This window comes from Pseudomonas sp. MWU12-2020 (assembly GCF_023100605.1).
In the GTDB taxonomy this organism is placed as follows: domain Bacteria; phylum Pseudomonadota; class Gammaproteobacteria; order Pseudomonadales; family Pseudomonadaceae; genus Aquipseudomonas; species Aquipseudomonas fluorescens_H.
Genome location: NZ_JALMEX010000005.1, coordinates 401051 through 458721, shown reverse-complemented (window position 1 = coordinate 458721; position 57671 = coordinate 401051). Strand labels below are relative to the sequence as shown.

Below are 57671 nucleotides of genomic sequence, written 5' to 3'. Positions count from 1 at the left end.
TCGGCAGCGCCGCGTTCGGCCTGTCCCTGGCGTGCATGGCGCATGAGCGCCAGTACAGCCGACTTTTCCGTTCCTAGGGCCCTGTCATCTTGGAGAAGCACATGAACACACAACCCCTGCGCGTCGGCATCGGCGGCCCGGTCGGTTCCGGCAAAACCGCGTTGACCCTGGCCCTGTGCCTGGCGCTGCGCGACCGCTATAACCTGGCCGTCGTCACCAACGACATCTATACCCGCGAAGACGCCGACTTTCTGGTGCGCAACGAAGCGCTGGCGCCGGAGCGGATCATCGGCGTGGAGACCGGCGGCTGCCCGCACACGGCAATCCGCGAAGACGCCTCGATCAACCTCGAAGCGGTCGATCAACTGAACCGGCGCTTTCCGGGGCTGGACCTGATTCTGGTGGAGTCCGGCGGCGACAACCTGTCGGCGACCTTCAGCCCGGAGCTGTCGGACCTGACCATCTACGTGATCGACGTCTCGGCCGGCGACAAACTGCCACGCAAGGGCGGCCCGGGGATCTGCAAGTCCGACCTGCTGGTGATCAACAAAATCGACCTGGCGCCGCTGGTCGGTGCCTCGCTGGAAATGATGGATAGCGACACCAAGCGCATGCGCAACGGCAAGCCATTCGTCTTCAGCAACCAGAAAACCGGCCAGGGCCTGGAAGACATCATCGCCTTCATCGAGCGCCAGGGCCTGCTGAACGCCGCCTGATTCAATGACCAACAAGGAAGCTTATCCATGACACTCAAACGCATTCTCGGCGCCGTGGCGCTGCTGCTGACCCCGGCCCTGGCCTTCGCCCACCCGGGCCACGGCGACAGCGGCTTGATCGCCGGCATCAGCCACCCGATCGGCGGCCTCGACCACTTGCTGGCGATGGTTGCGGTCGGCCTGTGGGCCGCGCAGCAGCAAGGCGCGGCACGCTGGGCGCTGCCCTGCACATTCGTCGGCACCATGCTGATCGGCGGCATGCTCGGTTTTGAAGGGCTGCAACTGCCGGCGCTGGAAAGCGGGATTGCGGCTTCGGTGCTGGCGCTGGGCCTGGCCGTGGCATTGGCGGTGCGTCCGCCGCTGGTAATGGCGGTGGCGGCGACGGCGTTGTTTGCGCTGTTCCATGGTGTGGCGCATGGCCTGGAACTGCCGGACATGAGCAGCCCTTGGGCGTATGCCGCCGGTTTCGTCGCGGCGACTGCGGCGCTGCATGCGGCGGGTTATGGCCTGGTGCGCGTGTTGCCTCAGGCTGCTGCACCATTGGTGCGAGTGGCGGGGGCTGCTTCGGCGGTGACCGGTGCATGGTTGCTGGCCGGCTGATCTTTATCGCCTGAACCGGCCTCTTCGCGAGCAGGCTCGCTCCCACAGGTTTTGTGTACGCTACAAATCCACCGTGGGAGCGGGCTTGCTCGCGAAGGCGGACTGACAGACACCGCGTCTCATCAGGCCGTCGCTCTGCTACCATGTCGCGCAATCGCCCCAGCCGTGACGACGTCCGCCAATGCCCCATGCTTCCCGCTCCACCTCTCTGCCCGAATTGACCGCCCTGTTCAGTGATGTGCAACAGCACTTTCTGAACGTGATCGTGCCGCTCTGGCAAGGCCCGGGCTGGAACGCCGACATGGCGCTGCCCTACGAAGCACTGGACGCCGCACACCAGCCGCTGCCGCCGCAACGCTACCGGGCGATGGCCTGCGCACGGCAGCTGTACCTGTTTTCCAGCCTGATCGGGGTTGTGGATAACGCCGAGGTGCGCGCCGCCGCGCTGTTCCGCTCGCTGCAACGGCATTTCCACGACGCCGAGCACGGCGGCTGGTTCTACAGCATCGACGCGCAAGGCAAGCCGCTGGATCAGCGCAAGGATCTCTACACCCACGCTTTCATCCTGTTCGCCTGCGCCCATTACTGGGCCAAGTCCCGTGAGCCGCTGGTGGAGTCCACACTCAACGCCGCACTGGAAGTCATCGCCCGGCGCTTCACCACCGGTGACGGCCTGTACGAAGCGTGCCTGGACCGCGACTGGATCACCCTGCAAACCGGCCCGCTGCAAAACCCGCTGATGCACCTGGCCGAGGCGTTCCTCGCCACCCTCGCGGTACGTGAGGACGCGGCGACGCAGCAAGCGCTGGTGGAGTTATGCACAGCCATGCACAAGCAGTTCGTCGACCCGCAACATGGCGTGTTGATGGAGAAACCACTGGGGGCTGTGGATAACTGGTACGAGCCGGGGCATCAGTTCGAATGGTATTTCCTGCTCGAGTCTTCAGCCCTGCTGCGTGGTTCGAAACTGCATACAGCGCTGGACCGGGCATTCGCTTTCACCGAGCAATTCGGCGTTGAACAACCTTCAGGTGCGGTGCGGGCGATGCTCGATCTGCAACTGGACGGTCGCCCGAAAGATTCGACTCAGCGGATCTGGGCGCAGGCTGAATACCTGCGCGCGCTGACCTTGCGTGCGGGCAGCGAAGCTACAGTGTTGCGCCAGTTGCAGGCGCTGCAACAGCGATTTCTGCATGTGGGCGGGTGGCATGAATGCCGGGATGAACAGGGAGAGGTCAGCCGCAAGGACATGCCTTCGACGACGCCTTATCACTTGGCGACGTGCTACAGCGGTTTAGCCGAATATCTGAACTAACTGACTGAACCTATCCTGTGGCGAGGGAGCTTGCTCCCGCTTGAGTGCGCAGCACTCACAAAAATCTGGGGCCGCTTCGCAGCCCAGCGCGAGCAAGCTCGCTCGCCACAGGAGATTCAGCAGCTCTGAATCAGGCAATCCACTGCTTGTCACCGGTGAAGCTGATGGTCAACCAGCGCGCCGCATCCGGCTCGCCAAGCTGCGCCGAAATCTCCTCACGCAACGCATCCAGCTGCCCCACGCTCTGCAGCCGGTAATCCGCCGGCAACACCACATGAATCTCGATGAACCGCGCCCGCCCGTGCTTCTGCACGTAGGTCACGTAATCGTCGAAACCATGCTCGACCTTTGCCGCCTCCATCACCTGGCGCACCTGATCATCCAGGGTGTCCGGGGCAATACCCAGTACATCGCGCAACGCCGGGCCGAGGATCTTGAACGCCGGTGGCAACATGGTCAGCGCCAGGACGATCAGGATCAGCGGGTCGACAAACTTCGCCCACTCGTCAAAGCCCTGGGCCTTGAGCAGCAACGCGGCGAGAAAACTGATCAACAGGCCGACCGAGAGCATCGCATCCACCAGCCAGCTGATGTTGTCGAACTGGATCAGGCTGGACTTGAGCTTGCGATTGCGCCGACGCACGTAGAAGAAGTAGGCGAACTCGACGACGGTGAACACCGCCGCATAAATGATCACCAAGCCCAGTTCGATCTCGCGGCCGCCGTTGATGATGCCGAACACACCGTTGAGAAAGGCATAGATCGCGATCAACAGCAGGAAGCTGCCTTCGATCAGCAGCACCATCGGCTCCAGATGCCAGAAACCGAACTGGAAGCGGTGATTGCTCTCTTTGGCGATCAGCCGGGCGGTGATCAGCATCAGCACTTTGATGAACGTTGCGATCAGCGAGAAAAAACCATCGAAAAGGATGGATTGGGAACCTGAAACAAAACCGGTAGCGATCCCGGCAATCGACACCGCGAACATCAGGATGGTCGATTGTTTGAGCAGTGACTGCTCACCTCGGTTACTCACTTTAACTCCTCGAAAACCTTGAAAACCGCAGGGTGCGGTGGGGTTGTTGCGAGGAGAGTTTACCTTATCGGTATTTATTGCCTGTGACGGCCCCTTCGCGAGCAAGCTCGCTCCCACATGAGACCGCGATCAAATGTGGGAGCGAGCTTGCTCGCGAATGGCCTCAACGCGGTGTCAGGCCTTGTTACGCTCGATCGCAAACCCGGCCCAGGTCTGGCTCACCGGCATCAGCTCCAGGCTGTTGATGTTGATGTGTGCTGGCGCGTTGAGTACCCAGAAGATGGTCTCGGCGATGTCCTGCGGCTGGATCGGCTCGGCCCCGGCGTAGGTCGCGTTGTAGCGCTCCTGATCACCGGCAAAACGCACCAGCGAAAATTCGCTTTCGCACAGGCCGGGCTCGATGTTGCTGACGCGCACGCCAGTGCCCTGCAGGTCGCAGCGCAGGTTCAGCGAGAATTGCTTGACGAACGCCTTGGTCGCGCCATACACGTGGCTGCCCGGGTACGGGTAGTTACCGGCGATGGAGCCGAGGTTGACGATGCCGGCGCCACGGCCGTGGGCGATCAACCGTGGCAACAGCAGACGGGTGCTGTACATCAGGCCTTTGACGTTGGTATCGACCATGGTGTCCCAGTCGTCGAGGTCGCATTTGGGCGCCGGATCGACGCCCAGCGCCAGCCCGGCGTTGTTGATCAGGCCACGCAGCTTGGCGAACGACGGCGGCAGATTGGCAATTGCCTCTTCCATCGCCTTGCGGTCACGCACGTCGAGCACCAGACCATGCACTTCGGTCTGCTTCGACAGTTCTGCGCACAGCGCATTGAGGCGTTCCTCACGACGACCGGTCAGCACCAGTTTCCAGCCTGCCTCGGCAAAACGACGGGCGCAGGCTTCACCAAAACCGGACGTCGCGCCGGTAATAAACAGGGTGTTGGACATCGTGTTCTCCTTGCATCGACCGCCGTGCGGTCATTGGAATGGACAATCAGCAGGCAGCATGCCCGGCCCCGCTTTAACCGGCAACCACCGAATCCTGCTCATTAATTGATCAATGGCCGCCACGCCATATGCACCGTGGCCTGTAGCCATGTGCACGCATGTTATCCACAGCCCCTTCCACAGTTTCCGGGGGCAAGTGAAAAAGCGTAAAGCCGCGCCACACAAGGCTTTGCGGGCGAAATAGAAAGTTTTTTGCTTGACCCTGATCTGGCAGTTGTGCCGGTGATGGCATTCTGCACGACTGCACGGTCACAGCAGTCTTTGCGCGAGGCCAGTAATCACGGTGCTCCGCGCGGTCTTTCCAGAGTTTAATCACAGACTTATCCACAAGCTTGCGCACATGGAATTGCCGATTCTTCAGCGGCCATAAAAAGGTTGACAAAGGCGTCTATCGTTATCGCAAAAGCACCTGATCAAAAAACAATCACCACGCTACAAGCCACGGTTCCAATGGCTTGCAGACAGCTACACCCACGTTATTCACAGCCAGCTCCACAGCAAACGGGGACAAGTCGAAACTGTGGAAAAACAGCCATTTGCAGCGTCTATATGTCGCGCTTCGGCAGGTGTGGGAATTTGTTTTCCACAATTCTGAAATCTGGCGTAGATCAACTGTGGGAGCGGGCTTGCTCGCGAAGAGGGTGTGTCATCAAACACGGCGTTATCTGACACACCCTCTTCGCGAGCAAGCCCGCTCCCACAAGGGACTTGTGCTGGACTTGAGATGTAAAAAGCCCCGGGACTTTCGTCGCGGGGCTTGTGGACAACGCATGAAGAATCAGTGCCCGCCCAGATAGGCGTTACGCACCTCCTCATTCACCAGCAGCTCTTTACCAGTGCCAGTCAGGCGAATCTCGCCGTTGACCATCACGTACGCCCGATCCGACAGCTTCAGCGCATGGTTGGCGTTCTGCTCGACGAGGAAAATGGTCATGCCGGTTTTCGCCAGTTCCCGCAGGGTGGCGAAGATCTGTTTCACCACGATCGGCGCCAGGCCCAGGCTCGGTTCATCGAGCAGCAGCAGTTTCGGCCGGCTCATCAGCGCACGGGCGATGGCGAGCATTTGCTGCTCGCCGCCGGACATGGTCATCGCCCGCTGGGTACGGCGCTCTTCGAGCCGCGGGAACAGCTCGAACATGCGCTGCATATCCTCCTTGGCGTACTTGTCGCCAATCGGGATGGTGCCCATCAGCAGGTTCTCCTCGACAGTCATGTCGGGGAAAACCCGTCGTCCTTCCGGCGACTGCGCGATGCCGTTGGAGGCGATGTAGTGCGAGGACTTGTGGGTGATGTCGACGCCTTGATAGAGGATCTGCCCGCCCGCCGCGCGCGGCTGGCCGAAGATCGACATCAGCAGCGTCGATTTACCCGCGCCGTTGGAACCGATCAGGCTGACGGTCTCGCCTTCGTTGATCTGCAGCGACACGCCTTTGAGGGCCTGGATCGGGCCGTAAAACACGTCCAGGTCTTTCAGTTCGAGGATCGGTTTGCTCATACCAGCTCCTCTTCGTCGGCGCCCAGGTAGGCGGCAATCACTTTTGGATCATGGCGGATCGCGTCGGGCCCGCCTTCGGCGATGACCACGCCGTGATCCAGCACCACGATGTGGTCGGAAATGCTCATGACCATGCCCATGTCGTGTTCGATCAGCACTACGGTCAGATCGTGCTCGTCGCGCAGCAGCCGGATCATCGCGCTCAGCGCTTCGGTTTCCTGAGGGTTGAGGCCGGCGGCCGGTTCGTCGAGGCAGATGATCTGCGGCCGCGTGCACATGGCCCGGGCGATCTCCAGACGGCGTTGCTGACCGTAGGACAGTTCACCGGCCAGACGGTTGGCGCAGTCCACCAGATCGACCACTTCCAGCCAGTAGAAGGCGCAGTCCAGGGCATCGCTTTCGGCCTTGCGGTAGCCCTTGGTGTTGAGGATGCCGGCGAGCATGTTGCGGTTGACCCACATGTGCTGCGCCACCAACAGGTTTTCCAGCACCGACATTTCCTTGAACAGGCGAATGTTCTGGAACGTCCGGGCCAGGCCGGCGCGGTTCACCAGGTGCGTACCGCCGAACATCTTGTAGTACAGGCGACTGAGGAAGCTTTTCGGCGACACGAAGTCGGTCGGCTTGAACGATTCGCCCAGTAGCTGGATGACGTTGGTCTGCTTGCCGCGCACGTTGAGTTCGATCTTGCCGCCGGAGGCCTTGTAGAAACCGGTCAGGCAGTTGAACACCGTGGTCTTGCCGGCGCCGTTGGGGCCGATCAGAGCGAAGATCGAGTTGCGTTTGACCTTGAGACTGACATCGCTCAAGGCCTTGATGCCACCGAAGTGCATCATCAGTTTTTCCACAGAGAGTACGACTTCACTCATGGCGCAGTCCTCTCATAGTGAATGGCACCTTTGCGTGGAGTGACCCCGGTACGGCTGATGCGGATCAGCCCGCGTGGTCGCCAGATCATCATCAACACCATCAGAATGCCGAACAGCAGCACGCGGTATTCGGCGAAGCCGCGCAGCAGTTCCGGGGCAACCGTCAGCACGAACGCTGCAATCACCACGCCGATGGTCGAGCCCATGCCGCCGAGCACGACGATGGCGAGGATCAGCGCCGACTCGAAGAAGGTGAACGAGGTCGGGTTGACGAAGCCTTGATAGGTGGCAAAGAACACCCCGGCCAGACCCGCCGTCGATGCGCCAATGGTGAACGCCGAGAGCTTGACCAGCACGTGGTTCAGGCCCATCGAGCGGCAGGCGATTTCGTCTTCGCGCAAGGCTTCCCAGGCGCGGCCCACCGGCATTTTCACCAGACGATGCTTGATGTACAGCACGGCCAGCACCACCAGGAACAACACCGCGTAGATGAAGTAATACTTCACGTCCGGGTTGTAGGCGATGCCGAAGAACTCATGGAACGGCACCCCGCCATCCTTGGCCCGTTTGCCGAATTCCAGGCCGAAGAACGTCGGCAGTGGCGCCGGCATCCCGTTCGGACCGCCGGTCAGCGACAGCCAGTTGTTGAGGATCAGGCGGATGATTTCACCGAAGCCCAGGGTCACGATCGCCAGATAGTCACCGTGCAGACGCAGCACCGGGAAACCGAGAATGCAGCCGGCCAGGCCCGCGGTGATCGCCGCCAGTGGCAACACGGTCCAGAAGCCCAGCCCGAGGTATTGATAACCCAGCGCCAGACCGTAGGCACCGATGGCGTAGAACGCCACGTAACCGAGGTCGAGCAGGCCGGCCAGACCGACCACGATGTTCAGCCCCAGCCCCAGCAGCACGTAGATCAACCCGAGGATGACCACGCCCAGCAGGTACGAGTTGGAGACAAACGGCACGATGACCGCGAGCACAATCAGCAGCGGGATGATCCAGCGCAGGCGTGATTTGTGATCGGCAGGCAGCACATGCACACCGGAGCCGGTGCTCTCGAATCCGTCGAGAATCTTCAGGCCCCTGGGCGTTTGCAGAAACAGACTCAAGGCAAAACGGCCAATCATCACGATGCCGATAAGCCACGCGACGCGGGTCGGCTCAAGATTGAAGCTGTAGCCTTCGAGCACGACGCCGACAATCGGGCCGAACACGATCAGGGCAATGAGGCCGGCAAGAATCGCCTCAACCAGACTTTTTTTGATATCGATGGATTTTTGGGTGGTTGAAGACATCGCTTACACCTTCGACACAAGAGGACGGCCCAACAGACCCTGAGGCCGGAAGACCAGAACAAGTACGAGCAGCGAGAAGCTGAACACGTCTTTGTAGTCGGAGTTGACCAGGCCCGAGAACAGCGACTCGGAGATCCCGAGAATGATCCCGCCGAGCATCGCGCCGGGCAGTGAGCCGATCCCGCCCAGCACGGCGGCGGTGAACGCCTTGATGCCGATGACGAAGCCTGCGTAGAAGTCGAACGTGCCGTAGTTCATGGTGATCAGCACGCCGGCCAGGGCCGCCATCGCTGCACCGATGATGAACACGTAGGAAATCACCCGGTCGGTGTTGATCCCGAGAATCGAAGCCATCTTGCGGTCTTGCTGGGTGGCGCGGCACATGCGGCCGAGCTTGGTGTACTTGATCACGTAGGTCAGCAGGCCCATACCGACGAACGCGGCGACCAGAATGAACACCTTGGTGTAGGTGAGCTGGACGAAACCTGTGCCGACGTCGATGCGCCAGGCACCGGTGAGCAGCGTCGGAACACCCTGTTGGCGGGCGCCCTGGCTGATCTGGGCATAGTTTTGCAAGATCAGGGAGATGCCGATGGCGCTGATCAGCGGTGCCAGTCGGGTGGAGTTGCGCAGAGGTTTGTAGGCGACGCGTTCGATTACCCAGCCATAGACGCCGGTGACGACGATGGTGAAGACCAGCGTGCCGAGCATCAACAGCGGGAAGGATTCGATACCGAAGTAAGCCAGCAGAGCCAGACTGATTGCCGCGAGGTAAGCGGAAATCATGTAAACCTCGCCGTGGGCGAAGTTGATCATGCCGATGATGCCGTAGACCATTGTGTAGCCGATGGCGATCAGGCCATAGACCGACCCGAGGGTCAGGCCGTTGACCAGTTGCTGCAGGAAAATACCATCCATAACGCAATCTCACGCAATGAGAACCTGCCCACCGGAGCGGGCGGTTCTTCTAGGAAAAATACAGATTTACGTCGGAGCAATGCAGACACGTTCCCCCCAACACCATCGCCTCCTGTGGGAGCGGGCTTGCTCGCGAAAGCGGTGTATCAGCTACCGTTGATGGCGACTGACACCCCGCATTCGCGAGCAAGCCCGCTCCCACAGGGGTTCATGGTGTTCGGATGATCACGTCAGCCCTTACTTCTGTTTTTCCAGCTGATGGTATTTGCCGTCCTTGTCCCACTGGTAAACCACGTAGTCAGAGACTTTCAGGTCGCCTTTCTTGTCCCAGGACTTCTCGCCCATGACGGTTTTCACCGGGTTGGCCTTCAGCCACTCGGCGGCTTTTTCGCCACTGTTGGACTTGGCGCCATTGAAACCGGCCGCCAGGGCCTGAATCGAAGCGTAGGCGTACAGGGTGTAGCCTTCAGGTTCAGTCCCGGCCTTGCGGAACTGCTCGACCACGGCCTTGCTTTCCGGCAGCAGGCGCGGGTCGGCGCCGAAGGTCATCAGCACGCCGTCGACGTATTGCGGGCCGCCGGCGGTGGTCACCAGTTCGTCGGTGACGATGCCGTCGTCAGACATGAACTTCACGTCTTTCAGGCCTTCGGTGCGCAGTTGCTTGACCAGTGGGCCGGCTTCCGGGTGCAGACCGCCGAAGTACACGACGTCGGCGCCAGCGGCGCGGATCTTGGTGACCAGGGCGCTGAAATCTTTCTCGCCGCGGGTCAGGCCTTCGTAGATCACCGGGGTCACGCCGCGTTTGATCAACTGAGCCTTGGTCGCATCGGCCAGACCTTGACCGTAGGTGTCCTTGTCGTGGATCACCGCGACTTTCTTGCCCTTGAGCACGTCGACGATGTAGTCGCCAGCGACAATGCCTTGCTGGTCGTCACGCCCGCACATGCGGAACATCGCGCTCAGACCGCGCTCGGTCACCTGCGGGTTGGTGGAGCCCGGGGTGATCGCGATAACGCCGGCTTCGTCGTAGATTTCCGAGGCTGGAATGGTGGAGGAAGAGCAGAAGTGACCGACCACGCCGGCGACTTTCTGGTTCACCAGGTCCTTGGCAACCGTCACCGCCTGCTTCGGTTCGCAGGCGTCATCGCCCTTGACCAGTACGATTTTCTCGCCGTTGACGCCGCCCGCCGCGTTGACCGCGTCCGCCGCTGCCTGTGCACCCTTCATGTACTGCTCGCCAAATGCCGCGTTGGCGCCAGTCATTGGACCCGCTACACCGATTTTCACATCAGCTTGAGCAAACGCAGAAACACCCAACGCAGTAGCCACTGCGAGGGCCAGAAAGCCTTTCTTGTAAAACGTCTGGGACATGAGGTGGTGCTCCAAGGTTTTTTTTAGTTGGCACTGCGACTTCACTTCACTGAATGCTCTGAGCAAGCGCCGTGCCATCGGTTTTTTATTCTTCAAAAAGTCGCTGCTTTCTTGTTATTTCGACTGTTTCGTTCCCATTTTCATTGGGCGTGCAACCGTCTAAACCGCGGAAGGTGAAACCTTTTTAAATCTGAGGCGCAACCCGCTTGCGCCATCATTGCAACCGCGGCACCAAACGACGTGCAACCAGCCTGTAACAGCTCGCGTCACCGAACTGCACACTGCTGGTGCGGGACTGCTACAACCCGCACCATTACAGGCTAGTCGCTGCATCGAAAAGCGCCGCTTCCGGCAACATATTTCAACACTCAAATCACGATGCGCAGGCACTGGCCCGCGTGATACAGCGAGAACCCGGCCTCGTACAGGCAACTGCGCAGGCCGACACCGGCCAGGGGCTGCATCGGTGCGAAGGGGATCGGCAGGGCTTGAGGATTTCCGTTACACAGGTAGTCGGCGAAAGCTTTGCCGACCACGGTGCCGGTGGTCACGCCACGGCCGTTGTAACCGGTGACGGCCACCAGTCCGGGCGCCGGCTCGAACAGCCGCATCAGATGATCGGGGGTGAAGGCGATGCGCCCGGTCCAGGTGCATTCCCATTCCACCGGTTTCAGGTTGGGGAAGTAGTGCTGCTGCACCCTGTCGGCCCAGGCTTTGAGGAACCACGTCGGTTTCTGATTGCCGTTGCCCAGGCTGCCGAGCAACAACCGGCCATCCTTGTCACGACGGATGCTGCTCAGCACCTGCCGCGTGTCCCACGAGCCCTGCCCGCCGGGGAGAATGTCATGGGCCGCGTCTTCGGTCAGCGGCACCGAAGCGACCTGATAGTAGTAACCGGGGAAGAAATTGCGCTTGAGTTCGGTCCAGTCGCCTTCGGTGTAGGCGTTGGAGGCGATCACCACTTGCTCGGCGAGCACCGAACCGTGCTCGGTCTGCACTGACCATTGCTGGCCCACGCGCTCAAGACGGGTCACTGGCGAGTGATCGAACATCTGCCCGCCCAGCCCCTTCACCGCGTTGGCGAGGCCAGTGACATAAGCCATCGGGTTGAGCGTGCCGGCACGCCGGTCGAGCAGTGCGGCGGCAATCTTCTGCGTACCGGTGGCTTGTTCGCAGGCCTTGCCGGTGAGCAGCTCGACCGGCGCCCCGCGGCGCTTCCATTGTTGCTCGCGACTGCGCAGATCCGCTTCGCCCTTGGCGTTGTGCGCCATGTGCAGGGTGCCTTCGCGGCGCAACTGGCAATCAATGTTGTATTTATCCACAAGGCTGAACACCAGCGCCGGCGCCGCCCCGAGCATGCGGTTGAGCTGACTGCCGACCGCTTCGCCGAATCCGGCTTCGATCTCGTCCGGCGGGATCCACATGCCGGCGTTGACCAGCCCGACGTTGCGTCCGGAGCCGCCATGCCCGGCGCGATGCGCTTCGAGCACGCAGACGCTTTTGCCCTTCTCCAACAGATGCAGCGCCGCCGACAACCCGGTAAACCCGGCGCCGATCACGCAGACATCGACTTTGACCTCGCCCCGTAGCGCGGTGTTATCCGGGCGTTGCGGCGTGAGTTTTTCCCACAGACATTCTTCGCGTAACGGCATTGCCAGACTCCAACAGAAACCTGCCAAACACACTGCTGATCCTGTGGGATAAAGCCCTGTGGCGAGGGGATTTATCCCCGATCGGTTGCATAGCAACCGTAAAACCAGTGCATGCGGTGTATCTGAAACTCCGCGATTGCATGTTTTGGGGCCGCTGCGCAGCCCATCGGGGATAAATCCCCTCACCACAAAAGCCCGCTCCCAGGATCTGCTTCATTCCAAACTCAGTCGAAGGTGATGCCCTGCGCCAGCGGCAGCTCCAGCGAGTAGTTCACGGTATTGGTCTGGCGGCGCATGTACGCGCGCCAGGCGTCGGAGCCCGACTCACGACCGCCACCGGTTTCTTTCTCGCCACCAAACGCGCCGCCGATTTCCGCGCCGCTCGGGCCGATGTTGACGTTGGCGATGCCGCAGTCGCTGCCGACCGCCGACATGAACTGCTCGGCCTCGCGCACGTCGGTGGTGAAGATGCACGACGACAGGCCTTGCGGCACCGCATTGTTCAGGCGCAGCGCTTCCTGGAAGTCGCTGTAGCCGACCACGTAGAGGATCGGCGCAAAGGTTTCGCTGCAGACCACGTCGCTCTGCTCCGGCATTTCGACGATGGCCGGTGACACGTAGTAGGCGTTGGGGAACTGCTCTTCCAGCTGACGCTTGCCGCCGAACACCCGGCCACCCTCGCTCAGCGCCTGTTCCAGCGCGTCCTGCATGTTTTCGAAGCTGTGTTTGTCGATCAGCGGGCCGACCAGATTGCCTTCCAGCGGATGGCCGATGCGCACTTTGGCGTACGCGGCCTTGAGGCGGGTGACGATTTCTTCCTTCACCGACTCATGGGCGATCAGGCGACGCAGGGTGGTGCAACGCTGACCGGCGGTGCCGACCGCACTGAACAGAATGGCGCGCACGGCCATGTCCAGATCGGCGCTCGGGCCGAGGATCATCGCGTTGTTGCCGCCCAGTTCGAGGATGCTGCGGGCGAAACGCGCGGCGACTTTCGGCGCCACTTCGCGGCCCATGCGGGTGCTGCCGGTGGCGCTGATCAGCGCGACACGCGGGTCATCCACCAGCGCTTCGCCGGCATCACGGCCACCGATGATCACCTGGCACAGGTGCGCCGGCGCATCGCTGAAATTCTTCACCACACGCTCGAACAGCGCCTGACAGGCCAGTGCGGTCAGCGGGGTTTTCTCCGACGGTTTCCACACCACCGGGTTGCCGCAGACCAGCGCCAGCGTGGTGTTCCACGCCCACACCGCGACCGGGAAGTTGAACGCACTGATCACGCCGACCACGCCCAGCGGATGCCAGGTTTCACGCATGTGGTGGCCCGGGCGCTCGGAAGCGATGGTCAAGCCGTACAACTGACGGGACAGACCGACGGCGAAGTCGCAGATGTCGATCATCTCCTGCACTTCACCGAGGCCTTCCTGAGTGATCTTGCCCGCCTCCCACGACACGAGTTCGCCGAGGTCAGCCTTGTACTCACGCAGCACTTCGCCGAACTGACGCACCAGCTCGCCGCGGCGCGGCGCCGGCACCTTGCGCCATTGCTCGAAAGCATGATCTGCGCGACTGATGTGCTGCTCGACTTCGGCCGGGCCTTCCCAGTTCACGGCGGCGATGCGGCTGCCGTCGATGGGCGAATGCACCGGCACTTTGCCGTTCTGGTACAGGGCCGGGTTCACACCAAGACGATCAAGCAATGCGGCAACCATGGGTCACTCCTCAAGCGAAAAACTGAATGTGTGCGGACGCATTGTCGCGACCGGGCAGGCCTTTAGTTGTAGCGTCAGTACGGCGAGGCAACAAACGACCTTTACGCGAGATATCATTCCGTTTATTCATGCTGCGCATAGAAAGACAAGAAAAAGGGATCACCCATGCTGAACAAACGACACTTGCCGTCGATCACCGCGTTGCAGTGCTTCGAAGCCGTGACCCGACACCTGAGCTTCACCCGGGCCGCCGAAGAACTGAACCTGACCCAGAGCGCCGTCAGCAAACAGGTCGCGCAGCTTGAGGAATTGTTGCAGCACTTGTTGTTCCGCCGGGTGCGTCGGCGTTTGCAGATGACCCCGGCCGGAGATTTGTACCTGGTGGAAGTCCGAAAAATCCTCACCCAGGTGGAAATGTCCACGCATTACCTGCGTTCCTACGGCGGCGAGACCGAAGTCCTGCGCGTCTCGACGCCTTCGACCTTCGGCGCACGCTGGCTGGTACCGCGCCTGAAAGGCTGGCGTCTGCGCCATCCGTCGATCCATCTCGACTTGTGCAACGAGCAGGAGGCCGACGATTTGCTACAGGGGCGCAGCGATCTGGCGTTCTATTTCGGCCAGGGCTCACGCCCCGGCACCGAGTGCCTGAAGCTGTTCGGCGAAGAGCTGGTGCCGGTCTGCGCACCCGGCAGCGTGCCGGATCAGCCCTTCACCGACCCGACGCAACTGACCGATCTGGTGCTGCTGCAAAACGCCTCGCGCCCACAGGCCTGGCATGACTGGTTCGACAGTCAGGGTTACCACACCGAGCACAGCTACCACGGGCCGCGCTTCGAAACCTTTTACATGTGCATCCGCGCCGCTCAGGTCGGCTGCGGCGTCGCGCTGTTGCCACGGTTTCTGGTGGAAGAGGAATTGGCCGACGGCAAACTGGTCATTCCCTGGCAGCATGCAATGCCCAGTTCCGACGCCTACTACCTGGCCTACCCGGAACATGCGGCGGAAGTGCCGAAGGTGCGGGATTTTGTGAAGTGGATGCTGGAGCAGATTGATAGCCCGGACCTGACGCCGATATAGAGTTTTCAACAACCCTGTGGGAGCGGGCTTGCTCGCGAATGCGGTGGGTCAGTCAATTCAAATGTGACTGATGCACCGCATTCGCGAGCAAGCCCGCTCCCACAGGTGATCTCGACGCTCTTAAAAAATGCTGGCAATCCCCACCGCTGATATGCGCCACTAGCGTCATTGATTGATCCCGCGCATCCGCGCGGTGTACCTGGAGACCCCGTTTATGAGCGAGAGTGTGTTTGCCGATCGCATCGTGCAGAACCTGCTCGACACCGACTTCTACAAATTGACGATGATGCAGGCGGTGCTGCACAACTACCCCAACGTCGAAGTCGAATGGGAGTTTCGTTGCCGTAACAGCGAGGATCTGCGCCCGTATCTGGCCGAGATTCGTTACCAGATCGAGCGCCTGGCTGAACTGAGTCTGAGTGCCGACCAGTTGAGTTTTCTCGAGCGCATCACCTTCCTGAAACCGGATTTCCTGCGTTTTCTCGGCCTGTTCCGCTTCAACCTGCGCTACCTGCACACCGGGATCGAGAACGGCGAACTGTTCATCCGTCTGCGCGGTCCGTGGCTGCACGTGATTCTCTACGAAGTGCCGCTGCTGGCGATCGTCAGCGAAGTGCGCAACCGCTATCGCTACCGGGAAATCGAGCTGGTACAGGCGCGCGAACAGCTGTATCGCAAGTTCGACTGGCTCAGCGCCAACGCCTCGGCCGACGAACTGGCGCAATTGCAGGTCGCCGACTTCGGCACCCGCCGGCGCTTTTCGTACCGCGTGCAGGAAGAAGTGGTCAACGTGCTCAAGCACGATTTCCCCGGGCGCTTTGTCGGCACCAGCAACGTTCACCTGTCCCGCGAGCTGGACATGAAACCGCTGGGCACCATGGCCCATGAATGGATCATGGCCCACCAACAACTCGGCCCACGGTTGATCGACAGCCAGATCGCCGCCCTCGATTGCTGGGTGCGCGAATACCGTGGCCTGCTGGGGATTGCGCTCACCGATTGCATCACCACCGACGCGTTCCTCGGCGACTTCGATCTGTTTTTCGCCAAGCTCTTCGACGGTCTGCGCCACGATTCCGGGGATCCGGTGCAGTGGGGCGAAAAATGCATCGCCCACTACCACAAGCTCGGCATCGACCCGATGAGCAAGACCCTGGTGTTCTCCGACAGCCTGACCCTGCCCAAGTCGCTGGAGATCTTCCGCGCGCTGCACGGGCGGATCAACGTCAGCTTTGGCATCGGCACCAACCTGACCTGTGACATTCCGGGTGTCGAACCGATGAGCATCGTGCTTAAAATGACCGCCTGCAACGGCCAGCCGGTGGCGAAGATCTCCGACGAGCCCGGCAAGACCCACTGCAAAGACCCGAATTTCGTCGCCTATTTGCGACATGTGTTCCAGGTTCCTGCCGATTCCAGTCTATCTAGCAAGGAGTGAATTCATGCAAGCCGTACAGCGTGAGATTGCTGAACAGCTCAAGGTACAACCGCCATTCGCCGGGCATCAGGCCCTCGAAGCGGAAGTCGCCCGGCGCATCACCTTTATCCAGGATTGCCTGGTCAATTCCGGCCTCAAGACCCTGGTGCTGGGCATCAGCGGCGGCGTTGACTCGCTGACCGCCGGCCTGCTGGCCCAGCGCGCCATGCGTGAGCTGCGCGAGCGCACCGGCGACGACGCCTACAAGTTCATTGCCGTGCGCCTGCCGTACGAAACCCAGTTCGATGAGCACGACGCCCAGGCTTCGGTGGACTTCATCGCCCCGGACGAACGCCACACCGTGAATATCGGCCCGGCGGTCAAATCCCTGGCCAGTGAAGTCGCGGCGTTCGAAGGCAAACATGCGGTGTCGGTGGATTTCGTGCTCGGCAACACCAAGGCGCGGATGCGCATGGTCGCCCAGTACACCATCGCCGGCGCGGCGCACGGGCTGGTGATCGGCACCGACCATGCGGCGGAAGCGGTGATGGGTTTCTTCACCAAGTTCGGTGACGGCGCCTGCGATCTGGCGCCACTCAGCGGTCTGGTGAAAAACCAGGTCCGGGCGATTGCCCGCAGCTTCGGCGCACCGGAATCGCTGGTGGAAAAAGTGCCGACCGCGGATCTGGAAGACCTGTCGCCGGGCAAACCGGACGAAGCCTCCCACGGCGTGACCTACGCCGAGATCGACGCCTTCCTGCACGGCGAGCCGGTGCGTCAGGAAGCGTTCGATATCATCGTCAGCACCTACAACAAGACCCATCACAAGCGGGTCATGCCGTTCGCGCCTTGATCGGCGACCGAATGAAAAAGCCCGCTGAGGAGCGATCCTCAGCGGGCTTTTCTTTGGCCAGTTCACCTGTCGATGCTGATGGCCTCTTCGCGAGCAAGCCCGCTCCCACAGTGTCCCGGTTGTTCACAAAATGTGTGACCGACACAAACCCTGTGGGAGCGGGCTTGCTCGCGAAGAACGATAACGCGGTGAGCCTGCTTACTTCACAGCAATGGTGCCTTTCATCATCGAGTTGTGGCCCGGGAACGAGCAGAAGAAAGCATAATCATTGTTGGCTACCAGCTTCGAAACGTCGAAGGTCAGCGAATCTTTCTCGCCTGCACCAATGATCTTTGTGTGAGCGATGACACGCTCGTCGCCGTCTTTCAGGTAGTTCTTGTCGATGCCAGCACTCATGCCGTCAGTAGCGATACCGGCCATATCAGCCGCTTTGCTGATTACAACGTTATGACCCATGACATTCTTCGGCAGGCTGCCAGAGTGGGTCAATTCAACGGTAAACGTCTTGCAGCTCTTGTCGATCACGATCGACTGGGTGTTGAAGGACATCTGGTCGGTGGAATCAACGGTGGTTTTGCACTCGGCAGCCATCAATTGGCTGCTGGCCAGCGCCAGCAGGGATACCGCAACAACTTTGGAAAACATGGTGAATCTCCAAGGCAGGGTTAACAAAAACACTAATGGTGGAAAGACTGCCTGAAATCTTCGCAAGTTCCTATGACTTGAGTCAAAAATTGTATACAACTTTCAGGCTATGACACTCATCGAAACAACTACCGGCCAGAATCCACGGCCGGGCCTATGATCGGCGCATCTACTGAAACGGAGTGCCTGTCATGTTCTTTAACGGTCTGTTGTGCAGTTTGCTCGCCGCCTACGCCTGTGGCGCCAGCGGTACCTTTGAATCGCCAGAACGCGAAGCTTAGTCCTTGGATCAAGGCGTGCCAGCCATTACCCTGTGACGGATTGACCCAGGAGGAAGGCATGTCTCTCAAATCCGTTTGTGTATTTTGCGGTGCCAACGCCGGCACTGATCCGGCTTACACCGAAGCCGCCCGAGCCCTTGGCCGGGCACTCGCCGAGCGCCAGCTGACGCTGGTTTACGGTGGGGGTGCCGTGGGCCTGATGGGCCTGGTGGCGGACGCCGCGCTGGCCGCTGGCGGCGAAGTGATCGGGATCATTCCGCAAAGCCTGATGGACAAGGAGATCGGTCACAAAAGCCTGACGCGCCTCGAAGTGGTCGATGGCATGCACGCGCGCAAGGCCCGCATGGCTGAACTGAGCGATGCGTTCATCGCGTTGCCCGGCGGCCTCGGCACGCTGGAAGAGCTGTTCGAAGTCTGGACCTGGGGCCAGCTCGGTTACCACGGCAAGCCGCTGGGGCTGCTTGAGGTGAACGGTTTTTACAGCAAACTCACCGCTTTTCTTGACCATATCGTCGGCGAAGGCTTCGTTCGCGCCCCACACCGTGACATGCTGCAAGTGAGCGAATCAGCACAAACGCTGCTCGACGCCCTGGATAACTGGAAGCCGACCGTCACGCCCAAGTGGGTCGACCAAAAACCCGGCTAACCGCCGGGCACCGATACAGGGCAGAATACGCGCCGCTCAACCTCACCTTCGACCCCAGAGGATCGCCCATGGCCAAACCCAATTACTCCTTCGCCAAACGTCAACGAGACCTGGAAAAGGAAAAGAAGAAAGAGGAAAAGCTTCAGCGCAAGAAACAGCAGGCTGAAGAAGCGGCACTGAACCCTGACGGTGAAGTGGCGACTGACAACGATGATGATGTTGTTGATGCACCGAAAGACCAGGCGCCTGACGCCTGAGCTGATTGCTGATTCGCTCCCAGAGGGAGCGATCTGTGGCGAGGGGATTTATCCCCGATGGGTCGCGAAGCGGCCCCCGCGTCCGGCCAAATCGAATGAGTTGTCTGGATTGGGCGACTGCTTCGCAGCCGATCGGGGATAAATCCCCTCGCCACAAAAGCTCCCCACTCTCGATTGTCTTCATTCCAATGGCATCACCGTGACCCGCACTTCCGGATCATGCGAGCCGCCCCCCAGAATCACCCCGCGCAACGGCGACACATCGGAAAAATCCCGGCCCCACGCCAGGGTGATGTGCTCCAGCGCCGGCTGCACGTTGTTGGTCGGATCGAAATCCACCCACCCCAGTACCGGACAAAATACCGACACCCATGCATGCGACGCGTCGGCGCCGATCAGCCGTGGCTGCCCCGGTGGCGGCTGGGTCAGCAGATAACCACTGATGTAACGCGCCGCCAGCCCCCGTGAACGCACGCAGGCAAGCATCAGGTGGGCGAAGTCCTGACACACGCCGCGTCGGCGCTCCAGCACCTCGACCAGCGGCGTCGCCACTTGCGTCGCCTCGGCGTCGAAGGTGAATTCGCTGAAAATCTTCTGCATCAACGCCTGAACGCCCAGCAACAAGGGCCTGCCCGGTGGAAAACAGCTTTCGGAAAATTCGACGAAACTGCGTTTCAAATGCACGTAGGGTGACTGAAAGCGATAGCGACAAGCCTCCAGCATTTCAGCAGACAACGGCAGGCTGCTGTAGGTCAGCGCGTTGCGCGTCTGCTCCCACGCCGGGGACAGATCGAAATCCGCCAGCGGCCGCGCCAGCACCTCAACCGTGAGCCGGGCGTTGACCTGCAATTCATCATGCGGGCGCTCAAAGGCCAGCCGGGTCAGTGGATTGCCGAACACATCCAATTCATCCCGCCGCGTGGTCGGCTCCGGGCTGATCAGCAATTGCTGCTCGGTGCAGCGCTGCCATATGCACTCGCGCGGCCACAGGTGCGCCAATTGCTGTGCCAGGGAAACCGGGCTGTCGTAGTGGTAACAGGTGTCGTGAAAGATCTGGTAATGCGCGCTCATCAGACGGACACCGTACGCTGGCTGACATCATCGACATGGGCAAAGTGGCGCAGCGCCAGACGATCGGACACCTGACCGCTGGCCTCGGCAATCTCTTGCAGCAGATCCGCCAGACCATCGAGCGCGGCACGCACGCTGTTCTCCCCGAACAGCGGATTCTCCAGACAGCCCAGATCGAACCGCGCCAGACGCTCGACCAATTGCGGCAACCCCGCCTCGCGAGGCGCGCCGAAATCATCATTCAGTCGCTTGAGCGTGCGGGTCACCAGTTTCAACTGGAACAGCACCGCGTGCGGGTTCTGCTCATCCAGCAGCAACAGGTCGAGCACCGGAATCAACTGCGCCACCGCCAGATACCGCGAACGGTAGGTGATGCTGCTGTTGCCCAGTTCCAGCAGCCATTCCAGCCCCGCCTGATCGAACGCCCCGGCGCCGCGCAGAAATGCGGCCAGACTGCGGCTGAGAAACTGCAACCGTTCGATCCGCCGGCCGATCATCAGAAAGCGCCAGCCTTCGTCGCGGGTCATGTCGTCGAGCGCGAAACCCGAGAGCGCCGCCAGCGACATCACCAGCCGGTTGAGGAAATCCAGCAACTCGCCGAAGTCCGGCTCCTCGGTGTCCAGTTCCAGCGCCTCGCGTTGCAACTCGACCAAGGCCTGCCAGTTCTCCCGCGAGAGCTTGCCGCGCACCTGCGAGGCCGCCCACTGCAGGCGCTGCAGGTTGGAGCGCAGACTGAACGACCAGTCCTCGCCGAGCAGCGCCGCCAGCAACCGCTCCGGCAACTCACCCTCCTCCGGCAGCAACATCAGACGCTCGCCCAACTCCACTGCGGCCTGCAAGGCTTGCGGATCATCGCCATCGACATACCGCGCGAGCATGATCCGCAGCAGTCGCGCACTGTCGTCACAACGCTCGCAGTAACGACCGAACCAGAACAGGTTCTCCACCACCCGCGAGGGCAGGTAAGGGTCGCGGCGCACCAGATCGTGTACGCCGACGTTGCGCTGGGTTTTCCATTGTTCGCCACTCGGCGCACGCTCACCCAGCACCCAGGTGTCCTTGCTCGCTCCGCCACGTTGCATCGACACCACTTCGGCATCGGCCTCGGCGGCGACACGGGTCAGCCCACCGGGCAATACGCGATAGCCGTCACCACTGGCCACCGCGTACACGCGCATGCCGATCGCTCGCGGTTGCAGTTGGCCGTCTTCGGCCTGCCAGATCGGCGCCTGGGACAGCTGCGCCAACTCTTGCGCGACATACGCGTATGGCCGCGCCTGCATGCGCTCGGCAAATGCCTGGCGCTGTTGTTCACTCAGATCGCGGCCGAATACCGGGGCGAAGCTTTGCGAGGGGAATGCCGGTTTGATCAGCAGCTCGGGAAGCTTTTCCAACGCCTGCGCCAGCACCGGCGCCTCGCCGCACCACCAGGTGGCGATGGACGGCAGGAGCAGTTCTTCGCCGAACAGGTACTGATTGATCTTCGGTAAAAATCCGAGCAACCCCGGCGACTCCAGCACGCCGCTGCCCAAGGCGTTGGCCACCAGCACCCGGCCCTGACGCACCGCTTCCAGCAGGCCAGGCACACCAAGTGCCGAATCGGTGCGCAGCTCCAGCGGATCGCAGAAGTCATCGTCGAGCCGGCGCATGATCGCGTGCACCCGGCGCAGACCACTAAGGGTTTTCAGGTACACCGTGGCATCGCGCACGGTGAGGTCGCCGCCCTCCACCAGTGGATAACCGAGCTGGCGCGCCAGATAAAGGTGTTCGAAGTAACTTTCGTTGAAGCGCCCGGGCGTCAGCAACACCACCAGCGGCGCGTCGTCGGCACACGGCGCCTGACGCGCGAGGGTTTCCTGCAGGGTGCGGAAGAAGCCGGCCAGGTGCTGCACTTTCAGATCGCGGTACAACTCGGGAAACGCCCGCGAAACGATGGTGCGATTTTCCAGCGCATAACCCGCGCCCGACGGCGCCTGGGTACGATCCGCCGTGACCCACCAGCGTCCGTCCGGCGTGCGCGCCAGGTCCACGGCGTACAGATGCAGAAAGGCCCCTTCAGGCGGAGCAATGCCCTGACAGGGCCAGAGAAAATTGTTGTGGCCGAACACCAGCTCCGCCGGTAACAACCCTTCGCTGATCAGCCGCTGCGGCCCGTACAGATCAGCCAGTACCGCGTTGAGCAGGCGTGCTCGCTGGGCAATCCCCGCCGACAGGTGCTGCCACTCATCAGCAGCGATCACGTGCGGCAGCAGATCCAGCTCCCACGGGCGGTCAGCGCCCTTGGGATCGGCATAGACGTTGTAGGTCACGCCGTTTTCCTGAATCTGCCGGGCCAGCAGCGCCTGCCGCTGCACCAGTTGCGCCGGGGTGCTGCGCTGCAATTGATCGAACAGCCGCCGCCAGTGCGGGCGCACTTCCCCGCTGTCATTCAGCAGTTCGTGATAAGTGCCCGCGGTCAGCGGGTAGCGGTCTAGCAGGTCAGGCATGGAAAGCTCGGCAGACAGCAGGGAACGGTCAGACTAACGCAGGCACATGACGTGCGGATATACGAAAAATCCGCATGTCGTGCAGGACTTAGAAGCGTCGCAAATCGAGTGTCATCGGCAGCTCGTCGGAGATTGTCAGGTTAGGTATCGGAAGTTTCCCCGGCGTGTGTCCGATGCGGAAAAACCGCGCCATGCGCCGGCTCTCCGCTTCGTTGGCATTGACCGGCAAGGTCTCGTAATTGCGCCCGCCCGGGTGTGCAACGTGGTACTGGCAACCGCCCAGCGAACGCTGCATCCAGGTATCGAGCAAATCGAACACCAGCGGCGCGTGCACCGGAATGGTCGGTTGCAGACAATTGGCCGGTTGCCAGGCCCGAAAGCGCACACCCGCGACGAACTCACCGATGCGCCCGGTCGGTTGCAGCGGCACCGGGATGCCGTTGCAGGTCAGCAGATAACGCTGCGGCGGCAGACCGCTGAGTTTGATCTGCAAACGCTCCAGCGACGAATCGACATAACGCACCGTGCCGCCCGCAGTCCCCTCCTCGCCCAGCACATGCCAAGGCTCCAGCGCCTGACGCAGTTCCATCTCGATGCCACTGACCGCGTAATCGCCGACCTTGGGAAAACGGAACTGCAGATGCGCGGCGAACCACTCGGCGCGCAACGGATAACCGGCGTTGTTCAGTTCGACGATGACGTCGGCAAAATCCTGCTCGATAAAGTGCGGCAGCATAAAGCGGTCGTGCAGCTCGGTGCCCCAACGTGCGAGCTTCGGCGGCGCATACGGCTCACGCCAGAAGCGTGCCACCAGTGCCCGCAACAGCAACTGCTGGGCCAGGCTCATGCGTGCATGCGGCGGCATTTCGAAAGCGCGCAGCTCCAGCAGGCCGAGACGCCCGGTGGCGCCGTCCGGCGAATACAGTTTGTCGATGCAGAACTCGGCGCGATGGGTATTGCCGGTGACGTCGATCAGCAGATTGCGCAGCAGTCGATCCACCAGCCACGGCGCGCACGCTTCGCCCGGTTCTGGCATCTGCGCAAAGGCGATTTCCAGTTCGTACAAGGCGTCGTTGCGGGCTTCATCGACCCGTGGCGCCTGCGAGGTCGGGCCGATGAACAAGCCGGAAAACAGGTAGGACAGCGACGGGTGGTTGTGCCAGTAACTGATCAGGCTGCGCAGCAGATCCGGGCGGCGCAGGAATGGTGAGTCCGCCGGGGTCGCGCCACCGAGGACGAAATGGTTGCCGCCGCCGGTGCCAGTGTGGCGGCCGTCGATCATGAATTTCTCGGTGGTCAGCCGCGTCTGTCGCGCCTCTTCATAAAGAAACTCGGTGCGCTCGACCAGTTCGTCCCAGGTCGCGGAAGGCTGCACGTTGACCTCGATCACGCCCGGATCCGGGGTGATGCGGAAATTGCTCAGGCGCGGATCACTCGGCGGCTCGTAACCTTCCAGCAATACCGGGCAATGCAGCTCTTCGGCGGTGGCTTCGATGGCCGCCACCAGCTCCAGATAGTCCTCGACCCGCTCCAGCGGCGGCATGAACAGATACAGACGCCCTTCGCGCGCCTCGGCGCAGATTGCGGTGCGGGTCAGCCAGTCGGCGGACTCGTCGATTTTCGGCGCACGTTCGGCGGCCGCGGCGGGTTCTGCATGACTGTTGAGCTGCGCGGTATCCGGCAGCTCGGGGAAGTCCTGATTCGGATCGCTGGGATGAATGAACGGGTACTCCGCCGCCTTCACCCACGGCTGCGAGGCGAGCGGCAAGCGGTAACCCAGCGGCGAATCCCCCGGCACCAATCGACAATGCTCGTCGCGCAGATACCAGCGCCCGCTCTGCCATTGATCACCCTTGGCGGTGCGCGCCAGCGGCAGCACCTGGCCGATCACTTTATCCAGGCCTTGAGCGAAAACCTTGCGCAGTCGCGCACGCTCCAGTGGCTCTTCCAGTCGCGAATCTTCAGCACTGACGTTGCTCGGCAATGTGCCCTCACGCCAGAGGTAATAGAAATGGTCTTCGTAGGCTGGAAACACGAAACGTGCGGGCAGTTTCAAGCGTTCGGCAACACTCGCCAGAAAACGCCCGGCCAGTTCGCCATTGGCGCCATAGTCCTGCTGCTCATCGGCGATCAGCGCGTTGTTGTGCCAGATCGGCACGCCGTCGCGGCGCCAATAGCAGTTGAGCGACCAGCGCGGCAATGGCTCGCCGGGATACCACTTGCCCTGACCGAAATGCACCAGACCTTTCGGCGCGTAGTGCTGGCGCATGCGCTGGAACAGTTCAGCGGACAGTCGGCGCTTGTCCGGGCCCAGTGCGGCGGTGTTCCATTCGGCACCGTCCGGATCGTCGATGGAGACGAAGGTCGGCTCGCCGCCCATGGTCAGGCGCACATCGCCTTCCAGCAGATCGGCATCGATCTGTCGGCCCAGCGCCTGAATCGCCAGCCACTGCTCATCGGTGTAGGGTTTGGTGACCCGTGGCGCTTCCCAGATCCGCTCCACCGACATCTCGTGGCTGAACTGGCACTCGCACGGCTCGACCAGGCCACTGATCGGCGCCGCCGAGGACGGATCGGGGCTGCAGGCCAGCGGGATATGCCCTTCACCGGCGAACAGCCCGGACGTGGCATCCAGACCAATCCAGCCAGCACCGGGCAAGTACACCTCGCACCACGCGTGCAGATCAGTGAAGTCCACTTCGGTACCGGACGGACCGTCGAGGCTCTTCACGTCAGCGGTCAGTTGAATCAGATAACCGGAGACGAACCGCGCGGCCAGCCCGAGGTTGCGCAGCAACTGCACCAGCAGCCACGCCGAGTCACGGCAGGAACCGGACGCATGTTCGAGGGTGTGTTCCGGGGTTTGCACGCCCGGTTCCATGCGGATCAGGTAGCGGATGTCTTCGCTGAGACGCTGGTTGAGCATCACCAGGAAATCCACGGCGGGCTGCGGCGTGCGGTCGATCCCGTCCAGATAGGCTTTGAAGGCGGGCGTCAGCGGCAGGGTTTCGAGGTACGGCGCCAGCTCCTTGCGCTCATCGGCCGCGTAGGTGAAGGGGATTTTCTCGGCGTAGGGTTCGAGGAAGAAGTCGAACGGGTTGAACACCGCCATCTCGGCCAGCAAGTCGACTTCGATGCGCAACTCGTCGGTTTTCTCGGGGAACACCAGACGCGCGAGGTAGTTGCCCTGCGGGTCTTGCTGCCAGTTGATGAAATGCTGCTCGGGCGAGACCTTCAGCGCATACGAGAGGATCCGCGTGCGGCTGTGGGCGGCCGGGCGCAGGCGTACGATCTGCGGGCCGAGTTCGACAGCGCGGTCGTAGCGGTAATGCGTGACGTGATGCAATGCGACATGAATCGACACGGCGTGCCTCCTGCGAGCCTAAGCGTATTCGAAAGCGCGCAAGACTTATGCCATGCAGAGGCTTGGGCGCTTTCCCGGAATGCTCAGGGCAGTACAGCACCAAAATCGGGCGATGCGGGGAAATGGATCGAGGAAGTTGCGCCTAAATGTGGCGAAGGAATTCTTGTGTGGCGAGGGAGCTTGCTCCCGCTGGGGCGCGAAGCGGTCCTAAAATCATCAACCGGATGTTTCAGGAGGATCGAGGGATCCGACTTTACGACGGCTTCGCCGCCGAGCGGGAGCAAGCTCCCTCGCCACATGAATTTCAGCGACTTTGAAATGCAAAACGCCAACCCGAAGGTTGGCGTTCTGTTGAAACAAAAAGCGACTTAGCGCGGAACGACGGGCTTGCGCGCCGGCTTCGGCCCCTTGCCCTTGGCCGCTTCCTTGCGTTCCTTGGCCGCCTGCTGGTTGCGGGCGAACGCCGCAGCCTTGGCCTGTTCACGCTTGTCCCAAGGATTGCCACCGTCGCTGGCACGCGGCGGCAGGCCGTTGTGCTGGGTGAGAATCTTGGTGGTCTTCTCTTTCGCGACCTTGTGGCTGCCGGCCGGCGTCGAGTTCTTGCGACGGGCGCTCTGGTAGCTGTCGGTAGCCGGTTGATGCAGCGGAATCAACTGATCCTTGCCTGGACCGATCAGATCACCACGGCCCATGCGGATCAGCGCTTCACGCAGCATCGGCCAGCCTTTCGGGTCGTGATAACGCAAGAACGCCTTGTGCAGACGACGCTGCTCTTCGCTCTTGACGATGGTCACACCGTCGCTCTTGTAGGTGACCTTGCGCAGCGGGTTCTTGCCCGAGTGGTACATCGCGGTGGCGGTGGCCATCGGCGACGGGTAGAACGCCTGCACCTGGTCGGCACGGAAGCCGTTGCCCTTGAGCCACAGCGCCAGGTTCATCATGTCTTCGTCGGTAGTGCCCGGGTGCGCGGCGATGAAGTACGGGATCAGGTACTGCTCTTTGCCTGCTTCCTTGGTGTACTTCTCGAACATGCGCTTGAACTTGTCATAGCTGCCAATGCCCGGTTTCATCATCTGGTTGAGCGGACCTTCCTCGGTGTGTTCCGGGGCGATCTTCAGGTAGCCACCGACGTGGTGGGTCACCAGCTCTTTGACGTACTCCGGCGACTCGACCGCGAGGTCGTAACGCAGGCCGGAGGCGATCAGGATCTTCTTCACACCCGGCAAGGCACGGGCACTGCGGTACAGCTGAATCAGCGACGAGTGGTCGGTGTTCAGGTTCGGGCAGATGCCCGGGAACACGCAGGACGGCTTGCGGCACGCGGATTCGATTTCCGGGCTCTTGCAGGCGATGCGGTACATGTTCGCGGTCGGGCCGCCGAGGTCGGAGATGACGCCGGTGAAGCCCGGGACCTTGTCGCGGATCTCTTCGATTTCGCGAATGATCGACTCTTCGGAACGGTTCTGGATGATCCGGCCTTCGTGCTCGGTGATCGAGCAGAAGGTGCAACCGCCGAAGCAGCCACGCATGATGTTCACCGAGAAACGGATCATGTCGTAGGCCGGGATCTTCTCCTTGCCGTACGCCGGGTGCGGAACCCGGGCGTAAGGCATGCCGAACACGTAGTCCATTTCCTCAGTGGTCATCGGAATCGGTGGCGGGTTGAACCAGACGTCGACCTCGCCATGCTTCTGCACCAGCGCGCGGGCGTTACCCGGGTTGGTTTCCAGGTGCAGCACGCGGTTGGCGTGGGCGTACAGGACCGGGTCGTTACGCACCTTTTCCATCGACGGCAGGCGGATCACGGTCTTGTCGCGGGTCATGCGCGGGCTGGCCAGGATCTGTACGACCTTGGCTTCCTCGGGATCATCCACCGGCCCCTTCTCTTGCTCGATGGCGCAAGCCTGGGTGTCCTGGGTGTTGACGTACGGGTTGATGATCTTGTCGACCTTACCCGGACGGTCGATGCGCGTGGAGTCGACTTCGTACCAGCCCTGCGGCGTGTCACGACGGATGAATGCGGTGCCGCGCACGTCGGTGATGTCTTCGATCTTGTGCCCGTAGGACAGACGCTGGGCCACTTCGACGATGGCGCGCTCGGCGTTGCCGTACAGCAGAATGTCGGCGCTGGCGTCGATCAGGATCGAGTTGCGTACACGATCCTGCCAGTAATCGTAGTGGGCGATGCGGCGCAGCGAAGCTTCGATGCCGCCAAGGACGATCGGCACGTGCTTGTAGGCTTCCTTGCAGCGCTGGCTGTAGACCAGACTCGCGCGATCCGGACGTTTGCCCGCCATGCCACCCGGGGTGTAGGCGTCGTCGGAACGGATTTTCTTGTCCGCGGTGTAGCGGTTGATCATCGAGTCCATGTTACCGGCCGCGACGCCGAAGAACAGGTTCGGCTCGCCGAGCTTCATGAAGTCGTCTTTGGACTGCCAGTTCGGTTGGGCGATGATCCCGACGCGGAAGCCCTGGGACTCCAGCAGCCGGCCGATGATCGCCATGCCGAACGACGGGTGATCGACGTAGGCATCACCGGTGACGATGATAATGTCGCAGGAATCCCAGCCGAGCTGATCCATCTCCTCCCTGCTCATCGGCAGGAATGGCGCTGGCCCGAAACATTCGGCCCAGTACTTTGGATAGTCAAATAACGGCTTGGCTGCTTGCATGTCGATAACCGGTGTTGGCTTTCATTGAATTTCGCGGGCGCGGAATATAGCACAAATTTTGACCAATTCCGACGGCTGTGGTCGGAAATTGTGCTTTACCTGTGGCGAGGGAGCTTGCTCCCGATCGGCTGCGCAGCAGTCGAATTTTGCGGGCTGCTGCGCAACCCAGCGGGAGCAAGCTCCCTCGCCACAAGTGCTCGACGTTACTCGTCGTCGTCGAAGTTGTAACTGCCCGGCGCGAGGTTTTCGAAGCGGGTGTATTTACCGATGAATGCCAGGCGGATAAAGCCGATCGGGCCGTTCCGCTGCTTGCCGATGATGATTTCGGCGATGCCCTTGTGCTCGGTCTCCGGGTGATACACCTCGTCCCGGTACACGAACATGATGACGTCGGCGTCCTGCTCGATCGCTCCGGATTCCCGCAAGTCGGAGTTCACCGGACGCTTGTTGGGACGTTGTTCCAGGGAACGGTTGAGCTGCGACAGCGCCACCACCGGGCAGTTGAATTCCTTGGCCAGGGCTTTCAGGGATCGCGAGATTTCGGAAATCTCGTTGGTCCGGTTATCACCGCTGGAACCCGGGATCTGCATCAGCTGCAGGTAGTCGATCATGATCAGGCCGATGTCGCCGTGCTCACGCACCAGACGTCGAGTTCGCGCACGCATTTCCGACGGGCTGATGCCGGCGGTGTCATCGATGAACAGCTTGCGGTCGTTGAGCAGGTTGACCGCCGAGGTCAGGCGCGGCCAATCGTCGTCTTCCAGTTGGCCGGAACGCACCTTGGTCTGGTCGATCCGGCCCAGGGACGAGAGCATACGCATGATCAGCGATTCGCCTGGCATCTCGAGGGAGTACACCAGCACCGCCTTGTCGCTGCGCAGTACGGCGTTTTCCACCAGGTTCATGGCGAAGGTGGTTTTACCCATCGACGGACGGCCGGCGACGATGATCAGGTCGGACGGCTGCAGACCGCTGGTCTTCTCGTCGAGGTCGGTATAGCCGGTGGACAGGCCGGTGATCGCGTCGGCGGTGTTGAACAGGGTGTCGATGCGGTCGATGGCTTTGGTCAACAGTTCGTTGACCCCCACCGGGCCGCCGGTCTTCGGCCGCGCCTCGGCAATCTGGAAGATCTGCCGTTCGGCCTCGTCAAGGATCTCTTCGGCGGTACGGCCTTCGGGGTTGAACGCGGCGTCGGCAATTTCGGTGCTGATACCGATCAGCTGGCGCAACGTCGCGCGCTGGCGAACGATCTGCGCATAGGCCTTGATGTTGGCGACGGACGGCGTGTTTTTTGCCAGTTCGCCGAGGTAACCGAGGCCGCCGACCTGGGACGTCTGACCTTCCTTGTCCAGTTGCTCGGCAAGGGTCACGACGTCGATCGGCATGTTCTGATCGGCCAGTTTGGCGATCGCACGGAAGATCAGACGGTGGTCATGTCGGTAGAAATCGCCGTCGGAGACTTGATCGAGCACGCGTTCCCAGGCGTTGTTGTCCAGCATCAGACCACCGAGTACGGCCTGTTCGGCCTCGATGGAATGCGGCGGCACTTTCAGCGCGGCGGTTTGCAGATCGTATTGCTCGGGAGCGGTGATTTCGTTCATGGCCACTTGGAGTCAGGTTTGAAAACGGGATTACCAGAAAGACAAAGGGCACGACCTGTAAACAGGATCGTGCCCGATGTTACCGGCAAGCACCCGAGGGTGCCAGCCGACAAGTATTGCTTAAGCTGCTACCACGACAACGCGTACGGTGGCTTCGACTTCGGCGTGCAGGTGCACAGCCACGTCGAATTCACCCACGTTGCGGATGGTGCCGTTCGGCAGACGAACTTCGCTCTTCTGCACTTCAACGCCGGAAGCGGTCAGTGCGTCAGCGATGTCGTGAGTACCGATCGAACCGAACAGCTTGCCTTCGTCGCCAGCGGTGGCAGTGATGGTCACTTCCAGCTCGGCCAGTTGGGCAGCACGGCTTTCAGCCGATGCTTTACGGTCTGCGGCAGCTTTTTCCAGCTCAGCACGACGCTCTTCGAACGCAGCCAGGTTGGCAGCGGTCGCAGCGGTAGCTTTGCCGAAAGGCAGCAGGTAGTTACGGCCGTAACCGGCCTTAACGTTTACTTTGTCGCCCAGGTTGCCCAGGTTGGCGATTTTTTCCAGAAGGATCAGTTGCATGTGGAAATCCTCTTAACTTTTAACCTTCACCGTTCGCGTTATCGGTGTCTTTCGACACGTGACGACCGCGAAAATCAATCAGGCTGTCGACAATGGCCAGAACCACGAGCAACGGATAGAGCAGCTGCATGAACAACAGCAGCGTGACGTACAACCCCACCAGCCAGAAACCGGCCAGTCGCTTCTGCCCGACCAGCCCGTGAATCAGGGCGAGTCCGGCGAACACCAGCGGTACACTGCACAACGGCGTCAACATGGCCATCTGTGCACCGAGATTCGGGCCCAGAAGCATCAACGCCAGCAGCAACATCGCCGGCCCCAGCGGGATCCGGATGGCGCGAAACTCGCGACCAAAACCACCCGGGTTGTACAACAACGCCTGCCAATGCCGCCCGACAATCAGGCTCAGCACGCTGACGATCTGCAACAGAGCCGCAATCAGTCCGGTCAGGACTGGTGCAATCAGGGACGCGAAGCGCGCTTGCTCATCGACCGACAATTGCTTGTAGGTTTCACCAAGAAGCGCCGGCATGACCTTTATCAAGGCCTGCGCGAGCATCTCGATCTGGGCCGCAAACGCTGCCCCGAGCACCACTGAAAACACCACTCCAATCACTACGCTGACCAGCAGCGTGCGGACCCAGGATTCGCTTGCGCGCAACACCAACGCAAGCCCCGAAGACCCCAGCAGCACCAGAAGTGCCCGTGGATCATCGGCATACAGCCACCAGATCAATGCCGGCAGCAGCCCCAGGGACAGAACGCCAATGGCGTCCGTCAGTCCGCGCCGCAGAAGCACCAGGCTCCCGGCGGCAGCACCCAACCAATACAACAACGGCAATGTTGCACACCCGGCCACTACGAGAGTGGCCTGCATGCGGCCGCGCATGATGAACTCAGCTATGGCACGCATGCATTCAATCCTTTGCTACTTGTCGACTGCCCGGTCTCAGCGGCCGTGGCTGTCGGTGTAGGCCAGCAGGGCCAGGAAGCGGGCGCGCTTGATAGCGGTGGCCAGCTGACGCTGATAACGAGCTTTGGTACCGGTGATGCGGCTTGGAACGATTTTGCCGGTCTCGGATACGTAGGCTTTCAGAGTGTTGAGATCTTTGTAATCGATCTCTTTCACGTCTTCAGCGGTGAAGCGGCAGAATTTACGACGACGGAAGAAACGTGCCATTTGATAGGCTCCTTAAAAGGTCCGTGGATTACTCGTCAGCGTTATCGCTGTTGTCGCTGTCATCACCCTCAACGCCATCAGCGTCGGAGTGCTCAGGACGGTCGCGACGCTCACGGCGCTCACTGCGGTTTTCTTCAGCCTTGAGCATCTCGGACTGGCCGGTAACGGCTTCGTCGCGACGGATGACCAGGTTACGGATCACTGCATCGTTGTAGCGGAAGTTGTCTTCCAGCTCGGCCAGGGCCTTGCCAGTGCACTCAACGTTCAGCATCACGTAGTGAGCCTTGTGAACATTGTTGATTGCGTAGGCCAGTTGACGACGGCCCCAGTCTTCCAGACGGTGGATTTTGCCGCCGTCTTCTTCGATCAGCTTGGTGTAACGCTCAACCATGCCGCCGACTTGCTCGCTCTGGTCAGGGTGGACCAGAAAGATGATTTCGTAATGACGCATGAATGCTCCTTACGGGTTGTAGCCTGCCGCTCAAAAACGGTCAGACAAGGAGTGAATGACACTTATGGACTTGCTGGCGCGGGGCACATGCGTGCCTGCCGTCACAGCAAGGGGCGCAATTGTAGAGAAGGGACTGCAGAGGTGCAAGGCAATTGGTGATTATTTGAACAATCACCATTTCTTTGCCTTCGCACAAAACACTGTGGGAGCGGGCTTGCTCGCGAATGCGTTTCATCAGGCAACATTATTGTTGTCTGACACACCGCTTTCGCGAGCAAGCCCGCTCCCACAGTTTGTTTGCGTACAGCCTTATTTCTTGGCTGCAGCCTTGGCCTTGGCACCGCGTTGACGTTGCGCTTCGAACAGGCACACGCCGGTTGCCACGGACACGTTTAGGCTGCTGACGCTGCCGGCCATTGGCAGGTTTACCAGATAGTCGCAGTGCTCGCGGGTCAGGCGACGCATACCCTTGCCTTCGGCGCCCATGATCAGGATGGTCGGGCCGGTCAGGTCCTGGTCATAAATGCTGACCTCGGCCTCACCCGCCGTGCCGACCACCCACAGACCGCGTTGCTGAAGCTTTTCCAGGGTGCGCGCGAGGTTGGTCACCGCCACCAGCGGAATCACTTCCGCCGCGCCGCAGGCCACTTTACGCACCACCGGCGTCAGGGTTGCCGACTTGTCCTTGGGCACGATCACCGCCAGCGCGCCGGCAGCATCCGCCGAACGCAGGCAGGCGCCGAGGTTGTGCGGGTCGGTCACGCCGTCGAGCACCAGCAACAGCGGTGCGCCTTCGGTGCGGTCGAGCAGCTCATCGAGCATCGCCTCGCCCCAGACCTGACTCGGACTGACGTCCGCGACCACGCCCTGGTGCACGCCTTCAACCCAAGCGTCCATTTCGCGGCGCTCGGCCTGACCGATCTGCACACGATTTTCGTTGGCCAGTTCGATCAGGGTCTGCACGCGCGGATCGTTGCGGCTTTCGGCCAGCCAGATCTGCTTGACGCGTTTCGGGTGGTGACGCAGCAACGCTTCTACCGCGTGAACGCCGTAGATTTTTTCCAACTGACTCATGACTTCGCCTTCGGTTTACGCGACCCGCCACTTTTGGCTGGAGCCGAACCCGCTTTCGGCGGGCCTTTACGGTGTTTGCTCGGTTTGGCTGGCTTGCCGCCGACAGCCTTGTCAGGCGCCGACCGTCCGGTCTTTCCCCCAGACGCCGCTTTACCACCGCTTTTGGCGTCGGCCAGCAAGGCCTTCTTCATTTCACGGCTTTTGCGCAGCTCGGCGTTTTTCGCCACGGCATCGCTCGGGCGATAGGCCTCGGCAGCCTTTTCCTTGGCTGGACGACGGCTGGCGGTTTTCGCCGGAGCCTTCTCTTCCACAGCCTTGGTGGCAGCCGGAGCGGTGCTTTCGCTACCGCGCTTCTTGCGGCCAATCGGTGCGCTGATGGTTTTTTCAGCCATCTCGAAGTCGATCTTGCGCTCGTCGAGGTCGACGCGCATCACGCGCACTTCAACGGTATCGCCGAGACGGAAGCTGCGACCGGTGCGCTCGCCCGCCAGGCGGTGATGCACAGGATCGAAGTGGTAGTAATCGCCCGGCAGCGCGGTGACGTGCACCAGGCCTTCGACGTAGATGTCGGTCAGCTCGACGAACAGGCCAAAACCGGTCACCGCAGTGATCACGCCCGGGAACGACTCACCGACGCGATCCTTCATGAACTCGCACTTGAGCCAGTTCACCACGTCGCGGGTGGCTTCGTCGGCACGGCGCTCGCTCATCGAGCACTGCTCGCCGAGTTGTTCCAGCGCCGCTTCGTCGTACGGATAGATGCGCGCCTTCGGAATGGTCATCGCCCCGGCACGACGAACGTGCGGAGTGTCCTGTTTCGAATGGATCACGCTGCGGATGGCGCGGTGCGTGAGCAGGTCCGGGTAACGACGGATCGGCGAAGTGAAGTGGGTATAGGCTTCGTAGTTCAGGCCGAAGTGGCCTTCGTTCTGGGCGCTGTACACCGCCTGACTCAGGGAGCGCAGCATCACGGTCTGAATCAGATGGAAATCCGGACGGTCCTTGATGCTCGCCAACAGGGCCTGATAGTCCTTCGGCGACGGGCCGTCCTTGCCTTTGTGCAGAGACAAGCCGAGCTCGCCGAGGAACGCGCGCAGTTTTTCCAGACGCTCCGGTGGCGGGCCGTCGTGGACACGGTACAGCGCAGGGATTTCGTGCTTCTTGAGGAATTCGGCGGTGGCCACGTTGGCCGCCAGCATGCATTCCTCGATCAGCTTGTGCGCATCGTTACGGGTGGTCGGACGGATTTCGGCAATCTTGCGCTCGGAACCGAAGATGATCCGGGTTTCCTGCGTTTCGAAATCGATCGCGCCACGCACGTGACGGGCAGCCAGCAACACTTTGTACAGCGCATAGAGCTGCTTGAGGTGCGGCACCACGTCGATGTATTCGCCGCGAAGCTTGCGCGCTTCGGTGGCTTTCGGAGTTTCCAGCATCGCGCTGACCTTGTTGTAGGTCAGGCGGGCGTGGGAGTGAATTACCGCTTCATAGAAGCAGTAGTCGGTCATTTCGCCGGACTTGGAGATGGTCATCTCGCAAACCATGGCCAGACGATCGACGTGCGGGTTCAGCGAGCACAGGCCGTTGGACAGTTGCTCAGGCAGCATCGGCACCACGCGCTCGGGGAAGTACACCGAGTTGCCGCGCACCTGGGCTTCGTTGTCCAGCGCCGAACCGATTTTCACGTAGCTGGAAACGTCGGCAATCGCCACGTACAACTTCCAGCCACCGGAGAACAGGCGCAGCTTGCCGGGCTTGGCTTCGCAGTAGACCGCGTCGTCGAAGTCGCGGGCATCTTCGCCGTCGATGGTGACGAACGGCAGATGGCGCAGGTCAACGCGCTTCTCTTTGTCTTTTTCTTCGACTTCCGGCTTGAGCTTGGCGGCTTCTTTCAGCACGGCTTCAGGCCAGACATGCGGAATGTCGTAGGTACGCAGCGCGACATCGATTTCCATGCCCGGCGCCATGTAGTTGCCGACCACTTCGACCACATCGCCTTGCGGCTGGAAGCGCGGCGTCGGCCAGTGGGTGATCTTCACCTCGACGAACTGACCGATCTGCGCGTTGGCGTTGCGGCCCGGGGTGACCAGCACTTCCTGCTGGATCTTCGGGTTGTCGGCAACGACGAAACCGATACCGCCCTCTTCGAAGTAGCGACCGACGATCGTTTCGTGGGCACGGGACACCACCTCGACGATCACGCCTTCACGGCGCCCGCGACGATCAAGACCGGAAACACGGGCCAGCGCGCGGTCACCATCGAACACCAGACGCATCTGCGCCGGGCTCATGAACAGGTCATCGCTACCGTCGTCCGGCACCAGGAAGCCGAAACCGTCACGGTGACCGCTGATCCGTCCGAGGATCAGGTCGAGCTTGTCCACTGGCGCATAGGTGCCACGGCGGGTGTAGATCAATTGAGCGTCGCGCTCCATGGCGCGCAGACGGCGGCGCAGGGCTTCGATCTGGTCTTCGGTGGTCAGACCAAACTCTTCGACCAGTTGCTCACGGGCAGCAGGCGAACCCCGATCAGCAAGGTGCTGAAGGATCAGTTCGCGGCTGGGAATAGGGTTTTCATATTTTTCCGCTTCACGAGCGGCCTCGGGATCGAGGGACTGCCAATCGGCCATTAGAGAGTTTTCACCTTGTCTATATGCGGGTTAGTTTGGCATAGGCGCCATCAAACGGGAAATTTCCGACTCTATAAGGCCCTTCTATAGGCTTGTATCGACGCCTGAAAGCCCTTTTGAACACCGCCGGTAAAAAAATTCATTTTTTTTGCTGACAGGGGTTTACAGTTAAAAAGGCGCTCCGTATAGTGCGCGCCATCGACGACGTACACACGTTGACGAGATGCCCAGGTGGTGAAATTGGTAGACACGCCAGCTTCAGGTGCTGGTGACCTTACGGTCGTGGAAGTTCGAGTCTTCTCCTGGGCACCAATTTCGAGTTTGAGACTAGATCAGTTTCAAGGCTCACACAAAAACCCGCGAAAGCGGGTTTTTTGCATTCTAAGCAACGGATTTGTTAAAACCGATTAACTAAAATTAAATCAGGGGTTTACAGATCAAAAAGCGCTCCGTATAGTGCGCCACATCAACAGCGGCAACGCTCGCGATGAATGCCCAGATGGTGAAATTGGTAGACACGCCAGCTTCAGGTGCTGGTGACCTTACGGTCGTGGAAGTTCGAGTCTTCTTCTGGGCACCAATTCAAACTCAAGGTCACGATCTTGAGTTTCCCAAAAACCCGCGAAAGCGGGTTTTTGCGTTTCTGGCGTTTGAAAACCTGCAGCTCCCTCGCCACACATGATCACCAGATCATGCTCTAGCAAACCTCCGCCCTCCCCGCAAGGCGCACTTGAGAAACAATATCGTTTATCATTGTTGCAAGTTTTTGCAATGCGACAGTGAGGAACCCTGCGAATGATGTTTCGAAATACCCTGCGCCGCGGCTTGACCTTCACCCTTCTCGGCCTGGCACTCGCCACTCCCCTCACCCAGGCAGCCGATGCGGTTTCCCTGACGCTCTACAACGGTCAACACAAGGAAGTCGGCGATGCGATCGCCAAGGCCTTCGAGGCCAAGACCGGTATCCACGTCAATGTACGCAAGGGCAGCAGCAACCAGCTCGCCAGCCAGGTCATCGAAGAAGGCGACCGCTCCCCCGCCGACGTGATCTACACCGAAGAATCCCCGCCACTGAACAACCTCGGCGAGCAAGGCCTGCTGGCCAAGACCGACGACGCCACGCTGGCCGTGCTGCCCAAGCAATACGTCGCCGGTAACGGCACCTGGATCGGTGTCACCGCCCGGGTTCGTGTAGTCGCCTACAACCCGAAACTGGTCGATGAGAAAGACCTGCCGAAGTCGGTGATGGAATTCTCCGATCCGAAGTGGCAAGGCAAAGTCGGTTTCGTACCAACCAGCGGCGCCTTCCAGGAACAGGCTGTGGCGATCATCAAAATGCACGGTCGCGACGCCGCTGAGGAATGGCTGACCGGCCTGCGCGCTTTCGGCAAGACCTACAGCAACAACATGGTCGCCCTCAAAGCCGTGGAAAACGGCGAAGTCGCCACGGTGCTGGTGAACAACTACTACTGGTTCGCCCTGCAACGCGAGAAAGGCAAACTCGACTCGAAACTGCATTACTTCACCGGCGGCGACGTCGGCGGGCTGATCACTGTTTCCAGCGCTGCCGTCCTCAAATCCAGCAAACATCCAAAAGAAGCTCAGCAATTCCTCGCCTACATGGCCAGCGAGGAAGGCCAGCGCGTGATCACCCAGACCACCGCCGAATACCCACTGCACAAAGGCATGGAATCGGATCGCGGGCTCAAGCCGTTCAGCGAACTGCAAGCGCCAAACGTGACCCCGGCCGATCTGGGCAACGCCGAAGAAGCCTTGGACCTGGAACGTGAAGTTGGCCTGAACTGATGGCCACATCGTTATCCGCCCCCGCCGCGCGCGGGGGTTATGTGCCACGACGCAGGCGGCCGTCAATCTGGCTGGTGCTGCCGGTTTTATTGCTGGTGGTCATGAGCCTGTTGCCTCTGGCCTATGTCGGCCTGAAAGCCTGGCAGGCCGGCTGGGCCGAAGCGCTGCACCTGTTGTGGCGCCCGTACGTATTCGGTCTGCTGCGCAACACCTTGGCGCTGATGGTCGGCGTAACGCTGACTTGCGGCGTGATCGGCCTGTCACTGGCGTGGCTGCTGGAGCGCAGCAATCTGCCGGGGCGGCGCCTGTGGGGGGTGATTCTGTGCTTGCCATTCGCGGTGCCGGCGTTCGTCAGCAGCTTCACCTGGGTGTCGTTGAGCGCGCAGTTCGAAGGTCTTGGCGGGGCGATTCTGGTGATGAGCCTGTCGAAGTATCCGCTGATCTTTCTGCCGGTCGCGGCGACCCTGCGCAACCTCGATCCGTCCCTTGAAGAATCGGCTCGCACCTTGGGACAGAATCGCTGGGGCGTGTTTTTCCGCGTCACCCTGCCGCTGCTCTGGCCGTCGCTGCTGGCCGGCTCGCTGCTGATTGCCCTGCACATGCTGGTCGAGTTCGGCGCGCTGTCGATCATCGGCCTGCAAACCTTCACCACCGCGATCTACCAGCAATTCGAACTGGAATTCAGCAACGCCAACGCCGCGATGCTTTCGGCGGTGTTGCTCGCGCTGTGTCTGATGCTGTTGTGGCTGGAGCTGCGAGTGCGCGGCAAGGGTCGGCATGTGCGCACAGGCCAAGGCGCGGCGCGTCAGGCCGAACAAGTGCGTCTCGGGCCATGGGCCGTTGTCGGTCAGCTGTATTGTCTGCTGCTGGCGATCGTCGGCAGCGGGATTCCGCTGGGCATGCTCGCGTACTGGCTGGCGGTTGGCTCATCGGCGGCCTTCCCGGTCGCAGCGATCACCGAGGCCCTGCTGTCTTCGCTGGCCTTGTCGCTCGGTGGCGCGGCGCTGTGCTTGCTGCTGGCGGTGCCGGTCGGGCTGCTGGTGGTGCGTTACAAGGGACGACTGGCGATCTGGGCCGAGCGCTTGCCGTATCTGCTCCACGCCTTGCCGGGCCTGGTGATTGCGCTGACGCTGGTGTATTTCGCCCTGCATTACGTGCCGGCGCTGTACCAGACCTCGGCATTGCTGCTGATCGCTTATGCGTTGCTGTTTCTGCCGTTGGCGCAGGCACCGATTCGTACGGCACTGAACAAGGCTGCGCCGCAGCTGGAAGAAGCGGCACGCACGCTGGGGGCGTCGTCGTTCACCGCGTTTTGCCGAGTGACCCTGCCGATCATCTTCCCGGCACTGGGCGCGGCGTTTGCACTGGTGTTTCTGGATGCGATGAAGGAATTGACGGCGACGTTGCTACTGAGTCCGACCGGGCTTAACACGCTGGCGACCGAGGTATGGGCGCATACGGCGAATGTTGAGTTTGCGGCGGCAGCGCCTTATGCGGCGCTGTTGATAGTGGTGTCCGGGTTGCCGGTGTATCTGCTGACGACGCGGATGTATCTGAGCCGCTGACACCGCTTTCGCGAGCAAGCCCGCTCCCACAGCTTGACCGAATCCCTACCTGGGAATGCGATCGAATGTGGGAGCGAGCTTGCTCGCGAAGAGGCCCGCCAGACGACCTCAAGCCCTGAACTGCCCCAGGCTTGCCTTCAGCTGCGCCGCCAAGCCATCCAGCACCTTGCCACTGGCCGTGGTCTCCACCACCGCCTGCGCCGCTTTCTCGGCCTGGGCATGAATCGTTTCGACCCGCCCACGCACCGCCTGCGCGCCCTGCGCCTGATGCGCCGCGGCTTGCGTCGCCAGACCGATCGCCGCATGCACCTGCTCGACCGAGGCCTGCACCGACTGTTGCAGCCGCGCACTGTCGCGCAACACCAGCAAACCTTCGCTGGCCTGACGCCCGGCCTGTCCGATCGCTTCAACCGCCTCACGCGCGCCCTGCTGCAACGCGACGATGTGCGCCTGAATGTCGCCGGTGGAGCTTTGTGTCTTGCTCGCCAAGGCGCGCACTTCATCCGCGACCACGGCAAAACCGCGCCCGGTCTCGCCGGCCCGCGCCGCCTCGATCGCCGCGTTAAGCGCCAGCAGGTTGGTCTGTTCGGCGATCCCGTGAATCACCGTCAGTACCACTTCGATCTGTTCGCTCTGCTGCGCCAGTCGCTCGATGACTTTCGCCCCGGTATCGACCTGTCCGGCCAGCGCCTCGATCAGGCTGCCGACTTTCGCCGAGGTACGAGTGTTTTCATCGGTGGCCTGGCGAATATCCACCACCTGTTTCAACGCCGCCTGCATGGCATGGCTTTCCGATTGCGCTTCGTCAGCCATTTGCGACAGCGCGCGCAGGCTTTCCGCCACTTCATCACGCTGCATCCCCGCCGCCGCATCGGCACCAGCATTGCGCAGGGTCATGGCGCCGATTTCCACGCCGGTACGCTGGGCCACGTCGCCCGCCTCGCGCACGATCGGCTGCAACTTATCCACAAAGCGATTGACCGCCGACGCCATGTCGCCGATCTCGTCTTTGCTGTTGATCTGCACGCGCTTGGTCAGATCGCCCTCGCCCGCCGCCAGATCATCCATCGCCGCGTTGAGCATCTTCAGGCGATTGACTACCCGATGACCGAGCACCACCGCCAGCAACAGCAATACGCCAAATCCAACCAGCGCCAGGCCCATGCCGATCCGCCAGCGTAGCGTCCCCGCGGCATCCTGCACGGTGCTCGCGGTATTAGCCTTCATCTCGGCAGCCGTGGACTGCGCCGACTGCAGGCGTGCGCGCATGGCCGTGGCGCTGTCAGCAGCCGCCCCCTTCAGGCTGTCGCCGACCAGTTGATCACTGCTGGCAATCAGCGCCGAGAAGCGTTTGTCGAGCGCCGCCAGATCAGTTTCCACCGACGCCGTCGAGACACCCATCAGCACCTTGCCGATTTCCACACCATTGGGGTTGATCGAGGCCTCGAGGTAGTAGACCGACGGATCGTTCTTCGCCGCATCCAGCACTTTATCGAGCGCACGCTCGCCCTGGCCTTTTTCCAGCAAGGCCTTGTTGATCGGGTTTTCGCGATTGAGATAACGCGTCAGGTGCTGACCGGTGGCGTCGTCGTAGACCACGAACAGCACGTTGGGATTGCGCTGGGCGCGCCGGGCGAACTCGGAGAGGGTCGGTACGTCGTTATCCCACATGGCACGGGGCGCGACCGAGGCGAGCAACTGGGCCATGTCGTTGGCCGAGTCCTTGAGGTCTTTTTCCAGAGTCGTACGCAGCTGCGCCTGCTCTTCCTTCAGACGAGAAGACAGGCCGGCGGTCAGACGCTGCCGGGTACTTGCGGAAAGGTTATCGAGGCTCGAGGTGACTTCACGCCCAGCCTGCTCCAGCTCGCCGGAAAGCTTTTGGCTGTCAGCGCCCAGGCGAGTGCCGAGATCGGCTTCCAGCGCCGTGACGGTGCTTCGTGTCAGGGCGACAGCCACCAGCACTTGCACCAAAAGGGCGATACCAAGGGTAACGAACACGGGCCGCAACAAACGGCTTTGTAACAGTGAGAGAACGGCCGACACTGTGAATCCCTCTACTTCTGACGCCATTAATTTGATGGCACTCTTGTAGGAAGATTTACAGCAAAGGTCATGCCGTCCAACAGGCAGAAACGACAAAGGCCCCGATTAAGGGGCCTTTGTTTTTTACATCAACGACTTATCAAGCGAACGGATGACGCAGAACGATGGTTTCGTTGCGGTCCGGGCCCGTCGAAATAATGTCGATCGGCGCGCCGATCAACTCTTCAACGCGTTTGATGTAGGCACGAGCGTTAGCTGGCAGCTCTTCCAGGGTTTTGGCACCCACGGTCGATTCGGTCCAGCCCGGCACTTCTTCGTACACAGGCTGCAGGCCCACGTAGCTGTCAGCGTCGGTCGGCGCCACGGCATTGCCTTGCGCGTCTTTGTAGCCAGTGCAGATGTTGATGGTTTCCAGGCCATCGAGGACGTCCAGCTTGGTCAGGCAGATGCCCGAGATGCTGTTCACATCGATAGCGCGACGCAGGATAACGGCGTCGAACCAGCCGCAACGACGGGCACGGCCGGTGGTCGCGCCGAACTCGTGACCTTGCTTGGCCAGGTGCGCACCCACGTCGTCGAACAGCTCAGTCGGGAATGGCCCCGAACCAACGCGAGTGGTGTAAGCCTTGGTGATGCCCAAGATGTAGTCCAGGAACATCGGGCCAACGCCCGAACCGGTGGCCACGCCACCTGCGGTGGTGTTGGAGCTGGTCACGTACGGGTAGGTACCGTGGTCGATGTCGAGCAACGAACCCTGGGCGCCTTCGAACATGATGTCTTTGCCGGCGCGACGCAGGTCGTGCAGCTCGGCAGTCACGTCGAGCATCAGCGGCTTGAGCAGCTCAGCGTATTCCTTGCACTCGGCCAGGGTCTTTTCGAACTCGATGGCCGGCTCTTTGTAGTAACCCACCAGCATGAAGTTGTGGTAATCCACCAGTTCACGCAGCTTGTCTTCGAAGCGCGGCATGTTGAGCAGGTCGCCCACGCGCAGGCCACGACGTGCAACCTTGTCTTCGTAAGCCGGGCCGATGCCGCGACCGGTGGTACCGATCTTCAGCTCGCCACGGGCTTTTTCACGGGCCTGGTCCAGCGCCACGTGGAAGGACAGGATCAGCGGGCAGGACGGGCTGATACGCAGGCGCTCGCGCACCGGTACGCCTTTCTCTTCCAGCTTGGTGATCTCACGCAGCAGGGCGTCAGGTGCAACCACCACGCCGTTGCCGATCAGGCACTGCACGCCTTCGCGCAGCACGCCCGACGGGATCAGGTGCAAGACGGTTTTCTCGCCGTCGATCACCAGGGTGTGGCCAGCGTTGTGGCCACCTTGGTAGCGCACTACGGCGGCAGCATGTTCGGTCAGCAGATCAACGATCTTGCCTTTGCCCTCATCACCCCATTGGGTGCCCAGGACTACGACATTCTTACCCATAACACTTGTCCTCATTCGCGCAAACTTGGTGCCGGCGATGGCCGGCAGGAAAACTCAAGAAGCCAGTGGCGATACTTGCCAAAGCCCGTTCTGCTGAATCAATTGCCGGTCGCAGTCCGCATCACGGGCGGCGGCCAAAGGTTGTCCAGGCAACGCCTGAACGACACGCTGACCCTCACTGCGCAACTGGCAAACCTGCTGCCAGAGTGCCGCATCCGTACTGTCAGGCATCCAGATACCGCCAGACGGTAGCTCGATCTCAGCACGCCCCAGGGTCACCAGGGTTTTCAAATCGGTAGAGAAGCCGGTCGCCGGACGGGCACGACCGAAGTCGGCGCCGATGTCGTCGTAACGACCGCCCTGAGCGATGGACTGGCCCACGCCCGGGACAAATACCGCGAACACCACACCGGTGTGGTAGTGGTAGCCGCGCAGCTCGCCCAGGTCGAAGTACAGCGGCAGCTCCGGGAAACGCGTCGCCAGACGATCGGCGATCTCCAGCAAATCTTCCAGCGCGGCCAGCACCGGCGCAGGCGCATTGGCCAGACGCTCACGGGCGGCAGTCAGCACTTCACGGCCGCCACACAGGTCGACCAGCGCCCGCAACATGCCGGACAGATCGGCCGGCAGGCCTTCGGTCAAGGTAATGACCTCGTCGATGGCCTTGCGTTGCAGCGCATCGAACAACTGCTGCTCGACTTCACCGGACAGACCGGCGGCGCGCGCCAGGCCACGATAGATGCCGACATGACCAAGGTCCATGTGCACGTCCGGCACATCGGCCAGTTGCAGCATGGCCAGCATCAGGCTGATCACTTCAACGTCGCTGCTCGGGCTGGCATCGCCGTACAGCTCGGCACCCAGCTGGATCGGGCTGCGCGAGGACGACAGTGCACGCGGCTGGGCATGCAGCACGCTGCCGGCATAGCACAGACGGCTCGGGCCTTCGCGACGCAGGGTGTGCGCATCGATGCGCGCCACCTGCGGCGTGATGTCGGCACGGAAACCCATCTGCCGGCCCGACTGCGGGTCGATGACCTTGAAGGTACGCAGATCCAGATCCTGGCCCGCACCGGTCAGCAGGGATTCCAGGTACTCGATATGGGGAGTCACGACAAACTCGTAACCCCAGCTCTGGAACAGATCCAACACCTGACGACGCGCGACTTCAATGCGCGCCGCTTCCGGTGGCAGTACTTCTTCGATGCCATCTGGCAGCAGCCAGCGGTCTACCGTTGCCATTACGCCATTCCCCTTTGATCCGGGCGGCCAGCCTGCGGGCGAGCCTTGAGTGAAGCAGAAAATGACCGACTCGTTCAAAACGCACGCGCATGAACGACGCGGCGAAAGGCCTGTTACCGGCTTCGCCCATCACTTTCCTCGAAATACTCTCGGGCCATTCAACCCGATGCCTGCAACAAAAACAGCAATCAAACGTGCAGACGCAAAAAAGCCGGGAATTTCCCGGCTGCCGCATCATACACACGTTTTCCCAAAGGATCACCCCGCCCGAGGTTTTAGCCGCCGGGCGGAGTGATTCAGGTCAACGTCGTATCAAGGCTTGGACTTTTCCAGATAACGGAAGAAGTCGCTGCTTGGGTCGAGAACCATGACGTCGGTTTTGTTCGCGAAGCTTTCACGGTAGGCACGCAGGCTACGGTAGAAACCGTAGAACTCCTGATCCTGACCGTAGGCCTTGGAGTAGATCGCAGCGGCCTGTGCATCGCCATCACCGCGAATCTCTTCGGATTCACGATAGGCTTCAGCCAGCAGCACGCGGCGTTGACGATCGGCGTCGGCACGGATGCCTTCGGCCAGCTCGTTACCCTTGGCGCGGTGCTCGCGAGCTTCACGCTCACGCTCGGTGCTCATACGTTCGAACACGCTGCGGTTCACTTCCTTCGGCAGATCGATGGCCTTGACCCGGACATCGACCACTTCGATACCCAGCTCTTTTTCCGCCATCGAGTTCAGCGACGCGGTGATGTCAGCCATCAACGCATCACGCTCACCCGACACCACTTCGTGCAGGGTGCGCTTGCCGAACTGGTCACGCAGGCCCGATTCCAGGCGACGGGACAGACGCTCGTCGGCGATCTGCTTGAGGCCGGAAGTCGCGGTGTAGAAGCGCTCGGCATCTTTCACGCGCCACTTGGCGTAGGCATCGACCATCACGGCTTTCTTTTCCAGGGTCAGGAAGCGCTGTGTCGGCGCATCCAGCGTCATCAGACGTGCGTCGAATTTACGCACCTGGTTAACGTAAGGCACTTTCACATGCAGGCCCGGCTGAACATCGGCCTGAACCACACGACCGAATTGCAGCAGCACCGCACGCTCGGTCTGAGCCACGATGTAGAAGCAGTTCCAGCCCACCAGCACCACGACAACGCCAACGATCAGGGCGATCAGCGATTTATTGCTCATCAGCGGGTCTCCCTTGTACGTGTCTGCGGCAGGTCAGTGACATGCGGCGCGACGTCCGTGTTGTTGCTGGCGGCAGCCGAACCGGTGACCGGTGCATTGCTGCCCGAACTGTTCTGGATCATTTTGTCCAACGGCAGGTAAAGCAGGTTGCTCTGGCCGTTCTTGTTGCCGGTCACGAGTACCTTGCTGGTGTTGCTGAAGACTTCCTGCATGGTGTCCAGATACAGACGCTGGCGGGTGACTTCAGGGGCCTTGCGATACTCGGCCACCAGCTTGGTGAAGCGGTCAGCTTCACCCTTGGCGCGCGAGACTGTTTCGTCGCGGTAACCGTTGGCATCCTCGAGGATGCGCTGGGCCTGACCACGGGCTTCCGGCACGACGCCGTTGGCGTAGGTTTCAGCCTGGTTGCGCGAACGCTGCTCGTCTTCACGGGCACGGATCACGTCGTCGAAGGCTTCCTGCACTTCACGCGGGGCTGCCGCGTTCTGTACGTTGACCTGAGTGACGGTGATACCGGTGCGATAGGTATCGAGGAAGCGTTGCAGACGCTCCTTGATTTCGCTGGCCATCAATTCACGACCTTCGGTGAGCACCTGGTCCATGGCGGTCGAACCCACCACGTGACGCAGGGCGCTGTCGGTCGCATGCTGCAGGCTGATTTCCGGCTGATCGACGTTCAGCACGAAGTCCTGCAGGTTGCTGATCTTGTACTGCACGGTCAGCGGCACTTCGACGATGTTCTCGTCTTCGGTCAGCATCTGGCCCTGCTTGGTGTAGGCACGCTCACGCGTGACGTTCTCCATGTACTTCTTGTCGATCGGCGGGAAGTAGATGTTCAGGCCGGGGCCGACCGTCTCGTAATACTTGCCGAAGCGCAGCACCACGGCTTGCTCCTGCTCGTCGACCACATAGACCGCGCTGTACAGCCAGACAGCCGCCAGCACGACGAGGCCGATGCCGAGCAGACCGCCGAAGCCGCCACCGCTCCTGCCCGAACCACCGCCGTCATCACCACCGCGTTTCTTACCACCACCGAACAACCCGTTCAGGCTTTCCTGCAGCTTTCGGAAGGCCTCGTCGAGATCCGGTGGCCCCTTGCGGTCGCCGTTATTGCGGCGCTTGCCACCCCAAGGATCCTGATTATTCGAGTTGCCACCCGGCTCATTCCAAGCCATAGCGCTCTCCATCTGATAAAGCAAAGACGCACCCACGGCGCGCCGACCAATGCTACAGAATGCCTGCCGTCGCGGCACAACCGCTTTGCCAGGCTTTTATTGCAAAGTGTGTTGCTCGATGAATTCCATCGGCTGCAATCCTTCGCGGCTTACCAGTCGATTCAACTCGACCCGGGGCAAACGAACGGCCAGCAGGCAGATGCCTTCTTCGTCATGCTCTTCTTTCTGTACCGCACCGAGCTCGAAGAACTGCGCACGCAGTCGAGCGAACCGTTGTGGCAAGCGCAATGTCCCCACAAACAAATCACTGCCCAGCAACTCGGCAATGGCCTGCTCAAGCAATTCCAGACCCGTGCCATCACGCGCCGACAGCCAGACCCGCTGCGGTTTGCCATCGGCATCGCGCTGGATCTGTGGCTCAACGCCTTCAAGCAAATCGAGTTTGTTGTATACCTCGAGGATCGGCAAGTCCTGGGCTCCGATCTCGCCCAGCACCACCATCACCTGCTCGATCTGCAACATGCGATCCGGTTCGGCCGCATCGATCACGTGCAACAGCAGGTCGGAGTTGCTCGACTCTTCGAGCGTAGACCGAAATGCCTCGACCAGCTTGTGCGGCAAGTGCCGAATGAACCCTACCGTGTCCGCCAGAACGATCGGCCCCAGGTCGTCCAGTTCCAGACGGCGCAGGGTCGGGTCCAGCGTGGCGAACAACTGGTCGGCCGCGTACACCTCGGATTTGGTCACGTTATTGAACAGCGTGGATTTGCCGGCGTTGGTATAGCCCACCAGAGAAACGGTAGGGATATCCGCACGGGAGCGGCCGCGTCGCGATTGCTCGCGCTGGCTGCGCACTTTTTCCAGACGACCCTTGATCTGCCGCAGACGAACCCGCAGCAGACGCCGGTCGGTTTCGAGCTGGGTTTCACCCGGGCCACGCATGCCGATACCGCCACCCTGACGCTCAAGGTGAGTCCAGCCGCGAACCAGCCGGGTGCTCATGTGGTCAAGCTGGGCCAGTTCGACCTGGAGCTTGCCTTCATGGGTACGGGCGCGCTGGGCGAAGATATCGAGGATCAGGCCGGTACGGTCGATCACGCGACACTCGAAAACACGTTCGAGGTTACGTTCCTGACTGGGCGTGAGAATGTGATTGAAAATCACCAGATCGGCCTTTTCGGCATGGACCAGGTCGCGTAATTCCTCGACCTTGCCGCTGCCAATCAGGAATTTGGCGGTTGGCCGATGACGCGGTACGTTAAAAAACGCAACGGTCTCGGCGCCCGCCGAATTAGCCAATTCCTGAAACTCCTGCGGATCTTCGCGCGCCTCAGGGTCCTGACCTTCCAAGTGAACGAGAATGACTCGCTCACCACCACCGTGGCGCTCAAAGAACAAAGGAGACTCCTATCAGGCGTTACCTGGCTCAGCGTCACCTGCATCGGATTCGGTTGCGCTAGGCAGACGAATTGGACGTACTGGCACGACTGTAGAGATAGCGTGTTTGTAAACCATCTGGCTCACGGTGTTTTTCAGCAGGATAACGAACTGGTCGAACGACTCGATCGTGCCTTGCAGTTTGATACCGTTGACCAGGTAGATGGAAACCCCAACTTTCTCTTTACGTAAAGTATTCAAGTAAGGGTCTTGTAGCGAATGCCCTTTTGACATGTGCCGCACTCCTTTAAGGATTCAATAATAAAAATAGGTAATTCAGATGGCTTTGGCCGCCACACCCCCAAGGATAGACGGCAATTGCAAGGACTCAGCTCAATATGGAGATGGTCCCAAGGTATTTCAAGGCGCGTGGCAGATTGTCGCAATCAAGACTGTCCAGCCAGTGCAGTTCTTCCCAGCTGCGCAGCCAGGTGAACTGGCGCTTGGCCAATTGACGCGTGGCAATGATGCCGCGTTCCTGCATTTCGGCTAACGACAGCTTGCCATCCAGGTAGTCCCAGACTTGGCGGTAGCCTACCGCACGTATAGACGGCAACCCGGAATGCAGGTCACTTCTTTTACGCAGGGCTACGACCTCGTCGATGAACCCCTGTTCCAGCATATTTGTGAATCTTTGTTTAATGCGCTCGTGCAGTACCTGGCGATTTGCCGGAGCAATGGCCAAGTTCGCGACAGTATAGGGCAATTGTTGCTGTCCCGAAGCGGCTGCTTCAGTACTTTGCGCAGATTGTTGCTGACGCAGGGCGGTCATGCTCTGACCGCTGACCCGATAGACCTCCAGCGCCCGACTCAGGCGCTGCGGATCGTTCGGGTGAATGCGTGCCGCCGACACCGGATCGATGAGCGCCAGTTGCTCGTGCAGGGCTTGCCAGCCATGGCGTGCAGCCTCTTCTTCGATCTGCGCACGAACCTCGGGATCCGCCGCCGGCATGTCCGCCAGACCTTCGACCAAAGCCTTGTAATAGAGCATGGTGCCGCCGACCAGCAGCGGAATTTTCCCGCGCGCGGTGATTTCAGCCATGGCTTGCAGGGCATCGCGGCGGAAATCCGCAGCCGAATAGGCTTCGGCTGGATCGAGAATATCGATCAGCCGGTGCGGAAATTCGGCCAGCAGTTCTTTCGAGGGCTTGGCGGTGCCGATGTCCATGCCGCGATAGACCAGCGCCGAATCGACGCTGATCAGCTCGCACGGCAGCACCTTGGTCAGCTCGATGGCCAGGTCGGTCTTGCCCGCAGCGGTCGGGCCCATCAGGAAAATCGCTGGAGGAAGCTGGCTCATCAACGACCGCGCAGGAACAGTTTGTCCAGATCGTCCAGGCCCAGCTGGGTCCAGGTCGGTCGGCCATGGTTGCATTGACCGCTGCGCTCGGTGTTTTCCATGTCGCGCAGCAGGCCGTTCATTTCCGGCAGGGCCAGGCGCCGGTTGGCGCGGATCGCGCCGTGGCAGGCCATGGTGCCGAGCAGTTCGTTCAGGTGTGCCTGAATCCGGTCGCTGGTGCCGTACTCCATCAGGTCCGACAACACGTCACCCACCAGGCGATTGGCCTCGGCCTGTTTGAGCAGGGCCGGAATCTGGCGGATCGCCAATGTTTCCGGGCCCAGGCGCTGCAGTTCGAAGCCCAGTTTCTGGAACCATGCGGCATGTTCTTCGGCGCAGTCGGCTTCACGCTGACTGACCGCCAGCGACTCCGGCACCAGCAGCGGCTGGCCGCTGAGACCTTCGCTGGCCATGGCGATTTTCAGGCGTTCGTACATGATCCGCTCGTGCGCGGCATGCATGTCCACCAGCACCAGTCCCTGAGCGTTCTCGGACAGGATGTAGATGCCCTTGAGCTGCGCCAGCGCGTAACCCAGCGGCGGAATGTCTTCCTGGCCGGCTGGCAGCGCGTTGGCATTCGCTTCCGGCAACGGTGCGAAGAACTCGCGGTAAGCGGCTTGTGCCTCGGCCGCCGGCACAGCCGACTGCGGACGCGGCGTGTACTGATACTGATAAGCGCCGCCAGCGCTGGCGCCCGACGAAGTATTGAACACCGGTTGCGCCTGCGGCTGCTCCAGCAGCGCGTTGGCCGCCAGACGCATTTCGCCTTGGGGGCCGAATTCACCCGCCTCGATGCCGGTTGGACGGACGACAGCAGTGGTGACCGAACCGGCCAGTTGATCTTCCGGACGCACATCGCCCAATGCGCGGTGCAACGTGCCGTAAAGGAAGTCATGCACCATGCGCCCGTCACGGAAGCGCACTTCGTGCTTGGTCGGGTGCACGTTGACGTCCACCGCTGCTGGATCGACCTCGAAAAACAGCGCGAAGGTCGGATGACGGCCGTTGAACAACACGTCGCGATAAGCCTGACGCACCGCGTGCGCCACCAGTTTGTCGCGCACCGCCCGGCCGTTCACAAAGAAATACTGCAAGTCCGCCTGGCTGCGGTTGAAGGTCGGCAACCCGACCCAGCCCCACAGGTGCAGACCGTTGCGCTCGATCTCGATCGGCAGCGCCTGCTCGAGGAAGCCCGAACCACAAATCGCCGCCACCCGCCGGGCGCGGGCCGCATCATCGTGGGCCTCATGCAGGCTGAGGATGGTCTTGCCGTTGTGGCGCAGATGGAAGGCCACGTCGAAACGCGCCAGCGCCAGACGCTTGATCACTTCCTGCAGATGATCGAATTCGGTTTTTTCGGTCTTGAGAAACTTGCGCCGCGCTGGCGTGTTGAAGAACAGGTCGCGCACTTCCACCGAAGTGCCGACCGGATGCGCTGCCGGCTGAACGCGAGGCGCCATGTCGCGACCTTCGGTCTCGACCTGCCAGGCCTGATCGGCGTCGCGGGTGCGCGAGGTCAGGGTCAGGCGTGCCACGGAGCTGATCGATGCCAGCGCTTCACCACGAAAACCGAGGCTCATCACCTGTTCGAGGTCTTCGAGATTGCGGATCTTGCTGGTGGCGTGACGGGCCAGGGCCAGCGGCAGGTCGTCGGCGGAAATGCCACTGCCGTCGTCACGCACCCGCAGCAGCTTGACGCCGCCCTGCTCGACATCGACGTCGATGCGCTTGGCACCAGAGTCGAGACTGTTTTCCAGCAATTCCTTGATCACCGAAGCCGGGCGCTCGACCACCTCACCGGCGGCGATCTGGTTCGCCAGCCGCGGGCTGAGCAGTTCGATGCGTGCGGCGTTCAACACCTGGTTCATTCTTTGGACGCCAGTTCGGTGCCAGGAATGGTCAGGTGCTGACCGACCTTCAGCTCATCGCTGCTGAGATTGTTGGCACTGCGCAGCGTGGCGGGCGACACCTGATAACGCACGGCGATCATCGCCAGGGTCTCACCCGGACTCACGCGGTGATCGCGCGGGCCTTGGGCGATCTTGCCGGAGTCACGCAGCCAGGCAATGTAGGTGCCCGGTGGCGGGTTCTGCTGGAAGAACTGCCGCACACCGCTGCTGATCGAACGTGCCAGCGCCTGCTGATGGCTTGATGCAGAGAGCTTGTTCGCTTCGTTGGCGTTGGAGATGAAGCCGGTTTCGACGAGGATCGACGGGATGTCCGGCGACTTCAACACCATGAACCCGGCCTGCTCCACGCGTTGTTTGTGCAACGGAGTCACGCGGCCAATGTTGGTCAGGACTTTCTGGCCGACATTGAGGCTGGAGGTCAGCGACGCGGTCATCGACAGGTCGAGCAACACGCCGGCGAGCATGCGGTCCTTGTCGTCGAGGCTGACGTTGCCGGCACCGCCGATCAGGTCGGAACGGTTTTCGCTGTCGGCCAGCCAACGGGCGGTCTCCGACGTGGCACCGCGATCGGACAAGGCAAATACCGAGGCACCGAAGGCAGCCGCCGACGGCGCGGCGTCAGCATGGATCGAGACGAACAGGTCGGCACCCTTCTTGCGGGCGATTTCGGTCCGGCCGCGCAGCGGAATGAAGTAGTCGCCGGTCCGGGTCAGCTCGGCGCGGAAGCCTTTCATGCCGTTGACCTGACGCTGCAGTTCGCGGGCGATCTGCAGCACCACGTCTTTCTCACGCTGGCCGCGCGAGCCGGACGCGCCCGGGTCTTCGCCGCCGTGGCCGGCATCGATCACCACAATGATGTCGCGTTTGCCGGCCGGGGCCGGTGGCAGTTTGATCGCTGGTTCCGAAGGCGTCACCGGCACTGCCGGCACGGTCGCAACCGAAGGCGTCGGAGCTGGCGGCGGGGCGGCATCGGCGGCATTGTCGAACAGGTCGACCACCAGACGGTTGCCGTATTGCGCGTTCGGCGCCAGCGAGAAACTTTTCGGGGTGACGGCTTTTTTCAGGTCGATGACCACCCGCAGGTCGGTCGGCGTGCGCTGGGCCGAGCGCATCGCGGTGATCGGCGTGTTGGCGGTCGACACTTTCAACGGCGCACCCAGAGTGGCGCCATTGATGTCAATCACCAGTCGATCCGGTGCGGTCAGGGTGAAGACACTGTGCTGCACCGGGCCGCTCAGGTCGAAGACCAGTCGCGTATTGTCCGGCGCCCGCCACAGGCGCACGCTGTTGACCTTTGTGTCGGCCACAGCGTTGACGGCCACTGCCATCAACATCAGTCCTGCGGCAGCCACCAACGCGCGAAAGCGCATACCTAACCCCATCATTTAATTGGATTCCAATGCCAAAGCGGCACACCAGGACTCACCACGCGCGCCCTGGGACAAAATTTTCAGCGAACGGCCGCTGTCTTGCGGGGTAATGGTAATGGTCAGGTCAGGCTTTGGCAAAAAGCCTGCACCTTTATCGGGCCACTCGATCAGGCACAGGGCATCGTCTTCGAAATAATCGCGGATACCGAGAAACTCCAGCTCCTCCGGATCGACCAGACGGTACAGGTCGAAGTGAAAGGCACGGACGTCGCCGATCTCGTAGGGCTCAACCAGAGTGAAGGTCGGACTTTTTACTGCGCCGACATGCCCAAGCCCACGAATGATGCCCCGCGACAGGGTGGTTTTACCCATGCCCAGATTGCCTTCGAGAAAAATCAGGCCATGGCCCTGGGTAACGCGGGCGATCCGTGCGCCAAAGTCGCTCATGGCCTGTTCATCGGCCAGGTACAGGGTTACTTCAGACACGGTGCATGCTCCTCCAACAACTGACGAATGGCTGGAATCAGATCACTGGCCGCCAGCCCACGGCCGAATTTACCTAGTTGCGCGCCGGCATTGGCGTGCAGCCAGACTGCGAGGCAGGCGGCATCGTAGCCGTCCATGCCCTGCGCCAGCAGCGCCCCGGTCAACCCGGCGAGCACATCGCCAAGGCCGGCAGTGGCCATGGCCGGATGGCCCTGATGACACAACGCCAGACGCCCATCGGGATGAGCGATCAGGCTGCCGGCGCCTTTCAGCACGACGACGGCTGAGTATTTTTTGCACAACGCCCGCGCGGCGGCCGGGCGATCTGCCTGCACCTCAGCGGTACTGACGTCCAACAGGCGCGCCGCCTCGCCCGGATGCGGAGTGATCACGCAATTCCCGGGCAGACTGACAAAACCGCTCGCCAGCAGATTCAACGCGTCGGCGTCCCATACCTGCGGCAGCGGCGCATTGGCGGCAGCGGACAACAGCGCCCGGCCCCAACTCGCCTGTCCGAGACCCGGACCAACCACCAGCACCGAGACCTTTTCCAGCAGCCCCATCAACTGATTGGCCGACGATGTGCCGAGCACCATGACTTCCGGCATCCGCGTCAGCGCTGCCGGGACATGTTCCGGACGGGTTGCCAGCGACACCATGCCGGCGCCGCTGCGCAAGGCCGCTTCGCTACTGAGCAGAATCGCCCCGCCAAAACCCTGATCGCCGCCGATCAACAGCAAATGCCCGAAGCGCCCTTTGTGCGCAGTGGGCGCACGCGGAGCCAGTCGCGGAAGATTAGCCGTCGTGAGACGCAGGACGCTGACAGGAATGTCACGGTAGATGTCGGCAGCGGCTTGCAGATCGTTAAACACCAGCGCTCCGACCTGATCCGCCGCATCACCGGTGAACAGGCCGAGCTTCAAGCCAATAAAGGTCACGGTAAGGTCGGCGTGAACCGCAACGCCAAGGACATGCCCGGTATCGGCGGACAGCCCCGAAGGAATATCCACCGCCACCACCGGCAGGCCACCGGCATTGATCGCCTTGATCGCAGCGGCATACGGCTCGCGCACATCGCCGGACAGTCCGGTGCCGAGCAAGGCATCGACGATAATGCCGCGCAGCTCGAATTGCGCAGTCCAGCCCTGCACGGCGACGCCATCGCTCAGGGCCTGCGCATAAGCCTGCGCAGCGTCACCCTGCAAGCGTTGCGGATCACCGACGGCCAGCACCCGCACCGCCCAACCGGCCCGGTGCGCCAGCGCGGCGATCAGAAAACCATCACCGGCGTTGTTGCCATGCCCGGCCAGCACGGTCATTTCGTTCGCCGACGGCCATTGCCGCACCAATGCTCGCCAGGTCGCGTGCGCGGCGCGCTGCATCAATTCGAAGCCCGGGGTGCCCGCAGCGATCAGCCGCGCGTCGAGTGCTCGCACCTGTGCAGCGCCATACAGCGCGTCGGGTAATTCATCTTTCGTGTGCGGCATGCGTCTTCGGGCTCCGATGTCTGGCAGAATTATACGCACCTCAGCTCCGGTTTCTCTCGCCTCATGTCCGCCATCACCACAGATCTTCCCGCCCTCGCCCAATCGATCAAGGATTGGGGCCGCGAGCTGGGCTTCCAGCAAGTCGGCATCAGCGGTCTGGACCTGGCCGAGCATGAGCAGCACCTGGAGCGCTGGCTCGCCGCCGGCTACCACGGCGAAATGGATTACATGGGCGCCCACGGCAGCAAACGCTCGCATCCGGAGGAGCTGGTTCCGGGTACGTTGCGCGTGGTTTCGCTGCGTATGGACTACCTGCCCGGCGACACGCAAATGGCGCAAATGCTCGCGCAACCGGAGAAGGCCTACGTTTCGCGTTATGCCTTGGGCCGCGATTACCACAAATTGATCCGTAAACGTGTGCAGCAATTGGCCGACAAGATTCAGGCCGAGATCGGCCCGTTCGGTTTCCGTGCCTTCGTCGACAGTGCCCCGGTGCTGGAAAAAGCCATCGCCGAGCAGGCCGGACTGGGCTGGATCGGCAAAAACACCCTGGTACTGAACCGCAAGGCCGGCAGCTATTTCTTCCTGAGCGAACTGTTCGTCGATCTGCCGCTGCCGGTGGACGAACCGCACAGCACCGAACATTGCGGGCGCTGCACCGCGTGCCTGGATATCTGCCCGACCAACGCCTTCGTCGGCCCGTATGTGCTGGACGCGCGACGGTGCATCTCGTACCTGACCATCGAACTGAAAAACGCCATTCCCGAAGACTTGCGCCCGTTGATCGGCAACCGCGTGTTCGGCTGCGACGACTGCCAGATCGTCTGCCCGTGGAACCGCTTCGCCCGGCCATCCGGGGAAAGCGATTTCAAGCCACGGCACAACCTGGACAACGCCGAACTGGCCGAGCTGTTCCTGTGGGACGAGGACAAGTTTCTCAGCAGCACCGAAGGCTCGCCGCTGCGCCGCGCCGGTTACGAGCGCTGGCTGCGCAATCTGGCGGTCGGCTTGGGCAACGCGCCGTCGAGCATTCCAGTGCTGGAAGCCTTGAAGGCGCGCCGTGACTATCCGTCAGAGCTGGTGCGTGAACACGTCGAGTGGGCGCTGAAACAGCACGCTGAACGCACTACTTAAATGGGGTATTTCAGAACAAAATACCCTCTTTAGACTTTATTTTTTACCCCCATTTAGAAGCGCGGCATCTATTCAACATTCCCGACAGAATATTTCCACGCGATCGCCAGCGTGACGTCAAGGTGCGTCGTTGTAGACGAACTTGGGCATTTCCCAGTGGAACCGAATCGCCAGCAGCCGCAGCAGAAAGCCGCCGAACAAGGTGATCAGGATCGCCTGCTCGCTCGGCACATTCAGATACAGACAGAGCATGTAGCACCACGCGGCGGCGAACGAGACGCTGGCGTACAGTTCGCGGCGGAAGATCAGCGGGATGTCGTTGCAGAAGATGTCGCGCAGGATGCCGCCGAATACCCCGGTGATCACGCCGCTGACCGAGGCCACCAGCATGCCGTGGCCCATTTCCAGAGCGGTCATGCAGCCGATCAGGGTGAACGCCACCAGACCGACCGCATCGAGCACCAGAAACAGTGAGCGCAGGTGACGCATCCAGCGGGCGGTGAACACGGTGAGCATCGCGGCGGCCGAGGTCAGCACCAGGTATTCCGGGTGTTTGACCCATGTCAGCGGATAGTGCCCGAGCAACACGTCACGCACCGAACCGCCACCCAGCGCCGTGACGCAGGCGATCAGCACCACACCAAACCAGTCCATGCCGCGCCGTCCGGCAGACAACGCGCCAGTCATGGCTTCAGCGGTAATGGCGATCAGATAGAGCATCAGCAACATGGCGGCGGTCCTGGCAGGAAGGCGCGCAGTCTAGCCATTTCAGCGCCGCACCAGAAGGGGGCGCGCTCCGGGATGCATTTCTGACTTGAATCTTACGGGACTCTGACGCCCTCTTCGCGAGCAAGCCCGCTCCCACAGGGGGAACGCATTCCAAATTGTGGGAGCGGGCTTGCTCGCGAAGACGTCAGGGCAGACACCCCTCAATCAGAACTTGATGAAATGCTTGCGGTAGTGCTGCAGCTCGGCGATCGACTCGCGGATGTCGTCCAGTGCCAAGTGAGTGCTGCCCTTCTTGAAGCTGTCGCGCACGTCCGGTGCCCAGCGTGCGGCCAGCTCTTTGAGCGTCGACACGTCGAGGTTGCGGTAGTGGAAGTAGCTTTCCAGCGCCTTCATGTGGGTATAAAGGAAGCGGCGGTCCTGGCAGATACTGTTGCCGCAGATCGGCGACTTGCCCTTCGGTACCCATTTCTCGAGGAAAGCGATGGTTTCGGCCTCGGCCTCGGCCATGCTGATACGGCTGTCACGCACACGCTGGGTCAGACCCGAGTTGCCGTGGGTGCGGGTGTTCCACTCGTCCATGCGGGCGAGCACTTCGTCACTGTGGTGAATGGCGATCACCGGACCTTCGGCCAGGGTGTTCAGGTCACTGTCGGTGACGATGGTGGCCATTTCGATGATGACGTCGTTTTCCGGATCCAGACCGGTCATTTCCAGGTCGATCCAGATCAGGTTCTGCGGGTTTTGCATATTCGGGCTCCTAGGCAATGCTGCGCAGTTTAGCCTAGGCCGATGCCCGGGCGTGCTAAACTCGCGGCCGTTTTACCTAATCGCTGCATTCTTCAGACGGAACACCCATGGCCAAACGCCAACTCAATCGTCGTCAAAACTGGCGCATCGAAAAGATTCAAGGCGAGCGCGCCGCGCGCGCCGCCAAACGCGAGTCCTCGGCGGTCGAAGCCCTCGAGGGCGGCGACCTGGGCCCAGAGCAACACGGCCTGGTGATCGCCCACTTCGGTGTGCAGGTCGAAGTCGAGGCCGTGGACGGCGAACAGGCCGGCCAGGTTTTCCGTTGCCACCTGCG

The 57671-nt window shown here is 61.3% G+C and carries 48 protein-coding genes and 2 tRNA genes (2 of these 50 running past the window's edge); 15 read left to right on the top strand and 35 right to left on the bottom strand.

Annotated features, from left to right (window positions below; genetic code table 11):
• The 4 genes from M0814_RS14900 to M0814_RS14885 all read left to right on the top strand — a co-directional run.
• Nucleotides 1-77, top strand: the 3' portion of a protein-coding gene (locus M0814_RS14900) for an urease accessory protein UreF (protein ID WP_103486490.1). Its footprint begins 598 nt before the window's first position; only the last 77 of its 675 coding nucleotides appear in the window; the start codon falls outside the window, past its left edge; the stop codon is at nt 75-77.
• Nucleotides 78-101: 24 nt separating this feature from the next.
• Nucleotides 102-716 (top strand): urease accessory protein UreG, encoded by a 615-nt coding sequence (ureG, locus tag M0814_RS14895; RefSeq protein ID WP_003221176.1) that lies wholly within the window; start codon nt 102-104, stop codon nt 714-716.
• A gap of 27 nt (nt 717-743) precedes the next feature.
• Nucleotides 744-1316 carry a HupE/UreJ family protein gene (locus tag M0814_RS14890; protein WP_003221174.1) on the top strand — a complete coding sequence of 191 codons (573 nt, stop codon included), beginning with the start codon at nt 744-746 and terminating at the stop codon, nt 1314-1316.
• A gap of 181 nt (nt 1317-1497) precedes the next feature.
• Nucleotides 1498-2631, top strand: coding sequence for an AGE family epimerase/isomerase (locus M0814_RS14885; protein ID WP_103486489.1), 1134 nt, complete (start codon nt 1498-1500; stop codon nt 2629-2631).
• Nucleotides 2632-2761: 130 nt separating this feature from the next.
• On the opposite strand, the gene M0814_RS14880 is transcribed toward M0814_RS14885, so the two are convergent.
• The 9 genes from M0814_RS14880 to M0814_RS14840 form a co-directional block, all read right to left on the bottom strand.
• On the bottom strand, nt 2762-3667 hold the full coding sequence (locus tag M0814_RS14880) for a cation diffusion facilitator family transporter (protein WP_103485080.1): 906 nt from the start codon (nt 3665-3667) through the stop codon (nt 2762-2764).
• A 174-nt stretch (nt 3668-3841) separates the two neighbouring features.
• Nucleotides 3842-4606, bottom strand: coding sequence for an SDR family oxidoreductase (locus M0814_RS14875; protein ID WP_003221168.1), 765 nt, complete (start codon nt 4604-4606; stop codon nt 3842-3844).
• A gap of 838 nt (nt 4607-5444) precedes the next feature.
• Entirely contained in the window at nt 5445-6161 is a 717-nt protein-coding gene (locus tag M0814_RS14870) for an ABC transporter ATP-binding protein (RefSeq protein WP_047600666.1), read from the bottom strand.
• Nucleotides 6158-7030: an ATP-binding cassette domain-containing protein gene (locus M0814_RS14865; protein WP_103485078.1), complete on the bottom strand. Its 873-nt coding sequence runs from the start codon at nt 7028-7030 to the stop codon at nt 6158-6160. Before M0814_RS14865 ends, M0814_RS14870 begins: the two co-directional genes overlap by 4 nt.
• Complete coding sequence (livM, locus tag M0814_RS14860; RefSeq protein ID WP_103485077.1) at nt 7027-8328, bottom strand: high-affinity branched-chain amino acid ABC transporter permease LivM; 1302 nt, start codon at nt 8326-8328, stop codon at nt 7027-7029. Before livM ends, M0814_RS14865 begins: the two co-directional genes overlap by 4 nt.
• Before the next feature lie 3 nt (nt 8329-8331).
• Nucleotides 8332-9246, bottom strand: coding sequence for a branched-chain amino acid ABC transporter permease (locus M0814_RS14855; protein WP_003221160.1), 915 nt, complete (start codon nt 9244-9246; stop codon nt 8332-8334).
• A 237-nt stretch (nt 9247-9483) separates the two neighbouring features.
• The gene (locus M0814_RS14850) at nt 9484-10617 is read right to left on the bottom strand and encodes an ABC transporter substrate-binding protein (RefSeq protein WP_103485076.1); all 1134 of its coding nucleotides are present in this window, start codon (nt 10615-10617) and stop codon (nt 9484-9486) included.
• Between the two features lie 368 nt (nt 10618-10985).
• Nucleotides 10986-12269 carry an FAD-binding oxidoreductase gene (locus M0814_RS14845; protein ID WP_103485075.1) on the bottom strand — a complete coding sequence of 428 codons (1284 nt, stop codon included), beginning with the start codon at nt 12267-12269 and terminating at the stop codon, nt 10986-10988.
• A 224-nt stretch (nt 12270-12493) separates the two neighbouring features.
• A complete protein-coding gene (locus M0814_RS14840) occupies nt 12494-13984 on the bottom strand; it encodes an aldehyde dehydrogenase family protein (protein ID WP_103485074.1) in 1491 nt (496 codons plus the stop codon).
• Between the two features lie 165 nt (nt 13985-14149).
• Here M0814_RS14840 and M0814_RS14835 point away from each other — a divergent pair, with 165 nt between their 5' ends.
• The 3 genes from M0814_RS14835 to nadE all read left to right on the top strand — a co-directional run bounded on the left by M0814_RS14835 (nt 14150) and on the right by nadE (nt 17331).
• Nucleotides 14150-15061, top strand: a complete 912-nt coding sequence (locus M0814_RS14835) for a LysR family transcriptional regulator (protein WP_045122271.1) — start codon at nt 14150-14152, stop codon at nt 15059-15061.
• A gap of 214 nt (nt 15062-15275) precedes the next feature.
• Nucleotides 15276-16499, top strand: coding sequence for a nicotinate phosphoribosyltransferase (gene pncB, locus M0814_RS14830; RefSeq protein ID WP_003221154.1), 1224 nt, complete (start codon nt 15276-15278; stop codon nt 16497-16499).
• Nucleotides 16500-16503: 4 nt separating this feature from the next.
• Nucleotides 16504-17331: an ammonia-dependent NAD(+) synthetase gene (gene nadE / locus M0814_RS14825; RefSeq protein WP_103485073.1), complete on the top strand. Its 828-nt coding sequence runs from the start codon at nt 16504-16506 to the stop codon at nt 17329-17331.
• A 198-nt stretch (nt 17332-17529) separates the two neighbouring features.
• Here the strand turns inward: nadE and azu are convergent, their stop codons facing one another.
• Nucleotides 17530-17976 (bottom strand): azurin, encoded by a 447-nt coding sequence (azu, locus tag M0814_RS14820; protein WP_003221151.1) that lies wholly within the window; start codon nt 17974-17976, stop codon nt 17530-17532.
• A gap of 339 nt (nt 17977-18315) precedes the next feature.
• Here azu and M0814_RS14815 point away from each other — a divergent pair, with 339 nt between their 5' ends.
• Nucleotides 18316-18903 (top strand): TIGR00730 family Rossman fold protein, encoded by a 588-nt coding sequence (locus M0814_RS14815; protein WP_097089878.1) that lies wholly within the window; start codon nt 18316-18318, stop codon nt 18901-18903.
• 68 nt (nt 18904-18971) lie between these two features.
• Complete coding sequence (locus M0814_RS14810) at nt 18972-19160, top strand: hypothetical protein (RefSeq protein WP_003221145.1); 189 nt, start codon at nt 18972-18974, stop codon at nt 19158-19160.
• A gap of 180 nt (nt 19161-19340) precedes the next feature.
• On the opposite strand, the gene M0814_RS14805 is transcribed toward M0814_RS14810, so the two are convergent.
• From M0814_RS14805 to rnr, 11 genes are all read right to left on the bottom strand, one after another.
• Entirely contained in the window at nt 19341-20231 is an 891-nt protein-coding gene (locus M0814_RS14805) for a transglutaminase family protein (protein ID WP_103485072.1), read from the bottom strand.
• Nucleotides 20231-22717, bottom strand: a complete 2487-nt coding sequence (locus M0814_RS14800; protein ID WP_103485071.1) for a circularly permuted type 2 ATP-grasp protein — start codon at nt 22715-22717, stop codon at nt 20231-20233. Before M0814_RS14800 ends, M0814_RS14805 begins: the two co-directional genes overlap by 1 nt.
• An 88-nt stretch (nt 22718-22805) precedes the next feature.
• Nucleotides 22806-26081: a transglutaminase family protein gene (locus M0814_RS14795; RefSeq protein ID WP_103485070.1), complete on the bottom strand. Its 3276-nt coding sequence runs from the start codon at nt 26079-26081 to the stop codon at nt 22806-22808.
• Nucleotides 26082-26449: 368 nt separating this feature from the next.
• On the bottom strand, nt 26450-28753 hold the full coding sequence (locus tag M0814_RS14790) for a YgiQ family radical SAM protein (protein WP_027611423.1): 2304 nt from the start codon (nt 28751-28753) through the stop codon (nt 26450-26452).
• 203 nt (nt 28754-28956) lie between these two features.
• A complete protein-coding gene (gene dnaB / locus M0814_RS14785) occupies nt 28957-30354 on the bottom strand; it encodes a replicative DNA helicase (protein ID WP_003221138.1) in 1398 nt (465 codons plus the stop codon).
• A gap of 120 nt (nt 30355-30474) precedes the next feature.
• Complete coding sequence (gene rplI, locus M0814_RS14780) at nt 30475-30921, bottom strand: 50S ribosomal protein L9 (protein WP_003221136.1); 447 nt, start codon at nt 30919-30921, stop codon at nt 30475-30477.
• A gap of 19 nt (nt 30922-30940) precedes the next feature.
• Nucleotides 30941-31834 (bottom strand): hypothetical protein, encoded by an 894-nt coding sequence (locus M0814_RS14775; protein WP_003221135.1) that lies wholly within the window; start codon nt 31832-31834, stop codon nt 30941-30943.
• A 36-nt stretch (nt 31835-31870) separates the two neighbouring features.
• Nucleotides 31871-32101 (bottom strand): 30S ribosomal protein S18, encoded by a 231-nt coding sequence (gene rpsR, locus M0814_RS14770; protein WP_002551829.1) that lies wholly within the window; start codon nt 32099-32101, stop codon nt 31871-31873.
• 28 nt (nt 32102-32129) lie between these two features.
• The gene (gene rpsF, locus M0814_RS14765; protein ID WP_003221133.1) at nt 32130-32552 is read right to left on the bottom strand and encodes a 30S ribosomal protein S6; all 423 of its coding nucleotides are present in this window, start codon (nt 32550-32552) and stop codon (nt 32130-32132) included.
• A 309-nt stretch (nt 32553-32861) separates the two neighbouring features.
• The gene (gene rlmB / locus M0814_RS14760; protein ID WP_003221131.1) at nt 32862-33626 is read right to left on the bottom strand and encodes a 23S rRNA (guanosine(2251)-2'-O)-methyltransferase RlmB; all 765 of its coding nucleotides are present in this window, start codon (nt 33624-33626) and stop codon (nt 32862-32864) included.
• Nucleotides 33623-36256 (bottom strand): ribonuclease R, encoded by a 2634-nt coding sequence (rnr, locus tag M0814_RS14755; RefSeq protein WP_103485068.1) that lies wholly within the window; start codon nt 36254-36256, stop codon nt 33623-33625. The genes rlmB and rnr overlap by 4 nt, the downstream gene beginning before the upstream one ends.
• A gap of 225 nt (nt 36257-36481) precedes the next feature.
• Here rnr and M0814_RS14750 point away from each other — a divergent pair.
• From M0814_RS14750 to M0814_RS14735, 4 genes are all read left to right on the top strand, one after another.
• Nucleotides 36482-36568, top strand: a tRNA-Leu gene (locus tag M0814_RS14750).
• A gap of 181 nt (nt 36569-36749) precedes the next feature.
• Nucleotides 36750-36836, top strand: a tRNA-Leu gene (locus M0814_RS14745).
• Nucleotides 36837-37051: 215 nt separating this feature from the next.
• Nucleotides 37052-38062, top strand: a complete 1011-nt coding sequence (locus tag M0814_RS14740; RefSeq protein WP_003221127.1) for an iron ABC transporter substrate-binding protein — start codon at nt 37052-37054, stop codon at nt 38060-38062.
• Nucleotides 38062-39627 (top strand): iron ABC transporter permease, encoded by a 1566-nt coding sequence (locus tag M0814_RS14735; protein ID WP_103485503.1) that lies wholly within the window; start codon nt 38062-38064, stop codon nt 39625-39627. Before M0814_RS14740 ends, M0814_RS14735 begins: the two co-directional genes overlap by 1 nt.
• 108 nt (nt 39628-39735) lie before the next feature.
• Here M0814_RS14735 and M0814_RS14730 read toward each other — a convergent pair whose 3' ends face one another.
• The 12 genes from M0814_RS14730 to M0814_RS14675 form a co-directional block, all read right to left on the bottom strand.
• On the bottom strand, nt 39736-41670 hold the full coding sequence (locus M0814_RS14730) for a methyl-accepting chemotaxis protein (protein WP_103485504.1): 1935 nt from the start codon (nt 41668-41670) through the stop codon (nt 39736-39738).
• Nucleotides 41671-41809: 139 nt separating this feature from the next.
• On the bottom strand, nt 41810-43099 hold the full coding sequence (locus M0814_RS14725; protein WP_003221122.1) for an adenylosuccinate synthase: 1290 nt from the start codon (nt 43097-43099) through the stop codon (nt 41810-41812).
• Nucleotides 43100-43153: 54 nt separating this feature from the next.
• Complete coding sequence (locus M0814_RS14720) at nt 43154-44341, bottom strand: ATP phosphoribosyltransferase regulatory subunit (protein ID WP_103485505.1); 1188 nt, start codon at nt 44339-44341, stop codon at nt 43154-43156.
• A 312-nt stretch (nt 44342-44653) separates the two neighbouring features.
• Nucleotides 44654-45523 carry a protease modulator HflC gene (hflC, locus tag M0814_RS14715; RefSeq protein ID WP_003221118.1) on the bottom strand — a complete coding sequence of 290 codons (870 nt, stop codon included), beginning with the start codon at nt 45521-45523 and terminating at the stop codon, nt 44654-44656.
• Nucleotides 45523-46698, bottom strand: coding sequence for an FtsH protease activity modulator HflK (gene hflK, locus M0814_RS14710; RefSeq protein WP_003221116.1), 1176 nt, complete (start codon nt 46696-46698; stop codon nt 45523-45525). The genes hflC and hflK overlap by 1 nt, the downstream gene beginning before the upstream one ends.
• 96 nt (nt 46699-46794) lie before the next feature.
• Nucleotides 46795-48096: a ribosome rescue GTPase HflX gene (gene hflX, locus M0814_RS14705; protein ID WP_003221114.1), complete on the bottom strand. Its 1302-nt coding sequence runs from the start codon at nt 48094-48096 to the stop codon at nt 46795-46797.
• 12 nt (nt 48097-48108) lie between these two features.
• Entirely contained in the window at nt 48109-48369 is a 261-nt protein-coding gene (gene hfq / locus M0814_RS14700) for an RNA chaperone Hfq (RefSeq protein ID WP_003221112.1), read from the bottom strand.
• 94 nt (nt 48370-48463) lie between these two features.
• Entirely contained in the window at nt 48464-49435 is a 972-nt protein-coding gene (miaA, locus tag M0814_RS14695; RefSeq protein WP_103485506.1) for a tRNA (adenosine(37)-N6)-dimethylallyltransferase MiaA, read from the bottom strand.
• Nucleotides 49435-51333: a DNA mismatch repair endonuclease MutL gene (gene mutL / locus M0814_RS14690; protein ID WP_177434721.1), complete on the bottom strand. Its 1899-nt coding sequence runs from the start codon at nt 51331-51333 to the stop codon at nt 49435-49437. The genes miaA and mutL overlap by 1 nt, the downstream gene beginning before the upstream one ends.
• A 5-nt stretch (nt 51334-51338) precedes the next feature.
• Nucleotides 51339-52766 carry an N-acetylmuramoyl-L-alanine amidase gene (locus tag M0814_RS14685; protein WP_201137054.1) on the bottom strand — a complete coding sequence of 476 codons (1428 nt, stop codon included), beginning with the start codon at nt 52764-52766 and terminating at the stop codon, nt 51339-51341.
• 3 nt (nt 52767-52769) lie between these two features.
• Nucleotides 52770-53240 (bottom strand): tRNA (adenosine(37)-N6)-threonylcarbamoyltransferase complex ATPase subunit type 1 TsaE, encoded by a 471-nt coding sequence (gene tsaE / locus M0814_RS14680; RefSeq protein WP_103485508.1) that lies wholly within the window; start codon nt 53238-53240, stop codon nt 52770-52772.
• Entirely contained in the window at nt 53228-54727 is a 1500-nt protein-coding gene (locus M0814_RS14675) for an NAD(P)H-hydrate dehydratase (protein WP_103485509.1), read from the bottom strand. The genes tsaE and M0814_RS14675 overlap by 13 nt, the downstream gene beginning before the upstream one ends.
• Before the next feature lie 63 nt (nt 54728-54790).
• Here M0814_RS14675 and queG point away from each other — a divergent pair, with 63 nt between their 5' ends.
• Nucleotides 54791-55861, top strand: a complete 1071-nt coding sequence (queG, locus tag M0814_RS14670; RefSeq protein WP_103485510.1) for a tRNA epoxyqueuosine(34) reductase QueG — start codon at nt 54791-54793, stop codon at nt 55859-55861.
• Nucleotides 55862-55978: 117 nt separating this feature from the next.
• Here the strand turns inward: queG and M0814_RS14665 are convergent, their stop codons facing one another.
• Both M0814_RS14665 and orn read right to left on the bottom strand, forming a co-directional pair.
• Nucleotides 55979-56590, bottom strand: a complete 612-nt coding sequence (locus M0814_RS14665) for a trimeric intracellular cation channel family protein (RefSeq protein WP_003221099.1) — start codon at nt 56588-56590, stop codon at nt 55979-55981.
• Between the two features lie 204 nt (nt 56591-56794).
• Complete coding sequence (gene orn, locus M0814_RS14660; protein ID WP_003221098.1) at nt 56795-57337, bottom strand: oligoribonuclease; 543 nt, start codon at nt 57335-57337, stop codon at nt 56795-56797.
• A 107-nt stretch (nt 57338-57444) separates the two neighbouring features.
• On the opposite strand from orn, the gene rsgA reads away from it, so the two are divergent.
• Nucleotides 57445-57671 carry the 5' portion of a small ribosomal subunit biogenesis GTPase RsgA gene (gene rsgA, locus M0814_RS14655; protein WP_003221096.1) on the top strand. 805 nt of this gene lie beyond the right edge of the window, so only the first 227 of its 1032 coding nucleotides appear in the window; it begins with the start codon at nt 57445-57447; the stop codon falls past the right edge of the window.

Coding starts and splice junctions, on each gene's coding strand:
- M0814_RS14835 (WP_045122271.1), top strand. CDS start 14,150: ATGCTGAACAAACGACACTTGCCGTCGATCACCGCGTTGCAGTGCTTC.
- M0814_RS14840 (WP_103485074.1), bottom strand. CDS start 13,984: ATGGTTGCCGCATTGCTTGATCGTCTTGGTGTGAACCCGGCCCTGTAC.
- hflK (WP_003221116.1), bottom strand. CDS start 46,698: ATGGCTTGGAATGAGCCGGGTGGCAACTCGAATAATCAGGATCCTTGG.
- rnr (WP_103485068.1), bottom strand. CDS start 36,256: ATGGCCGATTGGCAGTCCCTCGATCCCGAGGCCGCTCGTGAAGCGGAA.
- M0814_RS14885 (WP_103486489.1), top strand. CDS start 1,498: ATGCCCCATGCTTCCCGCTCCACCTCTCTGCCCGAATTGACCGCCCTG.
- M0814_RS14855 (WP_003221160.1), bottom strand. CDS start 9,246: ATGGATGGTATTTTCCTGCAGCAACTGGTCAACGGCCTGACCCTCGGG.
- pncB (WP_003221154.1), top strand. CDS start 15,276: ATGAGCGAGAGTGTGTTTGCCGATCGCATCGTGCAGAACCTGCTCGAC.
- rpsF (WP_003221133.1), bottom strand. CDS start 32,552: ATGCGTCATTACGAAATCATCTTTCTGGTCCACCCTGACCAGAGCGAG.
- M0814_RS14735 (WP_103485503.1), top strand. CDS start 38,062: ATGGCCACATCGTTATCCGCCCCCGCCGCGCGCGGGGGTTATGTGCCA.
- M0814_RS14665 (WP_003221099.1), bottom strand. CDS start 56,590: ATGTTGCTGATGCTCTATCTGATCGCCATTACCGCTGAAGCCATGACT.
- dnaB (WP_003221138.1), bottom strand. CDS start 30,354: ATGAACGAAATCACCGCTCCCGAGCAATACGATCTGCAAACCGCCGCG.
- M0814_RS14740 (WP_003221127.1), top strand. CDS start 37,052: ATGATGTTTCGAAATACCCTGCGCCGCGGCTTGACCTTCACCCTTCTC.
- M0814_RS14815 (WP_097089878.1), top strand. CDS start 18,316: ATGTCTCTCAAATCCGTTTGTGTATTTTGCGGTGCCAACGCCGGCACT.
- nadE (WP_103485073.1), top strand. CDS start 16,504: ATGCAAGCCGTACAGCGTGAGATTGCTGAACAGCTCAAGGTACAACCG.
- M0814_RS14890 (WP_003221174.1), top strand. CDS start 744: ATGACACTCAAACGCATTCTCGGCGCCGTGGCGCTGCTGCTGACCCCG.
- M0814_RS14775 (WP_003221135.1), bottom strand. CDS start 31,834: ATGCGTGCCATAGCTGAGTTCATCATGCGCGGCCGCATGCAGGCCACT.
- hflC (WP_003221118.1), bottom strand. CDS start 45,523: ATGAGCAATAAATCGCTGATCGCCCTGATCGTTGGCGTTGTCGTGGTG.
- M0814_RS14845 (WP_103485075.1), bottom strand. CDS start 12,269: ATGCCGTTACGCGAAGAATGTCTGTGGGAAAAACTCACGCCGCAACGC.
- M0814_RS14810 (WP_003221145.1), top strand. CDS start 18,972: ATGGCCAAACCCAATTACTCCTTCGCCAAACGTCAACGAGACCTGGAA.
- rplI (WP_003221136.1), bottom strand. CDS start 30,921: ATGCAACTGATCCTTCTGGAAAAAATCGCCAACCTGGGCAACCTGGGC.
- queG (WP_103485510.1), top strand. CDS start 54,791: ATGTCCGCCATCACCACAGATCTTCCCGCCCTCGCCCAATCGATCAAG.
- M0814_RS14850 (WP_103485076.1), bottom strand. CDS start 10,617: ATGTCCCAGACGTTTTACAAGAAAGGCTTTCTGGCCCTCGCAGTGGCT.
- hfq (WP_003221112.1), bottom strand. CDS start 48,369: ATGTCAAAAGGGCATTCGCTACAAGACCCTTACTTGAATACTTTACGT.
- livM (WP_103485077.1), bottom strand. CDS start 8,328: ATGTCTTCAACCACCCAAAAATCCATCGATATCAAAAAAAGTCTGGTT.
- M0814_RS14875 (WP_003221168.1), bottom strand. CDS start 4,606: ATGTCCAACACCCTGTTTATTACCGGCGCGACGTCCGGTTTTGGTGAA.
- rlmB (WP_003221131.1), bottom strand. CDS start 33,626: ATGAGTCAGTTGGAAAAAATCTACGGCGTTCACGCGGTAGAAGCGTTG.
- M0814_RS14720 (WP_103485505.1), bottom strand. CDS start 44,341: ATGGCAACGGTAGACCGCTGGCTGCTGCCAGATGGCATCGAAGAAGTA.
- M0814_RS14790 (WP_027611423.1), bottom strand. CDS start 28,753: ATGCAAGCAGCCAAGCCGTTATTTGACTATCCAAAGTACTGGGCCGAA.
- M0814_RS14675 (WP_103485509.1), bottom strand. CDS start 54,727: ATGCCGCACACGAAAGATGAATTACCCGACGCGCTGTATGGCGCTGCA.
- azu (WP_003221151.1), bottom strand. CDS start 17,976: ATGTTTTCCAAAGTTGTTGCGGTATCCCTGCTGGCGCTGGCCAGCAGC.
- M0814_RS14870 (WP_047600666.1), bottom strand. CDS start 6,161: ATGAGCAAACCGATCCTCGAACTGAAAGACCTGGACGTGTTTTACGGC.
- M0814_RS14725 (WP_003221122.1), bottom strand. CDS start 43,099: ATGGGTAAGAATGTCGTAGTCCTGGGCACCCAATGGGGTGATGAGGGC.
- ureG (WP_003221176.1), top strand. CDS start 102: ATGAACACACAACCCCTGCGCGTCGGCATCGGCGGCCCGGTCGGTTCC.
- M0814_RS14685 (WP_201137054.1), bottom strand. CDS start 52,766: ATGGGGTTAGGTATGCGCTTTCGCGCGTTGGTGGCTGCCGCAGGACTG.
- M0814_RS14865 (WP_103485078.1), bottom strand. CDS start 7,030: ATGAGTGAAGTCGTACTCTCTGTGGAAAAACTGATGATGCACTTCGGT.
- orn (WP_003221098.1), bottom strand. CDS start 57,337: ATGCAAAACCCGCAGAACCTGATCTGGATCGACCTGGAAATGACCGGT.
- miaA (WP_103485506.1), bottom strand. CDS start 49,435: ATGAGCCAGCTTCCTCCAGCGATTTTCCTGATGGGCCCGACCGCTGCG.
- M0814_RS14800 (WP_103485071.1), bottom strand. CDS start 22,717: ATGCCTGACCTGCTAGACCGCTACCCGCTGACCGCGGGCACTTATCAC.
- rpsR (WP_002551829.1), bottom strand. CDS start 32,101: ATGGCACGTTTCTTCCGTCGTCGTAAATTCTGCCGCTTCACCGCTGAA.
- M0814_RS14805 (WP_103485072.1), bottom strand. CDS start 20,231: ATGAGCGCGCATTACCAGATCTTTCACGACACCTGTTACCACTACGAC.